Raw genomic sequence first — 47,796 nt, 5'->3', positions numbered from 1 at the left:
ATAATTTAAAAAAATATTTTGTAATTAAAAGCTGTCTGGTAGTTGTTATTAAGCTCCTAAGCACATATATGTAGTGTAATACTGAGTATAACTTTTTTCTCCTTCGTGCATTCCTATTCTATAGTTCCTTTGTTGTAGCCAAGTATAGATATTTCAACATAAATTTTATTCTATTTAGCAAAGGCTCTCTTTATTCAAAACAACTATGGTTGGCTGTAATTCCCAAAAGAATATGATTTATTATTTCCAAAAAAATATTTAATTACTAATTTTATGTTCATTATTAGCTATTCCAGATATTATTTATAATTTTGCATTTGCTGGCTAACTCTATGGTAAAATAAAAAGCCATTAAATATGTTTATAATAAATCAACATGAAACAAATGCGAATCAGATTATTTATTTCAAATCACAATCTGATTCACAAAGATATTGGGATTTTTTTATTGAAAATAAGAATGTTATACCGTTTCAGTATGTAAATCCTCTTCTCGTTGCAGGAAAAGGTTATACATATAATCAAATTTTAAAACTTGATTTTTTGAATTGTATTATACCTATACCCATTTTCTCTTGTAAGTTCGTTAAGAAATATAATGAATTATTAAAGGAGGAATTACAGTTCTTCCCATGTAAGATAAAAATAAAGGATAAAACTGTTGATTTTTTCTTAGGCCGCATTATTAAAAGTGATAATATTCTAGATTTACAACGTTCAGGAAGTCGTACATTGACTGATGGTTCTTCCTTGCCAGATACTCCATTTTTCTATCAAACAAGATGTGATAATTTCTATATTTTACGAGATTGTTCATTTAAATCACATTATATTGTTTCTAAGTATTTTGCCAATTTATGTAAGGAATTTAATATAGAAGTAAAGTCAGTGTAAAAGTATAGTTCTGCCTAAATGCACAGAATGGTGGACGCTACACTATCATTAACGACTATATGAGAGTGCCCTATGGAAATATATGAGAGTTATGGTACAGTTATATGGCAGACTGACAAGGATATATATGGTAACCTTCACAACTGTAAGGCTATACGTGTCTTTTTATCTCCCTTCCGCCAATTAGAACAGTGTGAAGACGATGAGATTAGATTCTACAATAACCGTTTCCGAAATTATAATCTGAGTTCAAGCAAATTATATTAACCAAGACCTGAATAAGGTTAGCAAGAAATAAGCTTACGTTGTATGGGAATCTATTTACCAAGACTGAAAATATTGCAGATGATTAAAATATACCCCATAAGACAACTGTTACTGATTTGAAGAGGAGAATCAACAATATCATAGCGTAATGAACATTTGATAGGCTGAAAACCTCAATAAACAAAAAAGGGGCAGTATCAGATAAATGATACACCCCCTGTCTAAAAAAAACAAATTAAATATCTAAATTAGAGCCCTAAAGCTTTCTTTGCATTTTCATTGTTTGGATTTACTGATAATACTTTGTTAAAGTACTGTTTAGCCATTTCTGCATTACCAAGCTTTGAATAATAATAGCCTAAACCATAATAAACTTGCTCTAAATATGCCTTTGAATCGGCATCAAGATTCGGCTTTGCTTCTTCAAAAGCAGCAATCTTTTTATAAATATCTGCCACTTTATCAGCATCGTTCTTCATTTGAGCAGCGTTAGCTTGGTTAGACCAAATCCAATCTGAGATAGAAGGAAACTTAACTGCCATCTGATCATAGATAGCTATTGCCTTATCCAGATAATCAGCCTTAAGAGTTTTATCTGTCTCTGTTGAAGCTTTATCTACCCATGTTGAAGCAAGCTTAGCCCAATCGTTAGAATTTGCATTCGGATTTTTAGCAAGATAATCCATTTGAACCTGTAAAGCCTTATCACCATTTCCTTGTGCAGCATAAATTTCTGCTATAGTCTTCATTGGCTCGAAATTATTTTTATCCATATCGAGTGCCTTGTTAAGGTTCTCCAATGCTTTATCATATTCTTTATTTCCTGCTAAGGCTTTTCCGTAAACAGCATAATCGTTTGCTACCTTCTTACCATTTCCAGCAAACATTTGGTTTGCAAAGTTTAAAGCTTTTGCATAGTCGCCTTTTTCAACTGCAGACATCATTCCTACACGTGCGATATATTCGCTATTTGGGAAGCGTTTTAAACCATCTTCAACCACCTCTAAAACTTTATCGTGTTTACGAAGAATAAAAGCTGTATAACCGTACTTATAGAAATTGTCTTCCGTCAGGTTTGCTCTATTAGCTTTATCGAACCAAGAGAGAGCTTCTGCATATTTACCATCACCAAGCATAATTTCTGCAGCCGTTGCTTCCACAGGATAATTGGGTTCAACTTGACGAAGCTCTTCAAGTTTTTGAACAGATACTTGTGGATTTACATGACGATATACTTTTGCATAACGCTCGTAAGCAGCAACATTATGTGGATCAAGACTAATTGCAGTTGCATAATTCTGAGCAGCAGCACCAGCATTACCAACACTATCTTGTAATGCTACAATATCTCCAAGAAGAAGATATCCTAAAGTACCATTCATTTTCTTATTAGAAACGATAGAATTAGCAATCTTCATTGCCTCTGCAAAGTTACGTTGAGCTAAATAAACATTTCCTAACGCGGTAAGCGCCTGTTCATCTTTCTTATAAGTTTTTAAGTAGTCCTTTATAAGATCTTTACCAGCATTTACATCGTTAGGAGCAGCTTCTATAGCACTTATAATAGGATTAAGCGCAGCTTTATAACTATCATTCTGAGCTATGGCAGGAGTCGATAAACTTAGTATCAAAGCTCCAACTAATAAATATTTCTTTGTCTTCATAATCTTCTTTCTATTATTAATCAACATCTATATAGATTTCACTATTAAGCTAAAAAATAATGTAACATTATTCTTTTACTTTAACCTCTCGAATTGTTATTTCGGCACGATAAGGAAGTAAACCAGTTCGTAGAATTATTTTTTGTCCGATTGGTCCTGCAATAAAATTAGCAAATGCCCAAGGTAAAGCCTGATGAGGATCGGCTACTATTGCATATATAGTTCTAACAAAAGGATATCGCCCATCTAGGAAATAAGCCTGATATGGTTGCCAACTATTATAATCTTCTGCTTTACTAGTTTTAGATATCGCCATTACACGAATATCATTTCTAAATGTGGTGTTTGTAGAATCGCTTCGATCGTTCAACCAATTAGAGCCTATTACACCTATAGCGTTTGGAGTCTTCTTTACGTAGTCAATAACAGCTTTACTGTTTTTAGCAGCTACAATATTTTGACTCTTTATGTTTTTTCCTCCCAAGATAGAATCAACAACAAAATGAAGAGTTGCTGATGCTTTATTATCGAATACAACTTCGATATTTCCTTTTTTTGAATGTGGATAAATCTGATTCCACTTTGTTACATCGCCTCTAAGAAGACGCTTAACATCGGTAACTGTAATACAAGAATCTAAGTTACTTTTGTTTATTATAAAGGCAATACCATCGTATCCTACAGGGAAAACTGAAGGTATTGGACCTTTTCCTCTCAAAATTGCATCTTCACCTTTTTGCAAACCATGAGAAGTAAAAAACAAATTAACTTTGAGATCTAATAACATCTTCATACCCGTATTATCATCTGTATAAATTGGTAAAAGATGCGTCTGAGGATAACGATATTGATATACTTGCAATTCCTCGTCAAGAAATTGGCTAAAACTTTCGTCAGAGGCGAATTTAATCGTCCCTGACGTCGGTGTATCTGTTCTACCATCTATAGCTTTCTTTCTTCCACAAGAAGAAAGAAAAGCTGTAGATAATATCAATCCTACGAAAACGTAGAATATGGTTCTTTTCATAAACTTAAATTAATATTAGTTCAGTTTGAAAGTAATTGGAAGTTGGAACCAAACGTTTGCTGGCTGTCCATTATTCATACCAGGATTCCATTTAGGCATACTGTTTACTACGCGAAGAGCTTCACGATCAAGTGCAGGATCTACACCGCGTACAACTTCTGCTCTACTAACAGAACCATCACGACCAACAACGAACTTCACAACAACTTTTCCCTGAATATTATTATCAGCAGCAGATGCAGGATAGTTCAAGTGAGAAGTAAGCCAAGCCTGGACATTACCTTTGAAAGTTGGTTGTTGTTCTGCAAAAGTAAAGATTTTCTTTTCGATATCTTCCTTTGGAGCTTCAACTTTTGGAGCTTCAGCTACAGGTTTTTCAATCTTAGGAATAATCTGTTCTGGCGTTGCCACTGTACTTCTGTCAGCTACAATATTACGATCTTCAACACCTTCTTTGGTTTCAGTACCAATAGCCTTGGTTTCTCTGTTCATTTTAACCATTGGAGGCATTTCTTCTTTTACTTCCTTATCATCTTTGATGACAGGTGCTGTAAACTTAACAGTAGCACGTGTTTCTGGAACAACTTTTTCAGGTTCAACCTTTTTAGGTTCTTCCTTCTTTTGCTGTTTCTTTCGTTCAGCTTGTTCTTTCTTTGCTTGCTCCAAAGCAGCTAATTCCATCTTTGCAGCGTATGCTTCTTGAGCGGCAAGTTCATCTTTGTGTTTCTTTATCTGGTAAGCCAGATATCCACCGCCAATGAATGCAGCAACAAGCAAAATAACCAATGCCTTGATGTTACGCTGTGAAACAGACTTACGAAGTTGATAAGCTCCATACGCCTTATTCTTATCAGCAAACACCATATCGACCCACTTAGGATCATATAGATCTATTTTTGACATGTTCTTTTCCTTTAATTGTTATATATCATTAAAATTTAAACCCCTTAGTTGAAAGCAAATCTTTTTCCTGTGGGGTGAGCTTATCAATGACATAAGTTGCAATATATGAAATCTGCATTTCATCGAGAATATCAACTAGATTCTTATAAGAAGCTTTATCAGTAGGTTTAATGATAACTGTTAAGGTTGGAACCTTCTTACCGTTTACATTACCTAACTTAATATTGGTAAGTTCAGCTTGATAAATACTATCAGGATAAGCCTTTTCGTTAGCAGCTTTCTTCTTCTGCAATTCCTGTACGGCAAGACGCATATCGTTATAAGGTATGCTTGCACCATTGTCTACTTCCTTGTGTTGAAGAACGTAACGAATGCTACTTTTACCAGTTCCCCAATCTGCTTTTTTCAGCCAATTGGGATTATCAAGTTGTGGTTTACCTTCGCCATAAAGAATCTTATCTCCATCTCCAATAAATATAGTTATAGAGTGTGATTCCTTTGCTTCATTCTTTTTCGCATCTGGCTGTTGCTTATCATTACTTGGCATAGTCAGCTCCATAGTTGAAGGCTTACTGAGTGAAGTACAAAGCATGAAGAATGTGATAAGCAACATTAACATATCGACCATAGGTGTAAAGTCTACACGAACAGTCATCTTTTTTTGCTTGCTTTCTTTTTTATTCGACATTATTAGTTCTCCTTAGAAGCTGCTTGTACAGCCTTTTTAGCGTCCAACTGTGTAATCATATAGTAATGACTTTCATCCATATCTTGGAGTTCACTCATTACTTTTTTAACTGTACCATAAGGGGTATTCGCATCAGACTTTAATGCAATTCGAACTTTAGGATTTACTTGGCGAGCCGCATTAATCCATTGTTGAAATTCAGTCATTTCATGCCCTTGAATACTATCGAGAGGGATTCCCATTTTAGGGAGTTCTTCGCTACGAGTTTTTGCAGACATACTTAAGTAAGATGAAAGTTTATCCATAGGTGCCCCAAATGTAGATTCTGCCAAGAATGTTTTTTTCTGTTCTGGCTTCAAATCTGGTGCTACCATTTCTAAGATTTGTCCTAATTCTTTAGTATTGTCGTAGCTCATAAATACTTGTCCTTCGCCTGTTGGTAGACCTGCAGCGTTCTTTTCAGGACTAATAAGTACTGTAAGAACACCGTTTTCTGGCACCTTCATCTCAGATACAGATCCTGGTGTATTTACTTTCACAGGCTCATTCTTTACGAATGTAGAGGTGAGCATAAAGAAAGTAAGCAACAAGGTCATAACATCTGACATTGGTGTCATGTCAATCCAGACGTCTTCTTTCTTAATTTTTACTTTACCCATAGTGATAATGTATTTAGAGGGTTAGCAAAAAATTAAGCTTCTTCTGTATGGTTTACTTCGTATGTCTGAGCAATTGAGTAACCAACCTCATCGAGTGCGTAAGTTAATTTATCTACCTTGTTTGAGAAGTAGTTATAAGAAACTACTGCACACCAAGAAGTAGCAATACCGAATGCAGTATTAATCAACGCCTCAGAAATACCAGCAGAAAGAGCAGCAGAGTCAGCACCACCACCTGCAGACAAAGCAGAGAACGACTTAATCATACCAGTTACAGTACCAAGAAGACCGGTAAGAGTACCAAGAGTTACAAGTGTAGCAATGATAGGAAGGTTCATTGTAAGAGTTGGCATCTCAAGTTGAGTTGCTTCCTCGTGAGCTTGTTGAATCTTTGCGACTTTTTGAGCTTTCTTCATATTTGCATTTGCGCCACTTTCCATTGCTTTATAAGCATTAATAGATGCCATAACAACGTTTGCAACAGAACCTCTTTGCTTATCACAAAGTTGAGTAGCTTTGTTCATATCGTTATCTTTCAAAGCTGCTTTGATACTTGCCACAAATTTAGGAAGAGCACCTTTGCCGAAAGCTGTTTTCAAAGCTAACCAACGCTCAATAGACATTGCAAGTACTGTAAGTAATAAAGTGTGGATAACAGGAACCACAACACCACCTTTATATATAGTACCCCATACATCAGATGGATGTTCTTTCGTAAGTGGATCTTGGAAGTGCATATCGTTAGCAAACCAAAGATAGAACAATGCGAATGCTACGAAACCGCAGAATGCGATAATCCAAAATGCGCCTCTAACTCCTGTGAAGCCCTCTGATTTCTTTTGTGGGGCTGCTTTTTGTTGTGTAGTTGCCATAAATGATAAAATTTTAATTTTTTAGTTATAAATGAATTGAATTATTAATATCTATTTGATTTTAAACCGTTTGTAAATTTAGCCGCCAAGTAAATGCCAGCTTTTCTCGCACAACTTTGGCAAAGATAGCAATTAATAGAGAACTATGCTCAAAATTGACATCTTTTAACTGTTATTTTTTGCTTGTTTTTATTCGTTTTTTACATCATTGTGATAGCTTATACAGCTGTTATACTTTGCTTCGTTCATCGCCGTTACAGGTAATGTATTAATTTAAGAAACAATATAAATCCTTCGCTGATATTATGAAATAGATTTTCAAAAATAATCTATCGTAAACAATATGATATAGCTTTATTGAAAAGGTGCGATAAGCAAGTTTTTATAAATGTAAGTCATGTCCCATTCGTTCTTTTTTCGTTTTCAAATAGCGATAATCATATTGTGTAGGACGTATTTCTATTGGAATATTTTCTTGAATCTCTAAACCAAAAGCTTCGAGTCCTACTCGTTTGGTTGGATTATTAGTCATCAATTTCATTTTGTGTACTCCAAGATGACGTAGCATTTGGGCACCGCACCCATAATCGCGTTCGTCAGGCTTAAAACCTAAATGCAAGTTTGCATCTACAGTATCAAGTCCCTGCTCTTGCAATTTATATGCTGCAATCTTATTCATTAGTCCTATGCCTCTTCCCTCTTGTTGCATATAAATAAGCACACCTTTTCCTTCTTTTTCTATCATTTCCATTGCTTTGTGCAACTGTTCACCACAATCGCAACGTTCACTTCCTAGAATATCACCAGTTGCACAAGATGAGTGAACTCGCACCAATACTGGTTCATCTTCGTTCCATTCGCCTTTTATTAATGCCATATTTTCTACACCGGTAGATGTTTGACGAAAAGGAATTAAGCGGAAATGTCCATATATGGTTGGCATATCAACCTCTTCTCCCACTTCTATACTTGTTTCGCGTTGTAAACGGTAGGCAATAATATCTTTGATACTTATTATCTTCAGATTCCATTCTTTTGCTTTTTCGATGAGTTGAGGCATACGTGCCATCGTGCCATCGTCGTTCATAATTTCCATTAATACACCTGCTGGGAAGCAACCTGCCATCTTACATAAATCAATAGCGGCTTCTGTATGACCAGAGCGACGTAGCACACCATTATCTTGTGCATACAATGGATTTATATGTCCGGGGCGTCCAAATGTTTGTGGTGTTGCTTTAGGGTCAGCCAATGCTTTTATAGTTTCAGCCCGATCGTGAGCAGACACTCCCGTAGTACACCCTTCTAATTTATCAACGGTTATTGTGAATGGCGTTCCTAATACCGATGTATTATCGGAAACCTGATGTGGTAAATCTAATTCTTTTGCTCGCGAGAGCGTTATTGGTACACAAAGAACGCCACGTGCATTTTTCAACATAAAGTTCACCTTTTCTGGTGTTATCATTTCAGCAGCCATAATAAGGTCGCCTTCGTTTTCTCGATCTTCATCATCGACTACTATAACGAATTTTCCTTCTTTAAAATCCTTTATAGCTTCTTCTATGCTACTGAGTTCGAAGTTCTCCATAATCGATTGTATTTTAAGTTTAAGGTCATATTATATATAATATAATGTGACCTCCGGTTTTATTTATATTTATTTATTGTTACTGTTTTGTTGCTATTTTCTCTGTTTCTGCAATAATGCTTTCGTTCGTTTGCTTTATTGTTTTTAAGTCGCGATATAAGCGTAATCGAAATCCCCACATTCTGCAATATAAGAATAATCCGACAGGGATTATTATAGCAGATGCTATATTTAAGTATTTGTATTCAAAAGGACGAGTATGCGCCTTTGTTATTAATATTGGATACTGATTAAGCTCTGAGAGTATTATTCTATTACGTGTATTGCTCAAATCTTCTATAACCGTTTCGAGCTTTTTACTTAGCTGTTCTATATCATGATCTGGCTGATACTTAAAGAATGTCTTAATAAAATTAGGTGGCGACTTTAAATTACTTCTTTCAACATACGCCTCTATTTCATTATTCATTTTCCTAAGCATGTCGGCGTCATCAATATATCTTGGTGCACTAATAATTACTTCTTTACTACTTATATTTCTTTTCATTCTTAATCCTAAGATTCGTATAAAGAAGTTACGATACAGATCGATATTAAAAACAGCTGAATCGTTATTTGCTTTATAAGTAATAAAAATAGCAGTTGGAATAAGTATTGCTGGTGAGAGACCTCGACCAAACCAAATAGCCCAATCTCCTTGTCGTGTCATTCTGTATCCTGTATTATTCAATATGTAATAAATAATAAAGACAAGTACACTTATTATTATTGGAACGCCCAAACCACCCTTTCGAATAATTGCGCCTAAAGGTGCTCCTATAAAAAAGAAGATAAGGCAGGTTAATGCCAATAAGTATTTATTTATTTCAGCAATATCATGCATTCGAATGAGTTTATCACCATCGCTCGTTATCATACTTTTAAAATCGAGATCAGAGATGGTTTGTTGTGTATTCATCAATGTACGTTCTATAATTTGGCTACGCTCTTCAGGACGCAATTTAGTGTATATTGAATCTAAATTATAGTTCTTAGTTGAAGCCAGCATTATAGCTTTGTTCATATCCTTCTTTTTCAACTTCAATATTGGATAAATTGATTGTTGCGCATCTCGATAATAGACATTACCGACACTATCGTATACATGGATAAGCGAATCTTTGTCGTGATGTATTTTGGCTATACTTTTAGTACGAGCATCGTCTGCAATACCAGCCATACTGGTCAGGTTAAAATCCTCGTTGAAGTCTATTATAAGTTTTTTATGAACGAAAGACTCACGGCGATATGGGACACTTGCACTACTACTCAATTCTTGCGAGCGCATATTTTCAAACCATTCTCCGTTCCACAAGTTCAATATAAGATGTTTTTTCTCTGCTGTTGATTGCAACATTCCTGAATCGGCAAGTATAATGGCTTGATCTTCGTACGAATCGGTCATACGATAAATCATTATATTATATAAATGTCCTGTTTTCAAATCGCGTTTTTCCACATAGAGATTGGTATCTGGAATACCATTATAAAAGATTCCTTCTGGTATTTCTAATTCTGGACTCTTCTGTTTCATCGAAATTAACAGCTGGTCGAAGTGTTTCTTAGCATCAGGTCCAATACTATTTTGGAAATAGAACGATATCAACGCTATGAACAATGTAAATGCTATGACTCCTCTGAAAGATTTTATTAGCGATATACCGGCAGCTTTTATTGCCGTCAATTCTGAACTTTCACCAAGATTTCCAAAAGTTATAAGCGATGATAATAGCACTGCAAGTGGTAAAGCTTCTGGTACCATCATTAAACTCATATACCAAAAGAACTCTCCAAGCACATCTAATGTGAGTCCTTTACCTATTAACTCATCAACATATTGCCACAAAAACTGCATCATCAGCACAAAAAGGCTGACGACAAACGTCCCTATGAAGAGCATTCCAAACTGCTTTATTATAAAGATGTCTAACTTTCTAATATGGAACATTCTATTTGTGTAATATCTTTAGCACACTATCTTCTTGCAAAAGTACATAAAATAATTAGAGTAATCGTTTATTTTTCGAATTTTTATATCAAAAGAGCTGTCTTAATACACTAAGAATTATATAATCAGATCATATTTTTTGAATAGTATCAATAATTTCTCAAATAAATTTTGTTGGTCCATTTTTTTTATATACCTTTGCAACCGCTTTCAAAAAGCAACCTATTTATTGATTAGTGATGGCGGGATAGCTCAGTTGGTTAGAGCGTCGGATTCATAATCCGGAGGTCCGGGGATCGTAGCCCCGTCCCGCTACAAAAGGAAGTATCGCTACTTCCTTTTTTTTATTTCTAAACCTCTCTATGCATCTGAAACAACGCTATATAGTAATAACAAAAAAGTGTTATTGCTTGTGTTTAAAAGAGTTTAGCTGAAAAAGGGCGTAGGAATTATAAGTAGAACTTATTTTTTATTCACAAGCTAAATAGAATATCTCAGATGTTTAGAGAGTGTTGTCATATATAGCTATTTTTGTTCCGAATATCTATCACGTTCGTCTTAGATATCTATCAGTTTCATTTCAGATATCTATCACGTTCGTCTTAGATATCTATCACGTTCGTCTTAGATATCTATCAGTTTCGAATTAGATATCATAAGAAACAACTGCCCCTATGCTTTATACTATAGTAGCTGAAAGATAACTATTTATCTGAATATTTATAAACGAATTTTAGTCCTACCAACTACAATTTTATAAACCCTCTGGCAATTCTTTCTTAGGTGTTATACCCAATGTTTTCATATTATCGAGCCGACGAAGAATATTTCCTTTTCCTTCACTCAGTTGAGAATGAGCCTTCTCGTAATCTATTTGAAGCCGCTGAATATTTGTTCCAAGCTTCACAAATGTTTCTCCAAATGATACAAATTTATCATAAAGGTCGTTTGATATACGCAATATTTCCTCCACATTTTTATTAACACGGTAGTTTTGCCACATAGTATGAGTGAGCTGTAAAGCCATTAAAAGGTTACTCGGACTCAGCAAAATTATATGTTTTCGATATGCATATTGCAAAATAGAAGTATCTGCTTTTATTGCCGCTGCGTACCCACTTTCGTATGGAACAAACATCAATACATAGCCAATGCAATTGGGCACTATCTTTTCGTAGTTCTTAGCCGATAGCTCATCAATATGTTTCTTTATTGACTTGATATGTTCCTTTAGGAATCTTTCTTGTTCTGCAGCATTTTTTGCATTTACAGCAGACTGGTATGCGGTCAGCGAGACCTTAGCATCTATAACAGCATGTTCGCCTCCAGGCAAATCAATAACAGCATCTGGGCGCAAGTTGTTTCCTTTAGAATCTTGATAGTTTCGTTGTAAAAAGAATTGTTCGCCTTTTGTTAATCCACAATTTTCTAAAGTTGTTTCCAATATCATTTCACCCCAATCGCCTTGTAATTTAGAGTCGCCTTTTAATGCTTGTGTGAGCAATGCTGCATCATTTCCTATACGTTCGGTCTGCTCCCGTAATTCTTTTATTGCACGCTCATTATTTTCACGAATATTATTCACCGTTGAGGTCTGCACCTCTTGTAGCAATTTTATTGTTGTTTCAAACGTTGTTTTAATTTCAGCTTTGTTTGTTGCATCTTCTTTTGTAGCCGTTATTACATTTTGGTTGAATATATCTATACGGTCGTGAAGCGGTTTTAGAAGTGCATCTAGTCGTTCTTTATCTATCGTGTTCAGATGTTCTCTACTTTCCGAAAGCATTTGCGCTGTCATTGTGCGTATTTCTTCTTGCATTAATTTCTTAGTAGTTTCTATCTGCTTCTGCATTTCATCGAGCAATTTCTTACTGTGTTCTCGCTCTGCATTCACGTTATCGATGGCATTTTTTTCTATTGTTTCTATTTTACTTTTTGCTACAGCAAGTTCAGCAGAGAGACTCTGGGCGGTAGTAGCCACCTGACTCCGCCCCCATAAGTAAGCGAGAACTACACCTATAAGCAAGCCTATAAAAAAATAAATAAATGCCATTCGTTCCTATCTAATCTTGAAAGTAAACTCGTTTAACTCTATTGCTCACCACAGTCAGCACCTCGTATGGAATAGTATCCAACACATTACTCAACACTGTAACTGGTAAATTATCGCCAAATATTTCAACATTGTCGCCTTCTTTACAATCTATTCCTGTTACATCAATCATAGCTACATCCATACAAATATTGCCTACATAGTAAGCACGTTTACCATTTACAAGACAATAACAGTTGCGATTGCCTAATTTACGGTTCAACCCATCGGCATATCCTATAGGAATAGCAGCTATTACACTATCTTTTTCTATCTTACCACGACGAGAATACCCCACAGTATCGCCTGCTGGAACTTTCCGAAGTTGCAATATAGTTGTTTTTAATGTAGACACATTATTTATAATAGCATTGGTTCGTGGATTAATACCATAAAGTCCTAATCCTAATCGACACATATCCATTTGGTGTTCTGGGAAGTGTTCTATACCAGCAGAGTTGTCCATGTGTCGTATAATATGATGGTTGAAAGCTGTTTGCAATTTCTTGCTTCCCTCTTCGAATAGTGCGAACTGTTTATCTGAGAAAGAGTCGAAGTCGTTACTGTCCGATCCCACGAAATGAGAAAATACCGAACGAGGTATTAAAGCATGTTGATGGTGCAGTCGGTTCACGAGTCTATCAATATCTGTACGAGGGTCGAAACCTAAACGATGCATACCCGTATCAAGTTTAATATGCACTGGATATCCTGTAATACCCTCTTTTTCGGCAGCTTTAATTAGTGCTTCCAACAAACGGAAGCTATAAACCTCTGGTTCAAGCTTATTATCGAAAAGAGTTTTAAACGAGCTCATCTCAGGGTTCATTATCATTATGTTACTTGTAATGCCGTTTCTGCGCAATGTAGCTCCTTCGTCAGCCACAGCCACAGCAAGATAATCTACACGATGTTCTTGTAAAGTCTTTGCTATCTCTACAGCTCCAGCTCCATAAGCATCGGCTTTTATCATACAAACAAGTTTTGTTTCGGGCTTTAAGAAGGAGCGATACCAGTTTAGATTACTTATTACAGCATTCAAATTCACCTCTAACACTGTCTCGTGTACTTTCTTTACTAACAGTTCGGTGAGTTTATCAAAGTCGAAAGCTCGTGCTCCTTTCAACAAAATAACTTCATTATGTAAAGTCTTAAACACATTGCTTTCTATGAAATCTGCTGTATTTTCAAAAAAGAACTTATCTTTTAAACTACCAAAAGCCTGTTTTTGTCTATTAAGTGCTTTGCCTACACCTATAAACTTCTTTATACCACGCTCTTTTACCATTGCTGCAACTTCTGCATAAAGCTGCTCTTCGGTTTCACCACTTTGGTAAATATCGCTCAATATAAGTGTTCGTTCACGATGTTTTTGGTCTGGACGACGATTCATAAAGTCGAGTGCGATATTGAGTGAGTTTATATCAGAGTTGTAAGAGTCGTTGATTAGCGTACAACCATGCTGTCCTTCCTTTACTTCAAGGCGCATTGCAACTGGTTCAAGCTTCGCCATACGTTGCGCCAACACCTCTGGCTGTATGCCAAAATATAACGCAACTACCGCACAAGTAATACAATTGCTTATACTAGCATCATCTATAAATGGCAAAATAAAGTTTCCGTGTATGCTATGCTTCCATATATAATGTATGGTAGATGTGGTATTGCTCTTTTCTATACGTTCTACATAAAAAGCTGCAGTAGTATCGTGTTCCGACCATGCTAGCAGTTCTCCATCGTAACAAGTTTCTGCAACACAGTTTGCTGCTATCTTATCATCGAGTCGATAAATTAAAGCTTGTGTACCTTTAAATAACAACAGCTTCTCGTTACACTTCTCTTTTAACGATGAAAAATTCTCCTGATGAGCTGTACCTATACTTGTAAGTACTCCCACAGTAGGCATAATTATATCGTGTAAAGCCTGCATTTCACCAACTTTGCTAATGCCTGCTTCTATTAAACCTATCTGCGAATTTTCGTTCAATAGCCAAAGCGATAACGGAACGCCTATCTGCGAATTATAACTCTTTGGCGAACGTGTTACATTCATATCGTAAGAGAACAGTTGCGACAACCACTCTTTTACCATTGTTTTACCATTCGACCCCGTAATACCTACAATAGGAATGTTAAAAGCCTTACGATGAAAAGTTGTTAGTTGCTGAAGTGCAGCAAGTGTATTGCCCACTTTCAGGAAGTTTGCATGCTTATAAAGGTCAGAAAAGTTATTGGGAACATTCTCAACTACAAAATTTCGCACGCCACGCCGATAGAGTTCGGGAATGTAATGATGACCATCGTTGCGGTCGGTGTGTAGTGCGAAGAACAATGTTTCTTCGGGAAAACATAGCGAACGGCTATCTGTTAACAAAAAACTTATGCTTGCAGCAGTATCTCCATACCGTTCTGCGCTTACTACTTGTGTTATTTTTTCTATTGAATAGCTCATTATCGAAATATTAACAGAAAGCTTCCTAACTGCCATAAAATATACAATGTCGGTTGCTTTCTATAAGTTACAGAGTGCAAAGATACAGCAAAAACAAAGTTGCTGTATAGCTTTTGCTTTCTTTTTTACCTTTTTTTCCTTATCGTTTCTGCTTTACTGCACATTCGGGGCATACTCCTTTCAGCATAAAGTTTACACTGGAAAGTCTGTAACCGGTGGGCAGACTGACTTTGGGAATATCTACTTCGTGCAGACAAGTGGTGCGTTGACACTGCTCGCAATAAAAGTGAGCGTGCATATCGCTGTCAGTTTCATCGTCGTTGCTCATACAAAGTTCGTAGCGAACAATATCGTTGCCATCTTCCATCTGGTGTACAACGTGCTGATTACTAAACAATGTAAGTGTGCGGAATATACTCGATTTATCTATTGTTTGTAGTTTTGTTTCTAATTCCTTCATCGAAACAGGTCCATTATGTTTCGAAATAGCCTCTGCTATCAATATTCTGTTGGCAGTAGACTTAACATTGTGTCTGGCAAGATGTGCTAAAATTTGTTCGGTGTTCATTGGTCTTCTATTATTAATCCATTGTATTTTTGCGCCAATAGCTTTGCACGTGCTCTCATTTTTACCATAAAATTCTTATATTCGCTACTCTCTGGATTGAAAGGACGATGCGCAAATGCCTCTTTTACAGGTTTCCATTCGTGCAGAAACTCTTTAGCTGAAGGCGAAAAATACATATCAACAAGACGTTCCCATATATATTCCACAGCCTGCTCGTTGGGGTGTAGCATATCGGCTTTATAGAAACGATAGTCGCGAAGTTCATCGTTCACTATCTCGTAGGCTGGAAAATAGGCTACATTTTCATCAATATGCTCGTCTATTACATCGTGTACCGATAGAAGCAATGCTGCTTTAGAGAGCTGACTCTCGTGGTAACCATACTTTGCATATCGTATTGGACTGACTGTGAATATTATTTTAACATCGTGGTTGCGTTCTTGTAGCAGTTCTATTGCACTGTTTAGATAGTCTTTACAGGCTGCTATGCTGAGTTCCTGCTCATTGAAAAGCCGTTGCGGACGTTTGTTACAGTTGTCTACAATCTCGCCCGTAGCTTTCTCAATATACACATGGTTTGTGCCTAAAGTGATAAAGACGGTATCAAAAGTCTCGGTTCTTCGTTCTATCGTATGCAGTATCGAAGCAGGGTTATACATTACACCAAACGGATTTACAATGGTACGAAATTTCCAATCTATAAATTTCGCACCAATATTGCTTGCAAAACATGAGCCAACAAATAGCACACGCTCACAAGGCAATAGCTCGAAGCGTGGTCTCGGTACATTTACTATCGTTCTGAACTCCATATTTACAAAGGTACTGCTTTTTGTTTAGAAGAGCAAAAGCTTCATAAATGTTTTTCGCAAACTGCTATAGAAAAAACAAGCCGGATTAAAAAAGATAAGACTTGCAATAACTCAGACATAGTCTATAAACTTCTATGGTTTTCTGTTTTTATGTGCCTTAAGATAAAGTAGTATAGCTTTCATTTTGTAAAGATAATTTAAACACAAAACAACAATCCCATTTTTAGGTTGCAAAAACCATTGTTTTGCGTTCCAAAAGGGTGGTTTTTATTGTGTAAAACAGCCTATTTTGAAAGACGAAACAATGGTTTTTGCAAAACATTGATTATAAAACGGTTAGACAATACACACCACTATAAAAAATATTTACACGCTTCATTATGTGCTTTATTAATAAGCTTACACGTTACAAACGCTGTACTACTATATGAAAACGTATTGATTGTACGTCGTAATAGCACTCAAAAGATTACCTTCTAAAATTAAGAAGAAGCTTATTTATTGTATTAAAAATATAAAAAAACAACATTTATATCTTGTATTATATAAGCAAGCTTTCTACAAATGAGAATAATCTTAGGGTAAAAGGAAAACAATAATAATATGTTATATCTTTTTACCCTATTACAGTTTAGGTATTCTATCTTCCTTGTAACACTAAACACTTTGATATATAAAGAATACCTAAAAAGCCTCGCGATACTTATTTTCGTCCTTATCCTCAAGCATAGAAAGGTAGCTGTTGTAGCGGCTTTCAGCAATATAATGTTCCTCTACAGCTTTACGAACAGCACAACCAGGTTCGTGTGTATGGGTACAATTATTGAATCGGCACGACTTAGAATACTTGAAAATTTCTCTGAAATAGCTTGTAAGTTCTTCCTTATCAATGTCAAAAGTACCAAAACCTTTAATGCCCGGTGTGTCTATAATATAGCCTCCGTAGGGAAGTTCCAACATTTCGCTAAAGGTTGTAGTGTGCATTCCCGTATTATGCGAGTCTGAAATCTCTGCGGTACGCAAATGAATTTCAGGCAACAATGCATTGATAATGGTAGATTTGCCCACCCCACTATTGCCACTTAGCAGCGTAACCTTATCTTTTAGTAATGGGTGGAGCTGTTCTATACTCCTTTCTATGGGTGCATCGGCGATAGCTTGCAGCGTTACACACTTGTAATCAAGACCTTCATATAAATGAATAGCAGCCTTTTGGTATCGTCGTTCATCTTCATCGAGCAAGTCGTATTTATTAAAAACCAAAACAACAGGAATGCGATAGGCTTCGGCACAAGCAAGAAAACGGTCGATAAACGTTGTTGAAGTTTCAGGATAGTTTACCGTAACCACGAGAAAAGCCTGGTCGAGGTTGGCTGCAATAATATGACTTTGCTTGGAAAGGTTAGGCGACTTACGTATAATATAGTTTTTCCTATCTTCAATCTCGGATATAAAGGCTGTTCCTTCCTGGTTGATAATAAGGTTTACATAGTCGCCCACCGCTACAGGATTGGTAGAACGAATGCCCTTTAGACGAAAATTACCTTTTATCTTACTCTCTATTACACGACCATCATCGGTTTTTACAGTGTACCAACTGCCTGTATTCTTTATTACTAAACCACGCATTACTATACAAAAAGCCCTTTACTCACCCAACAAAGGGTAAATAAAGGGAGATTTTTTATACGGTCATTATTTCTTTTTCTTTCTCAACAAGAAGCGTATCTATACGTTTTATGAACTTATCGTGTATCTTTTGCAAGTCGGCTTCTGCATCTTTCTCAAGGTCTTCAGATAGTCCATCTTTTATAGCCTTCTTCAATTTGTCTTTAATATCAGAACGAGCATTACGCACTTCTACCTTTGTGCGTTCTCCAATCTTGTTGCTTTGCTTTACAAGGTCGCGGCGACGCTCTTCTGTTGGTTGAGGAAGATTAAGGCGAATAACCTCTCCATTATTCTCGGGAGTAATGCCAACATCCGAGTCCATAATAGCTTTTTCTATTTCGCGGATAGCTTTTTTATCCCAAGGTTTAATAGCAATTGTACGTGGGTCTGGCACTGTTACACTGGCAACTTGATTGAGTGGTACCATTGAACCGTATGAACTTACTCTTATTCCATCGAGAATTGCCACGTTAGCACGTCCTGCACGAATACGTTGCAACTGTTCGTCGAGATACATAGCAGCCATCTCCATACGTTCTTCAGCCTCGTTTAATGTTTCTTTAACGTCTATCATAAGTATGCGTATTAATTGTTTCTAAATACAAATTTAGGAATTTATTCGTAATTGCGCAAAGTTTATAGTTTTTTTTCTATTGGTTTGTATAGATTTCTGCAGATAGAATACACATAGCCTGCTCCAAATATTGAGCATCAATCGTATCAAAAGCATTCAGGTTTGTACTATCAATATCGAGTACTCCTACGATTTCTCCCTCCTTATTATATATAGGAACAACAATTTCCGAACGAGAAAACGAACTACAAGCAATATGTCCAGGAAAATCTTCTACATTTGAAACTATAAGCGTTCGACGTTCTGCAAATGCAGTTCCACAGACACCTTTTCCCACTGGTATATTAAAACAAGCTGTGGTTCCTTGAAATGGTCCTAACTGTAACATATTCCCTTCATTTAAAAGGTAGAAACCCGTCCAGAAGAAAGTATCAAAAGTATGGTGAATAGCTGCTGCAACATTTGCTAAGACACCAACCTTATTGCTCGACTCTCCCTCTATGAGGGCTGCAATTTGCTTCAGCAATAGTTCGTATGTTTCTTTTTTACTCATTATTTTTTTACCTGTTTATACGTTTATAACTGCCATTTCAGCTTCTACCATATTGGTAAGTTCTACAAATTGTGCAATAGTCAGCTGCTCGGGACGTTTTGTCATTACATCTTGTTCATAGAAGTTTTTATGTGCCTTGTTGGGAATCATCTGGCGTAAGCTGACACGTAACATCTTGCGACGCTGATTAAATACCGTTTTTACTAGACGCTTAAAGAGAATTTCGTCGCAATTGAGCTTGCTAACATTGTTGCGTGTCATTCTAATAACGGCACTCTTTACTTTTGGAGGAGGGTTGAATACATCTTCATCTACGGTGAACAAATATTCAACATCGTACCACGCTTGGATTAATACAGATAGAATCCCGTACGTTTTATTACCAGGTTGTGCTGCAATACGCAAAGCTACCTCGCGTTGTATCATACCTGTACAGCACGGAATTAGGTCCCTATTATCTAGCATCTTAAAGAAAATTTGTGATGATATATCGTAAGGGTAATTGCCTGTAAGAACAAATTGTTTACCACTAAATATATCTTCCAAATTCATTTGTAAGAAATCTGCACCTACGATGTTATCGTGCAGTATTGGAAAAGCCTCGTTTAGGTATGCAACGCTCTCTTTATCTATTTCTACTGCCTTTACATCTCGATGCTTTTCTACGAGATATTGAGTAAGCACTCCCATACCTGGACCAATCTCTAAAATAGGTATATTGGGGCAAGTATCTACTGTATCCGCAATACGTTTCGCTACATTCAAGTCGGTTAAGAAATGTTGCCCGAGATTCTTTTTAGGCTTTACTGATTTCATAAATTATCTTTATTTGGCGACAAAGATAGAAAAAATATTCTATATTTAAAAGCATTTATGTATCTTTGCTTTCAGAATGGAAACGAAGAAATTGCTATATAATGCTATAAAGATAGTGCTACCCCTTATTTTGGGCGGTGGGATTCTTTATTGGATGTATAGAGACTTCGACTTTGCACAAATGCGCCAAGTAGTTCTAAACGAGATGAATTGGATGTGGATGTTGCTATCTATGCCTTTCGGAATATTAGCACAAACCTTTCGAGGTTGGCGTTGGAAACAGGTTTTGGAACCGTTAGGCGAACAAACACGCAACTCTGTTTGTGTCAATTCCATTTTTCTCTCGTATGCAGTTAGCCTCGTGATACCTCGAGTAGGCGAATTTGCACGCTGTGGGGTATTGAGTCGCTACGATAATGTAGCCTTTCCAAAAGCTTTAGGTACTGTTGTTACAGAACGGGCTGTAGATATCGTTATCGTTATATTAATGGCATTGTTTGCAATTCTGACACAAATAAAAGTATTCACTAACTTTTTCTTCAAAACAGGCACGAATATTGACAATATCGTCCATAAGTTTTCAATGACGGGCTGGTTTGTTACAGGGATCTGCGCCATAGCTGTTATTATTCTCTTGTATATCATTCGGCGACATTTACCTTTATATAAAAAAGTGAAAGGAGCATTAACTGGGATTTGGCAAGGCATTACTTCTGTTCGAAACGTAAAGAATATGCCTTTGTTTGTGTTCTACAGCCTAGCTATATGGGGTTGCTACTTTCTACATTTTTACTTAACATTCTTTTGTTTTCGTCAAACTGCATTGTTAGGAGCTACTTGTGCACTGGTATGTTTCGTTGTTGGTTCAATAGCAGTGATAGTTCCGACACCAAATGGGGCTGGTCCATGGCACTTTGCTGTGAAGACAATGCTCATTATCTATGGCGTGGCCGATGTAAGTGCACTCTATTTCGTACTAATAGTGCACACGTTACAAACCCTATTAGTAATTTTACTTGGTGTTTATGCCTGGATTGCTTTGGCATTCACACATAAAAAGAATATAAAGATAGACATTATTCGTAAATAAATAAACAAGTATAAAATAAATAAATACTAACCCTTTAAAACAAACAAAACTATGAGTGAAATTAGAAATCTCAGTCCAGAACTTCTTTGGCGCAACTTTGATGATTTGACACAGATTCCACGTCCAACAGGACACATGGAAAAGGTGCAAGCCTTCTTGCTCGATTTCGCAAAGAAAGTGGGAGTGGAAGCCTTTGTAGATCCTGCTGGCAATGTCTTGATGCGTAAACCTGCTACACCTGGATACGAGAATCGTAAAGGTGTTATCTTACAGGCGCACATGGATATGGTACCACAGAAGAGTCCAGAGAGTAACCATAACTTTGAAACAGACCCTATCGAAACTCACATTACAGATGGTTGGGTTTATGCTAATAATACAACACTTGGTGCTGACAATGGTGCCGGTGTTGCTGCAATTATGGGTATTATGGAAGATAAGACCTTGAAACACGGACCTATTGAAGGACTCATTACAAGGGACGAAGAAACTGGAATGTTTGGAGCGAATGATCTTCCAGAAGACGAATTGCAAGGCGATATATTAATGAACTTAGACTCTGAGACATGGGGTAAGTTTGTTATCGGTTCAGCCGGCGGTATCGATATTACATCAACATTAGCGTATAAAGAAGTTGAGAACGATCAGGAAACTGCCGTTAAGGTTACTCTAAAAGGCTTCCGTGGCGGACACTCTGGTCTCGAAATTCACGAAGGACGTGCTAATGCAAACAAAGAAATGGTACGCCTTGTTCGCAAAGCAATGGTTGAATTAGGTGCTCGCTTGGCAACATGGCAGGGTGGCAATATGCGTAATGCTATTCCTTTCAAGGCAGAAGTTGTACTTGCACTTGCTAAAGATAAAGTTGCAGCACTCAAAGAAATGGTGGAAGCACAGCGTCAATTGATTGAAAGCGAGTTTAAAACGATTGAAAGCAATATAGAATTCTTTGTTGAAGATGTTGAAAAACCTGCTGCTCTCGTTCCAGAAGAAATTCAAGACAACATTATTAACGCCATCTATGCTGTACACAATGGTGTCTTGCGCATGATTCCGGTTTATCCTAACGTTGTTGAAACATCTTCAAATCTTGCCATTATTAATATTGATGCCAATAACACCAATATTAAAATACTTGCTCGTTCGGCTCGCGAGGATATGAAAGCATATCTTGCCACACAAATAGAAAGTTGCTTCGACTTGGCAGGTATGAAGACAGAGTTCAGTGCAAGTTATGGCGGTTGGGACCCAAATCCTGACAGTGAAATCCTTAACTTGTTAGAAAAGGTCTATAAAGAACAGACGGGTGAAGACGTTATAGTACAAGTAGACCACGCAGGACTTGAATGTTCTATTATTCTCGGCAAGTATCCACACCTTGACGTTGTGAGTCTTGGCCCGACTATTCGTAGCCCCCACACAGCAACAGAACGATTTAAGATTGACACTGCACAGCCTTTCTGGGACTTATTAGTGAAAACTTTGGAAGAAATTCCAACCAAATAAACTATTCTCTTTAGCTTATAAAAGACTTTTTCTTTGGTAGACTAATAGGGATATGTTATTTTTTATAGTCAAATAAAACCGTTAATACAAAATAAAAACTTTATGTTTTGTTTGTATTAACGGATTTTTCTTGTTACTTTTGCAAACATAGAATCAATATTAATTTATAAATGGACGATTATCTTTCGAATGTTTTAAACAAATAGAGCGAGGATAGCATATTGTATCTGCTAATCCGCGCCTGAATTTAACTAATTGGAGATTAGCAGAATGAAGACATATTGGAACATTAATGGGAAACTAAACACAATTAAAGAATGGCAACCTAACTGTTGGATACAAGTTACTTGCCCCACAGAACAAGAACAACAAGAATTAGAAGAAACTTATAATATTCCAGATTATTTTATTTCAGACATTAGCGATACCGATGAACGTGCACGTTATGAATACGACGATGGTTGGATGTTGATTATTTTACGTATCCCATACGTAAAAGAAATTCGTTCGCGTACACCTTATACTACCGTCCCTTTAGGTATCATTCATAAACGCGATGTAACAATCACTGTCTGTAACTTCGAAACAAATATGATGCTCGACTTTGTTTCGTTCCAACAGAAACGTGGAGTAGGATTTACAGATTATGTAGATATGATTTTCCGATTGTTCCTTTGTTCTGCTGTTTGGTATCTGAAACGATTAAAACAAATTAGTAATTTAATTGATAAAGCAAAACACAATCTCGACCAAGAAGTGAACAACGAAAGTCTTATTGGTCTTAGTCGTCTTCAAGATTCGCTTACTTATTTTGTTACTTCTATTCGTGGTAATGAGAATTTATTGGCTAAACTAAAATTCAAATTACAAGTTGATGAATTGGATGCAGACTTAATTGAAGACGTAAACATCGAAATGAGTCAGGCACGAGAGATAACAAGTATATATACAGATATTCTCGAATCGACTATGGACACTTATTCAAGTATCATTAATAATAATATGAATACGGTAATGCGTACTCTTACATCGGTTTCTATTATAATGATGTTCCCTACACTCATATCGTCTCTTTTTGGAATGAATCTTGTTAATGGTATGGAAACATCAGAGTGGGGATTTGTTATAGCACTTATACTGTCTGTTATCGTCTCAGGAGTTACGTGGTGGATTTTACGACACAAACGATTGATATAATCAAAAATAGCAGACATTTTCTTATCTAAAGAAAGAGAATTCCTGAATTAAATAAAAAAACAAGTATAAATTTAGGTGGTTTAAAACTTTTTATCTAAGTTTGCACCTTATTAAATAGTACGGTGTCTGTAGCCATTATAAAAGGTTGTTACACTGTATATATAATGAAAAAACTCGAATCATAAACTAATAGTGAAATGATGGACTCTCAAGAGAATACCCTTAATCAGGGATTAGAAGAAGTAAAACAGCCTGAAACGACTGTAGAACAAACCGTACAAAATGCCGAAGTAACATCAGACGATGCTACAAAAACGGTAACAACGGAAGACAATAACCAACAATTAAGGGACGAGAATACCCTCGCTAAGAAGGTTTATTACTCTAAACAAGAAATTGTAAAACGAGCAAAGGAGATTGCTAATAGCGAAGATATTCCAGAGAAAGCAGAAGTAGATCATCTAAAAACATCGTTTTATAGGATACACACAGCTGAACGCGATGCACAACAAAAAGCTTATCTCGAAGCAGGAGGTGACCCAGAGAAATACCAAGTACTACCGGACGACGATGAAGAGGCATTCAGAGCTGAGATGACTATTATAAAAGAAAAACGTCAAAAAGCATTTTTGGAACAAGAAGAGCTTAAACAAGAAAATTTGAAAAAGAAAGAAGCCATTATTGAAAGAATAAAAACAATGGCTACTACTCCAGAAGAAGCAAATAAAGATTTTCAGGAGTTTAAAACGCTACAACAAGAATGGAAAAACATAAAACCTGTACCATCAGAAAAGGTTAATGAATTGTGGCGTAACTATCAGCTCTACGTTGAACAGTATTATGATTTATTAAATCTTAATCGTGAGGCACGTGAATACGATTTTAAAAAGAATCTTGAAAAGAAAACAAAACTTTGTGAAGCTGCTGAAAAATTAGCAGACGAAAGCGATGTTATTAGTGCTTTCCATCAACTTCAAGATTTACACCAAGAATACAGAGAAACAGGACCAGTAGAAAAAGAGCTTCGCGAACAAATATGGCAGCGCTTTAAAGCAGCTAGTACCGTAATAAATAAGCGACACCAACAACATTTTGAACAAATTCGTGCTGCAGAAGAAGAAAATTTAAGTAAGAAAACTGCTCTCTGCGAAAAAATAGAATCTATCGTTAAACAAGAACGAAAGAACATTAGCGATTGGGATAATCACTCAAAAGCTATTATTAGCTTACAGCAAGAATGGAGAAGTATAGGTTTTACACCTCAAAAAATGAATGCTAAAATCTTCGAACGCTTCCGTGCTGCATGCGATGACTTCTTCAAGAAAAAAGGAGATTTCTTCAAAGAACTAAAAGAAAAGTACGCTGATAATGCAAGACGTAAACAAGAGCTTGTAGAAAAAGCAGAGGCGTTGAAAGACTCTACTGATTGGAAAAAAACATCGGATAAACTCATTGCATTACAGAAGGAATGGAAAACAATAGGAATGGTACCCAAACGATTAGGCGATCAGCTTTGGGAAAACTTTCTTGCTGCTTGCAATCATTTCTTTGAAGCTCGTAACGCAAGTCATGCTGGTGAACGAAACGAAGAACGTGAGAACCTAACAAAGAAAAATGAGATTATCAATAAACTAAAACAGCTTACAGAAAGCACTGTCGATAATTTGCAAGAAGAAATGCGTAAACTCATAGATGAATTTAACGCAATAGGACACGTACCTTTTAAAGAAAAAGATAAAATGTTTAAAGAGTATCATGACACTCTCGATAAGCTCTATAAAACATTAAACATAAAGGCATCTAACCGACGTATGGACAACTTCCGTAATAATCTTAAAAAAGTTGCCCAACGCGGCGAGAATGCTATTGACAATGAACGAGGACGCCTTGTTCGTCGTTTCGAACAGTTAAAACAAGATATTAATACTTACGAAAACAATATTGGTTTCCTTAGTATTAGTAGTAAGAAAGGTAATAGTCTTATTGATGATATGAATCGTCGCGTACAAAAACTAAAAGATGAATTAGAAGAAACAAAACAAAAGATAAAGACTATTGATACTGAAAGGAAAGATTAAATCTTATTCGTTCTGAGATAATAAAAGAGGGTGTGTCAAAATAGGCACACCTTTTTTATTAATATATCATTTATAACTCAATAGAAAATAAATGATATAATTATAAGTAGTAACAACTGCTTATACAGTAACCAAATAGATACCTTAAATGCTTAGCAAAGTCTGTTTTATATTACTTACTCTTGTTTCAGATATCTGTTACATTCATCTCAAATATCTACCGCATTCATTTTAGATATCTATCAATTACGTCTTAGATATCATAACAAGTCTGAACATTTATGACTCAATATTATAGTGCCTAAAAGATATTTATTCAGATGAAGATTATAGAGTCCCTTATTTTGCAATCTCCCAATCTAAGCATTAGCATAAGTTGCTGAACAACAACATAGTGTTCTATTTTTTTACTACATTTGTGCGGAGATTCATTACATTCATAGATAGATACACAAAAGTAAATGTGCATATTGCGATATAAGTCATACCAGGATTTTTGCCTAAAAATAAAAAAACTAATACATTGAGGAACAATATATTAGTTAAATAATAATCTAAACTATTGTTGGGATACTCGGACTCGAACCAAGAATGACAGGACCAGAATCTGTTGTGTTACCATTACACCATATCCCACTATATTTGCGTTTCCTTTTAGAATTGCGTGTGCAAAGTTACTACTTTTTTAATGAAATGCAAAATTATAAGAACTTTTTTTCGAAATCTTATTTTGAGAACAATAATATATGGACCTACTCAATGCAACAAAGTGTCCACTACTAATAGTCCATCTAATTGTTTATCTATCATTTTAAAACATAAAATAAAATAGAATTATTTTGTTCTTCAATGCATTTACAGTATCTTTGCACCTTAATATAATAAAGAGTTTTAATGAATACAGAAAAAAAGTTAGTAGACACAATAATTGAAGGAATACAAGAAAAGAAAGGATATGGCATAGTTATTGCAGATTTATCGAAAATTGATGGTTCGATTTGTAAATACTTCGTGATATGCCAGGGTAATTCTCCACAACAAGTGGAAGCTATTGCAGGCTCAGTAAGCGATTACGTTCGAGAATATTACGGAGAGAAACCTATCAATTGTACTGGACTCGGTACAAATCAATGGGTGGCAATAGACTACGCTGATGTGCTTGTTCATATCTTTATTCCTCAAACAAGAGCGTATTACGACCTTGAACATTTGTGGGAAGATGCAACATTAACACAAATAGCAGACTTGGACTAAGACTGTTGCCATAAGAAAATTAATTTTACATCTTTATTAAATGAATTAAATGGACAATCAGAATCCAAACAACAATCCGAAAATGCCTAAGTTCAATATGAACTGGCTTTATGTAATGGCACTTGTTTTTATTGTGCTATTCTTTTCGTCAAAAAGTTTAGATAGTATATTCTCTACAAGTGAAAGTGCAACAAGAGACTATACCACTTTTGTGAACTATATTAATAAGGGTTATGCCACACGTGTTGTCATAAACAAAAAGGAGAGCACACTACAAATGTATGTCCGTCCAAACCATATACGAGACATATTTAAGAGAGGTGTAGATCAAGTTGGAGAATCGCCATACATCACAGTGGAGATAGGTTCTATTGATAATCTTGAAGTCTTTTTAAATACAGCACTTAAACAAAAAAAGATTTCTGGATATAGCTATGAGAATAAAGACGAACACGGTTTCACAGATATTCTTATAGGTTTATTTCCTTGGATTTGCATCATAGGTTTCTGGCTCTTCATAATGCGCAGAATGAATGGTGGCGCCGGTGGTGGTAATGGCGTATTTAGTGTTGGGAAATCAAAGGCTAAAATATACGAGAAAGGTGGCGAAATAGGTGTTACCTTTAAAGATGTTGCAGGACAAGAAGGTGCAAAACAAGAAGTACAAGAGATTGTAGACTTTTTAAAGAATCCACAAAAATATACAGAGTTAGGTGGTAAGATACCTAAAGGAGCATTGCTTGTTGGTCCCCCGGGAACAGGAAAAACATTGTTGGCGAAAGCTGTTGCTGGCGAAGCTGGAGCACCATTCTTCTCTATGAGTGGTTCCGACTTTGTTGAAATGTTCGTTGGTGTTGGTGCAAGTCGTGTTCGCGATGCATTCAGACAAGCTAAAGAGAAAGCACCATCTATTATATTTATTGACGAAATTGATGCTGTTGGGCGTGCTCGTTCTAAGAATCCATCTATGGGTGGCAACGACGAACGTGAGAATACATTGAACGCATTGCTTACAGAAATGGACGGATTTGGAACCAACAGCGGAGTTATTGTATTAGCAGCTACAAACCGTGTAGATATGCTCGACAAAGCTTTACTTCGTGCAGGACGTTTCGACCGACAGATTCATGTAGATTTACCTGATTTACCAGAGCGCAAGGCTATTTTCCAAGTGCATTTACGCCCATTGAAATTGGAGAAGAATCTTGATATAGACCTTCTCGCACGACAGACTCCAGGTTTCTCTGGTGCTGATATAGCAAATGTTTGTAACGAAGCTGCACTTATTGCGGCTCGACACAACAAGATTGCTGTTGGGCGACAGGATTTCTTAGATGCTGTAGATCGTATCATTGGGGGATTAGAGAAGAAAACAAAGATACTTACAGTTGCCGAAAAGCGTTCTATAGCACTTCACGAGGCTGGACATGCTACCATAAGCTGGTTCTGCGAATTTGCCAATCCTCTTGTTAAAGTAAGCATAGTTCCACGTGGACAGGCGCTTGGTGCTGCATGGTATTTGCCAGAAGAACGCCCTATTACAACTAAAGAACAGATGCTCGACGAAATGTGTGCATTGCTTGGTGGACGTGCTGCGGAAGAACTCTTCACAGGACATATTTCTACTGGAGCTATAAACGATTTGGAACGAGCAACGAAAAGCGCATTCGGAATGATTGCCTATGCTGGTATGGGCGACAAGCTACCTAATATTTGCTATTATAACAACGATGCAAGTTTCCAAAAGCCTTATTCTGAAACAACAGGTAAAATTATTGATGAAGAGGTTCTAAAAACTGTAAACGAACAATATGAGCGCGCAAAGGCTATATTAGAGGAACATAGTGAGGGACATGCTAAATTGGCACAACTCCTTATAGAGCGTGAAGTTATTATGGCAGAAGATGTAGAAGAAATATTTGGTAAACGCCCCTGGATTAGTCGTACGGTAGAATTGATGGATGCAGAAGAGAATGCAAAACTATCGCTCGATTCTATGCCTGAATGTGTTAAGCAAGCACAAGCAGAACACGAAGCTTCTATGAAACAAGCTGATACTGACGATACGGCAGATACTACAACTACAGATACTGACGATAAGACAAATAACAAGTCAGACAATAAGACGAAAGAATAAAGAGGAGAGGTTATGACTGATAAACAGAAAAATCTTATTACACGTGCCATTACAGGAGTACTTTTCGTGTGTGTTATGGTTGCAGGGTTTATGGCACCGCACTATATGATTGTGCTCTTTGCCGTAATTACTGGAATGACTTTGTGGGAATATACTGGACTTGTATCGCAGATAGAAGGTGTAAACGTTAATCGTTTCATTTCTGTTGTGGCTGGTGTCTATTTCTTCATTGCAATGGCTGGACTAAGACTAGGATACGTTAAAGACTTTAGTGTGTTTGTGCCTTACATTCTTACCATAATTTATCTCATCATAGCCGAACTTTATTTAAAGAACGAGAACCCTATTAACAACTGGGCATATACTATGTTAGGGCAGATGTACATAGCATTGCCTTTCTCGCTAATAAATGTATTAGCGTTTCAGCACGATGCGAATGGCAACATAATGGCAGATATGCTTTTACCATTAAGTATATTTGTATTCTTATGGACAAACGACACTGGTGCCTATTGCACAGGCTCTCTCTTTGGAAAGCATAAGCTCTTTCCGCGCATAAGTCCTGCAAAGAGCTGGGAAGGTAGCATTGGTGGTGGCATTTTTGTTATTGCTATTGCTATATTAATAGGTTATCTTACCGAAAATCCTACGGCACCTAATATGCTAACCATTCCACAGTGGATTGGGCTCGGCATTGTGGTGGCTATCTTTGGTACGTGGGGCGACCTCGTAGAAAGTTTGTTTAAACGCACGCTTGGCATAAAAGACAGTGGCAATATTCTTCCAGGCCATGGAGGAATGCTCGACCGTTTCGACTCGTCGCTCATTGCCATTCCTGCAGCCGTTATTTATCTTTACGTGCTCACACTAATATAAAATATATTTACAGACACACGTATTTAAAAAGGAGCAAAGTAGCCCATAAAGAGTTACTTTGCTCCTTTTCTCATTTCTACTATATAAAGGTTATACTGGCTCAACAGTATATAGGCAAGAACAGTATAAGCAACACCTACTAGTTACAACAAACTAAATGGAACTTTACTGATGTTTATGTTGCTTTCGTTTCAGATATCTGTAACAATCGGCTTAGATATCTGTAACGTTCGTCGCAGATATCTATCAATTGCGTTTTAGATATCTGTTATTCACAAATAAGATTTTATAACTATAATCGGCTCTAGTATTCAAAAAGTTTAAATAAAATAATACTAATTCGAAATAAATCTATACTTTTGCAATACATTAAATGAAAACATATACTAAAAGCATATATTTAAGAATAAATCGTTATTATAATTTTGACAAACATTAAACTTATGAGAAAACTCATTGCAATGTCGTTTATGACACTAATTTGCCATTGCATAATGGCACAAACACCATCTTATGTCCAATTAAACAATAGTTCGTTGAACAAAGCTAAAATTGTTCGTAACAATAAAGCAGTGGTAAAGAAAACTTTGCCCATTAAAAGCGAAGATATTATAAAGGATAAACCTGATGGAGAAGATATAGACAAGCTGCAACGTGCATCTATTTGTGCAGTTCCAGAAAATGGCGGAGCTAATTTCTCCCAACAAAGTTGCGGTTTAGCCAACTATGTTATGGGCAGCGATAAAAACATTTACATATTCAACGCACTTGGAAAATGCTACACTTTCTCGTACACAAAGTTGGAGCCAAACGGCGAAAACAAATATGTGTTACATACTCCACAAGCCATTGACACTGGATACGACGACAACAGCGAGAAGATTAAGCTTTATGCTACTCGACTGGTGCTCGCAAAAGATGGTGAAGACTGGGTGTATGTGCCTGAATACGACAACAACAAGAACTTTAAAGGAGATGTAAACTTTACGTTCAACAACGGAGTACTGACGCAAGAAAACGAAGGAACAAACATTGAAACAGAATTGCCAAATGTTATCATCGGACTTACCGATAACGATGGAAAGTGGTATGGATTTGCATCTTCGAACATTGTTATAAAACCATTCGAAGAGGAGCAAACTGAACTTCCAGAAGATGCAGAACCACAAAACTTCACTATGACTTACACTGATGTGCAAGGCAACACTAAAGAAGAAAACATAAAAATGGCAATAACAGAGAACGAAGCTTACATTCAATGCCCATACACATTCGGCAAAGACGAAGAAGATGCACTATGGATTAAAGGCGATATTAAAGGAAACACTGCAGTGTTTAAAACACAATACATAGGAATTGCCGAAGACGAACACGCCTACGCTTTTCTGCTTCCAGCAAAATGCTCGTTCAGAACCGACGACGAAGGTAAAAAACACATGCAAGCTACAAAAGCCGATGAAATTGTATTCAACTATGACAAAAACACCAAACAACTAACAAGCAAACCTAACAGCCTAATGCTAATAAACGAAGGGGGAGAAGACATTGTTGCATGGGCTGCATACGGAGAACCTACCATAAAAGCATACGACATGACTTTGCGTAAGCCTGCAGCACCTACCATACAAGAGGTTTCGCCCTACGATGAGTCTGACGGAATGAGTGTGAAGTTCACCATAGAAACCAAAGACGTTAATGGAAAATACATTATGCCCGACTATCTATATTATAATGTATACTTCGATACCGACACTAAACCTATGACTTTTACCGAAGATATCTATTCGGGCTTAGACGAAGATATGACAGACATTCCATACCTATTCGAAGACAAAGAGTTCTTCTACGTTCAAGGCAACACACACCTATTCTACGCAAAGGTTGAAAACTATGACAGAGTGGGCGTTCAAGTGCTACACAAGATTGACAACAACGTTAGTCGCTCCGAAATAGTATGGGCAAAAAATCCAACAACAAAGATATTCGGCGTAGAAAATAACCCACAAATAGAAAACATTACCTATACCGACCTATTGGGACGCAAAATAAATAAAAGCACAAAAGGCGTCAGCCTGAAAATAATAACTTACAGCAATGGAAAGAAAGAAACTAAGAAAGTAGTAAAATAATAGAACTACATAATAAGAATAACAAAACAAAAGGCAGCTAAACAAGCCAATATACACAACAATTCATATAAGCAGATGCTCGAAAAACCGAGTGTCTGCTTATCTTTTTATACCACCACCCATTCCACACATCCATTGATTTCCAGAAAAATACGTCTACACAAAACCAAATATATACACTAACAAAGCAAGAAAACATACCAAAGAAAGCGCAAAAAGCTTATAAGCTATTAACAAAAAGCTTATAAGTTATTCGCAAAAAGCTTATAAGCTATCTACATAAAGCTTATAAGCTATTAAAAAAAGCTTATAAGCTTTTTATAGAAAACTTATAAACAATTTACTAAAAGCTAATAAGCTTTCAGCCTCATCACACGCATCTTTTCGTAGAAACACAATACATACAAAATCCTAAATATTAGGTATTGCACAAACAAACCAATGATACTACCTTTGCAGCGTAAAGCTTACATCAATGAAAAGCTATACGAAAAACAAAGGTTCTCAATACTTTAGAACAAACAAAACAACAATTAAGAAAACAAAAAATGAAACAATTGCACCAGAAAACCAAGCATATACTAAAAACAATTATGCTTGTAACACTCACACTGCTACCAATAACAGCAAACGCAAACGGAGAGCTAAAAACAAATGCAAACATAGCAGGACACATAACCAGTAAAGCCACAGGCGAGCCAATACCACACGTAGCAGTACAAGTGGAAGGAACTATGATTGTAAGTGTTACCAATGCAGAAGGCTACTACCACTTAGAAGACCTTCCGCTGGGCAAACAAACAATAGAAGCCCGAGCCACCGGATACCACGCCGAAAAGCAAACCATAGAAGTGGAAAAGAACACAAAGCAAACCATAAACTTTGTGCTAACAACCGACGAAATAGCTTTAGACGAAGTAGTAGTGTCGTCAAACCGAAGCATATCGCTAAGGCGCAACGCACCAACATTGGTAAACGTAATAGACACACGAACATTCAACATTACCAATTCAACATGTCTGGCACAAGGACTAAACTTTCAACCAGGCGTTCGCACAGAAGACAATTGCGCCAACTGTGGCTTCTCGCAAGTACGCATTAACGGGTTAGACGGACACTATTCACAAATACTCATCGATTCACGCCCCGTATTCTCAGCCCTGCAAGGAGTATACGGATTAGAACAAATACCAGCCAACATGATAGAACGAGTAGAAGTGGTACGAGGAGGAGGCTCAGCACTATACGGCTCATCGGCAATAGGCGGAACCATCAACATCATTACAAAAGAACCATTAAGCAATTACGCCGAATTAACACATACCTTTACAGCCTACGAAGGAGGAAAAACATTCGAAAACAACACCACAGTGAACACGTCCATAGTGTCAAACAACAACAAAGCAGGATTCTCTGTATACGGACAAAGTCGCAACCGTGGAGGTTACGACAGAGACCAAGACGGCTACACCGACCTTCCAAAACTAATAAACAAAACCATTGGAATGGGCGCCTTCCTACGCCTGAACAACTATTCTAAACTGAAACTGCAATACCACGCACTAAACGAATATCGCCGTGGCGGTAACAACTTAGACCTACCTGTACACGAATCCAACATAGCCGAAAAGCTCGACCACGATATAAACGGAGGCTCACTCAGCTACGACCTCTTTACACCCAACGGACTAAATCACCTCACAGCATACACCTCTTTCCAACTCGTATCGCGCAACAGCTACTATGGAGGCACAGGCGATGGCTCAGACGAAAGCAAAGCAGAAGCCTTAAAAGCATACAGCAAAACACACGATACAAACTTAATGGGAGGAATACAATTTGTGCACAACTTCGGGCAACTCTTCTTTATGCCAGCACAACTCACCCTTGGCACCGAATACACTTACGACGCACTAAACGACCACTCACTCGGCTACAACACCATAACCAAACAAACCGTACGAACCAGCAGCATGCTATTTCAAAACGAATGGAAAAACGAACATTGGGGCATACTCTTAGGCGGTCGTTTCGACAAACACAATCTCATAAACCACCTCATCTTCAGTCCACGAGCAAACCTACGCTTCAATGCAACACAAAACATTCATTTACGCTTAACCTATGCAGGCGGATTTCGTGCACCACAAACATTCGACGAAGATTTGCACACAAGTATGGCAGGCGGAGAACGCATAAAAACCTATTTAGCAAAGAATCTTAAAGAAGAACGCTCTAACAGCTTAAGCCTCTCAGCCGATATGTACTATAACTTTGGCAATGTGCAAACCAACATCTTAATAGAAACCTTCTATACACACCTAAACAACGTATTTGCTCAACGAGTTTTAAACGAACACGACGAAAACGGCATTCGCATTCTCGAACGCTTCAATGCCAATCAAGCCACCGTCTGGGGTATGAATATAGAAGGAAAAGCCGTATACTCAAAATGGATATCTATGCAAAGCGGACTCACCGTACAACGTAGCCAATACAAAGAAGCCGTAGAATGGGACGAAGACGCACCAGCCGAAAAGAAATTCTTGCGTACACCAAACATATATGGTTACTTCACGGTGCAGTCGTCGCCCACTAAGCATCTGTCCATAGCACTCTCTGGCAACTACAATGGAAGTATGCTCGTAGGGCACGCAGCAGGCTCAGGAGTAGAAAAGCCAATAGCAGTGCAAACACCATCATTCTTCACACTAAGTTTGAAAGCAAGCTACAATCTCGATATTTACAAACAAGTAAAAGCACAACTCAATGCAGGCATTCAGAATATAGGCAACACTTACCAACGCGATTTAGACAAAGGGTGGAACCGCGATGCCTCCTATATCTATGGACCATCGCTCCCACGTTGCTTCTACATCGGAATAAAACTAATGTATTAAGCACACAGCTCTATCAACACATTTTCACTTTTATTGGCTATCGCTTGCTGTTTTCAAAAAAAAGATTTACATTTGCAAGCGATAGTCTAGCTATTAACAACCTTCTAACCAACGATACAATAAAACTATCAGCGGTATAATACCTAAAGACTCTCAAACTGTCTGCCCTACTCTATTAGAGCAGTTTAAACCCAGACAATACAGTTCATCTAATTATAAAACATTAAAACAAAAGATTATGAAAAAAAGAACATTACTTTCTTTTATGCTCGTCATTATGGCGACAATGTGGACAACAGCAATGCAGGCTCAAGAGTATTACGACCTTACAATTGCACTTGTACAAGTAACATCACGCAATTGCAACGACCTGTCGTTTATTACAGGTGTGAGCGGAACTGTAAAGTACGACAATGCTACGAAGACGCTCACGCTGAAGAATGCATCTATCAAGGTAGATAAATACAAGAATGCCATCTCGTCTAAAATAGATGGTCTGACAATAAAGGTTATAGGCGACAACTATCTATGTTCAGAGAACAACTCGACTATTCTGTACGAGGGTGCTGTTACCATCACAGGCGGCGGTTCTTTGGAAGCTGAAAGCCAAAAAAACTGTGCTATTTACGCCAACAAAAGTAATTTAACCATAGACGATTGCAATGTAAAGGTAAAAAGCTCAGAATATGGTATTGCTGGATATAACGGAACAACCGAAAAACTTGTTATTAAGAATGCTAATGTAACTGCAGAAGGAACAGATAAAGGTTCTATCTGCGACTTTGCTTCTCTCTCGCTAATTGGTTGTAAAATTTCAGAACCTTCAGGAGCAGCGTTCGATGAAGATATGCACTGCATCGCATTAGACGGAGAAAAAGTTACCGACAAAGTTGTTATTGTTAAAGATGCAACAGCCATTGAAACTCCTGTTGCTCACACCAACAATACACAGCAAAGTATCTACACACTTAGCGGTGTGCGCCTTTCTAACAACCTAAACAAATTGCCAAAAGGCATATACATTGTAAACGGTAAGAAAGTGGTTAAACAGTAAAAGCAACTTAACTCCGCATCTTTCTACGGTGCGGAGTAATACTCTTTCTATTATCCTATACTTACCTAACAATACACTTCGCTCATATAAGGGTTAAAGCCAACAGAATAATTCATTTTATTATTCACAATTAAAACAAAAGAATTATGAAGAAAAAAGCATTACTCACATTCGTTTTCGCTATAGTAGCGACAATGTGGACAGGTATGGCACAGGCGCAGACAGAAGATTATGAATTAATAATTGCCGGTGCACAAGTTACCTCTGACAACTGCAACGATCTTTCTGTTATTGATGGTGTGAAAGGAAATGCTAAGTATGACCCTGCTACCAAAACTCTTACACTTGACAATGTAACTATCCATAATACGGCAGAGACTATTTATGGAGTAGGCATCTATAATCTCGGTGAGAAATTGACAATTCATCTCATTGGTAACAACTCCGTTACTGCAGAGAAGAGTGTAGGATTATGGAATGGTAAGGACAATAGTATTATTTTTACGGGTAACGGTAGCCTTATAATAAATGCGTCAACTACAGCAAGTAATAAAGACTATCAGAAAGGCATCTTTAATCGAGGTTCTATCACCGTGAATGATTGTACTTTGGAAGTTTGTGCAGGAGAATACGGACTGTGTGACGGCTATTGGATATTTAACCATTGCAATGTACGCGTCAAAGGCGAAGGTATGAGCGACGATCAATATGCTGGTAGTATCAGTTGGGTATGGGATAATAAGCCTGAGTTCAGAGATTGTGATGTTACTGGACCTGCAGGTGCATATTGGAAAGAGTTTCAAGATGGTGAATATACTTACTACACATTATTTGGAAAAGACAATAAGGTCGTAACAGATTGGGTAACTATCGCGCCAGATCCAGCTTCCATCAATACGCCAATTGTGAATACGACCAATCAAAATCCCTATACACTTAGTGGAGTTCGTGTATCTGACAACTTAAATAAATTGCCAAAAGGCATATACATTATTAACAATAAGAAGGTAGTAAAACAATAAAAGCAATATTTTTTTGCATGGATACACGCTGCGGTGGTCTTTGCTTTCCTATATCTTTCTTGCTATTTGCACATAATTTACGTATATTTGCACGCAAAATAAAACAAAATAAACAAAGCAGAACTTTATGGCAATAAGTATCAGACTACAACAAAGCAAGTTTAAAGAGGCAAATCGAGGTGGTAAACGGCATGCACGAGTAGTAAGCAACGGAGAAACATCAACAGCCGATCTTGCTGCTGCTATCCAGTCAAACACATCGTTTACACGTGGCGAAGTTACAGGTATTATTATGGCTTTAGTAGACGAAATTAGCTACAATCTAAGTCTTGGTAACACTGTTGTACTCGATGGATTAGGTCGATTTCATCTAACTGTAGAAAGCGACCCAGTAGAAAACAAAGAAGACTTCGACATTAAAAAGAATGTAAAAGGAGTGAAGTGTAAATTTTTACCAGCAAGCCGTCGCGACCCTAAAACTCGCAAAAGCACACAAGACTTTGCGTCGGGCGTACAAGTTGTGTGGGCTGACCCTGAAGACGAAGAAGAATAATAATCCTCTTCCGTAAAGAAAAAGTTGCAAGAATAAACTTAAAAGAAACTATCGCCACACAAGTGGCAAAAAACAAAAAAACAACTATGAGGAAAACCTTACCCATTATAGCATTCCTGCTATCAGTAGCCTTGCAGGTATGCGCACAACAAAAGAATTATGACTTTCAAGAAGGCAAACTCTTTTATAAAATAACAGATGCAACAAAGCAATATGTACAAGTTACTACAGAACTCGATGAGCTTTTAGAGGCAACAGGAACATTGTATAATAGTCCTATAAAAGGCGATGTCGCAATTCCAGCCAACGTAAACTATCAAGGTAAACAATATACTGTAACTGGTATCGGCGACAATGCTTTTGGAGGTTGCACACAGGTTACATCGGTATCTATGCCTGCCAGCATAACCAGTTTAGGCGAACAAGTTTTCTTATCGTGCACAGGACTGAAACGCATCACAGTAGATGCAAATAACACCGTATTGAAAGATGTAGACGGAGTTCTCTTCGATAAAAGTGGAAATAAACTAATTGCGTATCCAAATATGAGGGCTACCAACTACGATATTCCAGAAGGAACAGTAGAACTCGGTGCTGCATCGTTCTTTATGTGCAACGAAATTAAAAACATCAACTTCCCTCCTACACTGAAGAAAATTGGTATGCTTGCCTTTGGTATTTGCTCAAAAATGAACGAAGTAACCATACCAGAAACTGTTACCGACCTTGGCGACTTCGCTTTTTATAATTGTACGGGATTAGAGAAAGCCATCATTAAAGCCAATATCTCCGAACTTAAACGCTATATGTTCAGCAGATGCACTGCCCTAAAAGAGGTTTCGCTACCTTCAACCATAGAGTTTATTCGCACTTGGGCATTCGGTAGTTGCGCAGCAATGAAAAACATAAAACTACCTGATAACTTAAAAGGTATAGAAGCCGAAGCTTTTAATGGTTGCGAAACATTAAGCGAAATCACTCTTCCAGCCAGTCTGGAACAGATAGGAATGTACACTTTCGATGGCTGTAAACAACTAAAATGTATTACTTGTCTTCGCGACACTCCATTAAAGGGAGCTGCTATGGGCGCTGGAGTATTTGAGAATGTAGACAAAATTGCATGCGAACTAAAAGTGCCTAAAGGTCATAGAAATGAATATGCTGAGGCAGAACAATGGGGAGATTTCACCAGAATATCAGAGCACGACCTTTCTGGTATCAGCACAATAATTAGTCAAGACAGCAACACACAGACAACTATCTTTACCATTAACGGACAACGCTTGCCAAACAATACACAACCTTCACACGGAATCTATATTATAAACGGCAAGAAAGTATGTGTTAAGTAAGTTATTTCATACACATAACACACACTGGTGTTTTGTTTAGTTCAACTATAGTGGTTGTTTTGAAGTTCAGAACAACCACTATTTGCTTATACAAACACCATAATCTTATCACCTTATGTAAAACATTCGTTTGGCAAATAGCCTGAAAATAAGTACTTTTGTACAATAAAAGCAACTGTAGCAATATGAATATACCATCTAATCAAAGCGAAGAAGGAAAGAAAAGAATTGAGGAATTAGATTTTCTCAAGGCTCTGTTCATTCTCCTAATGATAACTTTTCATCTTGCCTATATCGGCGATGGCTATCCTTATCTGAAGAGTTTCGTCTACACATTCCACATGCCTGGTTTTCTTATTATATCGGGCTATCTGTCGAAAGTAGGCAAGCCTATAAAAAGTTATTGCCAAACAGTATTGTGGCTTGCCGTGCCCTACATTATTATGGAGATGGGATATGTAGCTATGGCATCGCTGCTGCCAATAAAAGACCATATACCAACGCTATCAATAGAGGTAATGCTCAACAAGCTATGCCTTCGTCCGTTAGGCCCGTATTGGTATCTGCACACCCTGATAATCTGTGGAACGCTTTACTTTTCTGTATTCCGATGGGCAAAAGCCTCAGCTTTTTCACGCCTTATAATCTTAGGAATAGCTTATTATGTCCTTTCTCTATCAGGAATTATCTCGTTTACATGTGCAATGTATTTCCTTGTTGGTGTTCTTGTTCGTCAAAGTTCACTTTCCTTTCTTACCATATTCCGCAGGTCGTGGTGGTCGCTTGTAGTCTTGGCAATTCTTTATTTCTATCCTTCGGCATTCAATAGAGCAACGATAGGAGGTGTTATGATAGTCTATTTCGTGTTTTCTTTCTTGCTAACTGTGTTTCCATACGTCCCAATTAAATCGAAAGAAATACTGTTGTTTTTAGGGCGCAACTCTTTGATTCTATACATCTTCTCGCCCATATTCACATTATGCTGCAAAGTGTTTATACCTTATTTATCTTTCGATTCAACACGCTTGTTGTTTCTTTGCATCTCGTTACCCATCTGTGTAATCGGTAGTCTTGGCATCTGCAAAGTCTTAGACCTGCTGCATCTTTCACCATTCCTATTCGGACGAAAACATGCCCTAACCAGTTTCAACAGTAGCAAAGAACAAGTATATAGTAAGTAACAAGAACAAAATACAGCATGATACTTATGCGCTTTAATTCAAGAGAACATAATTTGGAATTTAGCAAAAGAAATGGAAACAAAAGATAAGATATACGGTACTATTTTCGGACAAGCCATTGGCGATGCACTCGGTCTGGGCACTGAATTCCTGTCGAAGACAGAAGTAAGGGAGAAGTATCCTGATGGACTGAAAGAATACAGCCAAATCATCAGAGACTACCATAGAGCAAAGTTCCAGCCAGGCAGTTGGAGTGACGATACGGATATGATGCTGTGCATTGCCAATGCTATTATCGAGGATAAGGGCATAAATCTGCACACCATTGCAAGGAATTTCAAGCAGTGGGTCTATGCTCCCGAAACACGTGGTGTAGGACAAACCACCCTTAAAGTGCTGTCGATAGCCGAATATGTGGAGAAACCACACCAAGTGGCAGAACTGATTTGGCGAATGACACGAACAAAAAATGCAGCCAACGGTTCTGTAATGCGCACTGCAATAATAGGATTAAAGAAGGAGAATGTGGCACAAACAGCAGAAGATGTCTGTAAACTTACCCATTTCGACCCGCGCTGTGTGGGTTCTTGCGTTATTGTTTCTGAAATTATAAACCACTTAATATGGCACGACGAACAGCTTTCCTACTCACAGATAATGACAATCGGCAACAAATACGATAAAAGCATCGCAGAATATATCGACAAGGCATACTATAACGGCATTGAGAGTCTGGAACTTGACGAGCCTTCGAGCATAGGATACACGCTAAAGGCTCTGGGTTCAGCATTATGGTGCCTGTTTCATGCAAACGACTTTGAAGAGGGCTTGCTCAGAGTAGTTAATGAGGGTGGCGATGCCGACACCAACGCTGCTGTGGCCTGTGCTATGCTCGGAGCAAAGTTTGGCTATACTTCCATTCCACAGAAATATACTGATGGATTGACAAGAAAAAGTGATTTGATGCGCATTACCAACTATTTAATGCAAATTGATATCTAAGGAACAACACCATCATTTCTGCATCGTATTAACATACGATAATTTCAGTGTATATTTCCGTTTGTGAGAAATAATAATTATATTTGCAATACTATTACATCAGTGTTGATTACACTTAAGAACCTATACAGAGGGCAGTGAAAGGGAGTCGGCTGCCTTACCTTAACAAAATAGTTACTCCCCTATTTAATAACTATAATCTATTGGAAATATGGGAAAAAAGCATTTACATGTAATCGGTTTCTTGCTTGCGGCATTATTCCTGTCTATGCCTACCAAGGCTCAAACACTGGAAAATACGTACAAGAGGCTACGATTGAACCAACAAAAAGCACCTGCCGGAAATTTACCTCCGGAACTGAAAGGGTTGGAGTTTGACGATTTCTATGGAGCAAACTATTTCCCACAGAAGGTGGAAGAACCCTACGCACCTATCTTTTATGTGTTCTATATGGACAATCAGTCGAACACTACCATCAATACGGTGGAATTTGAATATTGGTTCGACAACGACCGAACAAATGTCAAGTACAAGACACGCAACGATATTCAGCTCGCTCCGGGACAGTCGATGGAAGACGGTGTGGGCTTTATCTCGTTCGAAGCTCCGAACGACACACGCCCACACATCATTACCATAAAGCCTTACAAGGTAAATGGTATGGAAGTAGACATGGGTGTGCGCGTAAAGCCTTTCCGTCAATACTTTGTTGAAGGAACCTACCGCATGCCGACACACTATGTAGAGGTTTTTGCAGACCCTACCGACAAAAAGGCATACGACCTTTATCGTGGACTTGCAACAAGCATCGTAACCCTGCAACACAAAACAAAGAAGAAGAACTGCTACGAGCTGGTAACGTTCGTGAGCCAAGCTGGCGAAGCAACATTCAAGGCAAGCCAACAGGAAAACAAATTGGCAAAGATGTATAAGATTGGAGAAATGCCAAGAATGATGGTGAACAGAAACTTGATGACACCATACGGAACACTGAACAACCACACACAGCTGGAAGACCTCAGCACCTATTCGCCCGCAATGAAGATTAGTTCAAAGGTTACTGACGTTTACGAATACTTGCTACAACGTGGTTTCTACGGTCCTGCCTTTGCGCAAATGACTCCTTCTGTAACAAAGAACAGCGATGGAAAGTTTGTTTGTAGCATCACCGGTCAGGTATCCGAGCAACAGGAAACAAAGGGGTTGCGTATGAATGTATATCTCGTAGAGAACAACTTTATTCCTGAAACCGATGAAGACGGCTACGTGGAAATCCCCGACGGCACCGTGTATAATAAGTTTGTAAAGATGATTAGCCCAGTGGAAGGCTACGAACTCAAGGTAAACAACGACCGAACATACACCTTTGCTACCGAACCATTTGCCATCGAAGACTTCGAAGCTGACAAGTATCGCCTCGTTGCTTCCATCATAGACCCTTGTACCGAGCAGCCTTACTTGGCTTCTGTACTTCAGTCTTGCGGCATAAACGTTACCAACGAGCAACCTGCCGAGGTTACTATGACTACCGCACAAGCATCTGGCGAAATCAGTTTTACCCTCGCTGCGAAAGAGGCTAACACGCCTATTACCATCGACTGGGGCGACGGCATAGAAGTGAACTACACACTTGGCACTGATTTCAGTGAGATAAAGTCGGACGTAAAGGGTACAAACCTAAAGATAAAGGGTAACATTACGAAGTTGAATTGTATGGCAAACAAGCTGAAGGTGTTAGATGTATCGAACTGTCCAAAGCTGGAAGTGCTGCAAGCTGCTTACAATTACTTGTCGGAACTCGATTTAACCCACAGCACCGAACTGCAAAATCTTGAGATATTCGGCAGCAACAGTATTTCGGAGCTCGACCTTTCGCACTGCAAGAACCTCATCAGATTGGTGGCTTCGCAAAACTTCCTGTCTGATTTAGATGTCAGCAAGTGCCCTAACCTTACATACGTGGACTGCTCTCGTATGAAGCGCATCACAGAATTAGACTTAAGCAGCTGCCATAAAATAAAGCATATCATAGCCAACGAATGTGCTATCGACAAGCTCACCATTCCGCAAGATGCACCATTGGAAGAGCTTTCTTGCACAAACAACAAACTCACGAGCCTCGACCTGACAGCATTCACCCAACTCAAGGATGTTAATTGTTCAGGTAATCCCATTACATCGCTCAAGGTAAGCTCTCCCGAATTGCTGTCTTTATACTCTATGGAAACCAAACTTACAAGCATCGACCTATCGAAACTTGCCAAGCTAAAGTTTCTTATGCTCAAAGGAAACACAGGTATTACATCGCTCAATTTGGAGAACAACAAAGAATTGGAAGAACTTGGATTCAGTTCTTGCAAAGTAAATCAAATCGACTTGAAGCCTTTGAAGGGATTGAAGAAACTGTGGTGTAGTAAAAACCTATTCACAACGCTCGACCTTTCGCAGAATAAGGAAATAGCACTATTAGATGCAACCGAGTGTAAACTCACCACAATTGCATTCCCCGAAAATAATTCGACCTTAGAAAAAGCATTGCTCTCTAAAAATGCTTTTGAAGCCATCGCATTCGAAAATCTTTCTGCGCTGAAAGTCATCAACCTACGAACGAACAAGCTAACAAAGGTTGAACTGAAGGGCTTGAGCAGTTTGGAAGAATTAGAACTTTCTTACAACCAACTCCACAGCGTGAACCTGAAAGAATGTCCCAGCCTTAAACAGCTCGGCGTTACTGCCAACGGTATGAGTGCCTGCGAGCTCAACACCCTCTACAACCAGCTGCCAACATTGCCAACAATGCCTAAAAAGTATAATCTATACAACGGTACAAAGAAGGACGAAGCCGCATTGACAAGCAAAACCTCTATCGCAACGGAGAAGAACTGGAAGGTTTATGTGGAAGGAGATGGCAGTGGCTGCGCCGACGGAATAGACAATGCCAATGCCGACAACACACTCTCCATTGTCGCAAGCGAAGGTTTGTTGCGCATACACAGCCCATTTGCCCAATCCACCATACGTGTTTACACACTCGATGGAAAGCTTTTGGTACAACAGCATCTTAACCATCAAGACACTACCATAAGTGTTCCGTTTGACGGAGCTTGCATTGTTCGATGCACCGACGATATTAGCCAAAATATAACAACAACGAAAGTTGTGCTTTAATAGGAAAAACTTCAAGAGGGTGTGCCCAAATAGGCACACCCTCCATAATCTTTACATAACGCTACGCTTGTGCTACCTTACGGGTGTGGTTGTCCGCCACCGCCTTCGGGTTTCTTTGGGTCGGCTTCTTTTTCTTTGCCTTTCCATTCGTTCCACTCAATGTCTACGTCCGATAAACCTCGGGTAGACACCCTGCCCTTGCCTGCTCCACGATATCGGGTTTCGGGAATAAAGCGCACACGAACGCCACTAATTTGGTTCGCCGATACTTCTTTCTCCGTTGCCACACCGTTCTTGTTTGTAACAGCCGTAAAGTAGAACGAACCTACACCGTCCAGCTTCACCGAACGACCTTGCGCCATAAAGTCGCCCATCACACCGCCCAATGCCGTAAGCACTGCACGCACATCGGCAGGACTTACTGTCGATTCTGCTGCCAGACGTTTTGCCACTTGGTCTGTTGTTGCCGGACTCGATACTAAAACGGCTTTAGGATACCATTTGCCGTTCACTTTCATTTTGGTTTTCTTATAAAAAGCCATAATAAAAATTTGTTAAGCCGAAAGCCCCAATTGTTAATATCAACGAAATGTACTGCCGTGCCCCACGGGTCCTACTGCCGTGCCCCACGAGTCCTACACCCGTGCCTTACGGGTCCTACACCTGTCAGAATATAAAATTGTAGCCCTTCGGCTGAGTTATATAAATTGTTTGTTTATACTCGCATTTGAGATTTTCTTCAACACGAGTTTTTATTTGGTTTTATCCAGTGTATGTTTGCGGACGGGCGCGATAAATCGGCGCCCCTACGCCTACGGAATGTATGCTGCGATTGTTTATGCACAATCAATATTTATTCCACGAACACGTAATATTTACCCACGCACACCAACGTTTACACCACGTGCACCAACTGTGATGCGTGATTGCATTTATATAATTCGTGGGGACGGGCGCGATGAATCGGTCCCCTACGCCTACGGAATGTACGCTGATATTGTTTATGTGCAATCAATGTTTATTCCACGTGTACACAATATTTTTCCCAATATCATACCGCGGATTGTCCACGCACACCAATGTTTTATCCTCGTACACCCATTATGATATGTGGTTGCATTTATACAATTCGGTGTGGGTATTTATTTGTTTCATTAATTTTGTTTTTCATTTGTGCCATAGTATCTGTGCACTCATGATATTCTTATTTTAGAAGTGTGGCACCGACTCACGTCGCCACCACACTGAATTAAAATAGATTAACTGAAACTAATTGTATTCTATCAGGTGGATATTCCACCCTACAAATACTCTGTTTATTTGTTCACCACGTACACCTCTTTATCGTACGCCGAAAACACTTTATTCCTATATGTTTATTTATCTTGCGATGCTTCGCTATCGTCGTCATCGTCTAAAGAGAATGGGTTCTCTTTTGCCTGACCGCCACCGCCGGGACCTGCTCCCTGTCCAATAGGAATTGACAGACAAAACATTTTCTCTGTTTCTACACGATGATTCTTACACGTGGGTTTATTATATAATTTCTTTTCCATTTTCTTTCTCAAATTTAAATTTTATAGAACTTTTTGCCATTCACAATATACATTTGTCCGCTCTCAAGCTTATTGTAGTCGTTGCCCATTTGTTTACCATCTACAGAGTAGAATGGATATTTGCCACTCTTAATATCAGTATTCGTTTCTGTTTCAAGCGCTTTAATATCATCTGCAGTGTTATCGTCTTCTAATACCATAAAGAAACTTGGGGCAGCTACTGCACCCGTAGGACTGCTTATGAAGCAACGAAAAGGAGCAATAAAGTCGTTTGCAACACCACTTTGCACTTGCCACCACTTGTTACCATTTAGATAATAAGCCTTTTTGGCAAAAGCTTTATCGTTGCGTATCTTTAATGTAGTACCATAAAACTTCCAATTGCCATCGTTACTTGCAACAACAGCACTGTTCTCTACGTTTGGCGTTGCAGGTACAGTTACGTTGTGCATCTCTGGTAATGTATGACTTTGTCCATCTGTAATCTGAACCAGATAAGGGGTATTTGCTTGCAAACGAGTTCCATCGGGTAATGGTGAGAACATAAATGCCTTGTCGCCATTAATATCAGTGCCCTTGCTTGTTAGTGTGTAAGCACGCATACCAGTAGGCAGGTCGGTTGGGTAAGGCAGGTAGAGGGTGCTGACGGCCTTGCCTGCTGTGTTAGAGAATACACGGTCGTAGTTGGCTTTCTCGGCTGTGAAGCTGCGCGGGCTCTCGAAGCATTCCTCGTCGGTAACAAACAAATCACCGCAGACACCGCCACGGACAGTGTTTCTATATTTTTCGTCCTGCCAATTGTAAGGTCTACGGCTGTTTCCTATTGGTGTCATCTGCTCACGATATGGGCAAACTGCCTCTGATGCAGCATTGAGGAATATCAGCGTGTTGTCGGGTAAGTCATAAAAGGGACCGTCATAGCCAGCGGTCAGTGGGACGTTTGAGAAGTCGTAGTAGAGGGCTGTCTCCCATTGATTAGGGAATTCATAGGAATAGCCTGCAAAATAAAGATGTCCGAGTTTCGTTACTTGACAACCAGGTTCAACTTCAATTCGTTTGACAGAAGAATGTCCGAAACGAGTAAGTTCCTTTAATGTATTTGGAAAGATAACCTTATCATAGATATTTAGATACCATGTATCGAAATCTGCATAATATACAGGATATGTATTCGTACCATCACTGACTGATGATGGTACTCTAAGTACATCACCGGTATATCGTATCCATGTAACATTATCACCTCTAAGATTTGTCCCTGGCTCGGTAACGAATGATGGACCTGTTTGGTACAGTTTAGTAATCTTAGCTCCACCTGTACCATCAAGCTGAAAATCCCACTTAAGTCCTGCAGCGTCCGTATACTGATAAGTAGTCTGCGCAGATGTTTCTCCTGACAACAATCCTAAGAACAGGAGAATTAGAGTCGTAATCTTTGTTTTCATTTGTCTTTGTTATTGTTTGTTATCTTGTTTGTAAATAAAAAGCTGTCTTATATTCGTTTAGCGTAAGCACAAAAAAAGAGCAAAGGAAACTTACGGAAGTCCTTTGTTTACGATAGTTGCGCACGGTCCTTCGCGCGCGCGTACGAAAAAGTGTAAGGTTTTGTTTACGCCTGCATTACTAGAGAGAGAGAGAGAGAGAGAGAGA

The 47,796-nt window shown here is 38.1% G+C and carries 37 protein-coding genes and 2 tRNA genes; 19 read left to right on the top strand and 20 right to left on the bottom strand.

Features of this window, described 5'->3' with window-relative positions:
- The first annotated feature begins 357 nt into the window (after positions 1-357).
- Positions 358-894: a hypothetical protein gene (locus HMPREF9144_RS12645; RefSeq protein WP_006044459.1), complete on the top strand. Its 537-nt coding sequence runs from the start codon at positions 358-360 to the stop codon at positions 892-894.
- Positions 895-1,409: 515 nt separating this feature from the next.
- Here HMPREF9144_RS12645 and HMPREF9144_RS03365 read toward each other — a convergent pair.
- From HMPREF9144_RS03365 to HMPREF9144_RS03330, 8 genes are all read right to left on the bottom strand, one after another.
- Positions 1,410-2,825, bottom strand: coding sequence for a tetratricopeptide repeat protein (locus HMPREF9144_RS03365; protein ID WP_040595548.1), 1,416 nt, complete (start codon positions 2,823-2,825; stop codon positions 1,410-1,412).
- Positions 2,826-2,892: 67 nt separating this feature from the next.
- Positions 2,893-3,852 (bottom strand): PstS family phosphate ABC transporter substrate-binding protein, encoded by a 960-nt coding sequence (locus tag HMPREF9144_RS03360; protein ID WP_006044456.1) that lies wholly within the window; start codon positions 3,850-3,852, stop codon positions 2,893-2,895.
- A gap of 15 nt (positions 3,853-3,867) precedes the next feature.
- Positions 3,868-4,755: an energy transducer TonB gene (locus HMPREF9144_RS03355; protein WP_006044455.1), complete on the bottom strand. Its 888-nt coding sequence runs from the start codon at positions 4,753-4,755 to the stop codon at positions 3,868-3,870.
- A gap of 28 nt (positions 4,756-4,783) precedes the next feature.
- On the bottom strand, positions 4,784-5,443 hold the full coding sequence (locus tag HMPREF9144_RS03350) for an ExbD/TolR family protein (protein WP_006044454.1): 660 nt from the start codon (positions 5,441-5,443) through the stop codon (positions 4,784-4,786).
- Between the two features lie 2 nt (positions 5,444-5,445).
- The gene (locus HMPREF9144_RS03345; RefSeq protein ID WP_006044453.1) at positions 5,446-6,102 is read right to left on the bottom strand and encodes an ExbD/TolR family protein; all 657 of its coding nucleotides are present in this window, start codon (positions 6,100-6,102) and stop codon (positions 5,446-5,448) included.
- A 32-nt stretch (positions 6,103-6,134) separates the two neighbouring features.
- Positions 6,135-6,974, bottom strand: coding sequence for a MotA/TolQ/ExbB proton channel family protein (locus HMPREF9144_RS03340; protein WP_006044452.1), 840 nt, complete (start codon positions 6,972-6,974; stop codon positions 6,135-6,137).
- A gap of 382 nt (positions 6,975-7,356) precedes the next feature.
- Complete coding sequence (locus HMPREF9144_RS03335; RefSeq protein ID WP_006044451.1) at positions 7,357-8,565, bottom strand: bifunctional 3,4-dihydroxy-2-butanone-4-phosphate synthase/GTP cyclohydrolase II; 1,209 nt, start codon at positions 8,563-8,565, stop codon at positions 7,357-7,359.
- Positions 8,566-8,644: 79 nt separating this feature from the next.
- The gene (locus HMPREF9144_RS03330) at positions 8,645-10,552 is read right to left on the bottom strand and encodes an LptF/LptG family permease (RefSeq protein WP_006044450.1); all 1,908 of its coding nucleotides are present in this window, start codon (positions 10,550-10,552) and stop codon (positions 8,645-8,647) included.
- A 241-nt stretch (positions 10,553-10,793) separates the two neighbouring features.
- Between HMPREF9144_RS03330 and HMPREF9144_RS03325 the strand changes: the two genes are divergently transcribed.
- Positions 10,794-10,867 (top strand) — tRNA-Met (locus HMPREF9144_RS03325).
- A 439-nt stretch (positions 10,868-11,306) separates the two neighbouring features.
- Here the strand turns inward: HMPREF9144_RS03325 and HMPREF9144_RS03320 are convergent.
- From HMPREF9144_RS03320 to rsmA, 8 genes are all read right to left on the bottom strand, one after another.
- A complete protein-coding gene (locus HMPREF9144_RS03320; protein WP_006044449.1) occupies positions 11,307-12,605 on the bottom strand; it encodes a DNA recombination protein RmuC in 1,299 nt (432 codons plus the stop codon).
- A 10-nt stretch (positions 12,606-12,615) separates the two neighbouring features.
- Entirely contained in the window at positions 12,616-15,096 is a 2,481-nt protein-coding gene (locus HMPREF9144_RS03315; RefSeq protein WP_040595546.1) for a bifunctional UDP-N-acetylmuramoyl-tripeptide:D-alanyl-D-alanine ligase/alanine racemase, read from the bottom strand.
- Positions 15,097-15,235: 139 nt separating this feature from the next.
- Positions 15,236-15,664, bottom strand: a complete 429-nt coding sequence (locus tag HMPREF9144_RS03310; protein ID WP_006044447.1) for a Fur family transcriptional regulator — start codon at positions 15,662-15,664, stop codon at positions 15,236-15,238.
- Positions 15,661-16,476, bottom strand: coding sequence for a GSCFA domain-containing protein (locus HMPREF9144_RS03305; RefSeq protein ID WP_006044446.1), 816 nt, complete (start codon positions 16,474-16,476; stop codon positions 15,661-15,663). The genes HMPREF9144_RS03310 and HMPREF9144_RS03305 overlap by 4 nt, the downstream gene beginning before the upstream one ends.
- Before the next feature lie 684 nt (positions 16,477-17,160).
- The gene (rsgA, locus tag HMPREF9144_RS03300; RefSeq protein WP_006044444.1) at positions 17,161-18,105 is read right to left on the bottom strand and encodes a ribosome small subunit-dependent GTPase A; all 945 of its coding nucleotides are present in this window, start codon (positions 18,103-18,105) and stop codon (positions 17,161-17,163) included.
- Between the two features lie 55 nt (positions 18,106-18,160).
- Entirely contained in the window at positions 18,161-18,721 is a 561-nt protein-coding gene (gene frr, locus HMPREF9144_RS03295) for a ribosome recycling factor (RefSeq protein WP_006044443.1), read from the bottom strand.
- 76 nt (positions 18,722-18,797) lie between these two features.
- Positions 18,798-19,274, bottom strand: coding sequence for a free L-methionine (R)-S-oxide reductase MsrC (msrC, locus tag HMPREF9144_RS03290; protein WP_006044442.1), 477 nt, complete (start codon positions 19,272-19,274; stop codon positions 18,798-18,800).
- Between the two features lie 15 nt (positions 19,275-19,289).
- A complete protein-coding gene (gene rsmA / locus HMPREF9144_RS03285) occupies positions 19,290-20,090 on the bottom strand; it encodes a 16S rRNA (adenine(1518)-N(6)/adenine(1519)-N(6))-dimethyltransferase RsmA (RefSeq protein WP_006044441.1) in 801 nt (266 codons plus the stop codon).
- Positions 20,091-20,166: 76 nt separating this feature from the next.
- On the opposite strand from rsmA, the gene HMPREF9144_RS03280 reads away from it, so the two are divergent.
- The 4 genes from HMPREF9144_RS03280 to HMPREF9144_RS03265 all read left to right on the top strand — a co-directional run bounded on the left by HMPREF9144_RS03280 (position 20,167) and on the right by HMPREF9144_RS03265 (position 25,961).
- Positions 20,167-21,180, top strand: coding sequence for a lysylphosphatidylglycerol synthase transmembrane domain-containing protein (locus HMPREF9144_RS03280; RefSeq protein ID WP_006044440.1), 1,014 nt, complete (start codon positions 20,167-20,169; stop codon positions 21,178-21,180).
- Between the two features lie 51 nt (positions 21,181-21,231).
- Positions 21,232-22,686 carry an aminoacyl-histidine dipeptidase gene (locus tag HMPREF9144_RS03275; protein ID WP_006044439.1) on the top strand — a complete coding sequence of 485 codons (1,455 nt, stop codon included), beginning with the start codon at positions 21,232-21,234 and terminating at the stop codon, positions 22,684-22,686.
- Positions 22,687-22,956: 270 nt separating this feature from the next.
- Complete coding sequence (locus HMPREF9144_RS03270; RefSeq protein ID WP_006044438.1) at positions 22,957-23,883, top strand: magnesium transporter CorA family protein; 927 nt, start codon at positions 22,957-22,959, stop codon at positions 23,881-23,883.
- A 197-nt stretch (positions 23,884-24,080) separates the two neighbouring features.
- Positions 24,081-25,961, top strand: coding sequence for a DUF349 domain-containing protein (locus HMPREF9144_RS03265; RefSeq protein WP_006044437.1), 1,881 nt, complete (start codon positions 24,081-24,083; stop codon positions 25,959-25,961).
- 565 nt (positions 25,962-26,526) lie between these two features.
- On the opposite strand, the gene HMPREF9144_RS03260 is transcribed toward HMPREF9144_RS03265, so the two are convergent.
- A tRNA-Gln gene (locus tag HMPREF9144_RS03260) sits at positions 26,527-26,597 on the bottom strand.
- A gap of 258 nt (positions 26,598-26,855) precedes the next feature.
- Here HMPREF9144_RS03260 and rsfS point away from each other — a divergent pair.
- From rsfS to HMPREF9144_RS03200, 12 genes are all read left to right on the top strand, one after another.
- Entirely contained in the window at positions 26,856-27,215 is a 360-nt protein-coding gene (gene rsfS, locus HMPREF9144_RS03255) for a ribosome silencing factor (protein ID WP_006044435.1), read from the top strand.
- A 49-nt stretch (positions 27,216-27,264) separates the two neighbouring features.
- Positions 27,265-29,352: an ATP-dependent zinc metalloprotease FtsH gene (ftsH, locus tag HMPREF9144_RS03250; RefSeq protein ID WP_006044434.1), complete on the top strand. Its 2,088-nt coding sequence runs from the start codon at positions 27,265-27,267 to the stop codon at positions 29,350-29,352.
- 12 nt (positions 29,353-29,364) lie between these two features.
- A complete protein-coding gene (locus HMPREF9144_RS03245) occupies positions 29,365-30,228 on the top strand; it encodes a phosphatidate cytidylyltransferase (protein WP_006044433.1) in 864 nt (287 codons plus the stop codon).
- A gap of 443 nt (positions 30,229-30,671) precedes the next feature.
- On the top strand, positions 30,672-32,357 hold the full coding sequence (locus HMPREF9144_RS03240) for a hypothetical protein (protein WP_146739271.1): 1,686 nt from the start codon (positions 30,672-30,674) through the stop codon (positions 32,355-32,357).
- A gap of 548 nt (positions 32,358-32,905) precedes the next feature.
- On the top strand, positions 32,906-35,257 hold the full coding sequence (locus tag HMPREF9144_RS03235) for a TonB-dependent receptor (RefSeq protein WP_006044431.1): 2,352 nt from the start codon (positions 32,906-32,908) through the stop codon (positions 35,255-35,257).
- 238 nt (positions 35,258-35,495) lie between these two features.
- Positions 35,496-36,311 carry a hypothetical protein gene (locus HMPREF9144_RS03230; protein ID WP_006044430.1) on the top strand — a complete coding sequence of 272 codons (816 nt, stop codon included), beginning with the start codon at positions 35,496-35,498 and terminating at the stop codon, positions 36,309-36,311.
- A gap of 146 nt (positions 36,312-36,457) precedes the next feature.
- On the top strand, positions 36,458-37,333 hold the full coding sequence (locus HMPREF9144_RS03225) for a hypothetical protein (RefSeq protein ID WP_006044429.1): 876 nt from the start codon (positions 36,458-36,460) through the stop codon (positions 37,331-37,333).
- Positions 37,334-37,460: 127 nt separating this feature from the next.
- On the top strand, positions 37,461-37,886 hold the full coding sequence (locus HMPREF9144_RS03220; RefSeq protein ID WP_006044427.1) for an HU family DNA-binding protein: 426 nt from the start codon (positions 37,461-37,463) through the stop codon (positions 37,884-37,886).
- Between the two features lie 86 nt (positions 37,887-37,972).
- Complete coding sequence (locus HMPREF9144_RS03215; RefSeq protein WP_040595544.1) at positions 37,973-39,238, top strand: leucine-rich repeat domain-containing protein; 1,266 nt, start codon at positions 37,973-37,975, stop codon at positions 39,236-39,238.
- 185 nt (positions 39,239-39,423) lie between these two features.
- On the top strand, positions 39,424-40,419 hold the full coding sequence (locus HMPREF9144_RS03210) for an acyltransferase family protein (RefSeq protein WP_006044425.1): 996 nt from the start codon (positions 39,424-39,426) through the stop codon (positions 40,417-40,419).
- A gap of 72 nt (positions 40,420-40,491) precedes the next feature.
- Entirely contained in the window at positions 40,492-41,421 is a 930-nt protein-coding gene (locus tag HMPREF9144_RS03205; RefSeq protein ID WP_006044424.1) for an ADP-ribosylglycohydrolase family protein, read from the top strand.
- Positions 41,422-41,632: 211 nt separating this feature from the next.
- A complete protein-coding gene (locus HMPREF9144_RS03200) occupies positions 41,633-44,590 on the top strand; it encodes a leucine-rich repeat domain-containing protein (protein WP_006044423.1) in 2,958 nt (985 codons plus the stop codon).
- A 77-nt stretch (positions 44,591-44,667) separates the two neighbouring features.
- Here HMPREF9144_RS03200 and HMPREF9144_RS03195 read toward each other — a convergent pair whose 3' ends face one another.
- Entirely contained in the window at positions 44,668-45,132 is a 465-nt protein-coding gene (locus tag HMPREF9144_RS03195) for an HU family DNA-binding protein (RefSeq protein ID WP_006044422.1), read from the bottom strand.
- 277 nt (positions 45,133-45,409) lie between these two features.
- Between HMPREF9144_RS03195 and HMPREF9144_RS13240 the strand changes: the two genes are divergently transcribed.
- On the top strand, positions 45,410-45,697 hold the full coding sequence (locus HMPREF9144_RS13240; protein ID WP_006044421.1) for a hypothetical protein: 288 nt from the start codon (positions 45,410-45,412) through the stop codon (positions 45,695-45,697).
- A 269-nt stretch (positions 45,698-45,966) separates the two neighbouring features.
- Here HMPREF9144_RS13240 and HMPREF9144_RS03190 read toward each other — a convergent pair whose 3' ends face one another.
- Complete coding sequence (locus HMPREF9144_RS03190; RefSeq protein WP_006044420.1) at positions 45,967-46,146, bottom strand: hypothetical protein; 180 nt, start codon at positions 46,144-46,146, stop codon at positions 45,967-45,969.
- 14 nt (positions 46,147-46,160) lie between these two features.
- Positions 46,161-47,591, bottom strand: coding sequence for a hypothetical protein (locus HMPREF9144_RS03185; protein ID WP_006044419.1), 1,431 nt, complete (start codon positions 47,589-47,591; stop codon positions 46,161-46,163).
- Positions 47,592-47,796 lie beyond the last annotated feature (205 nt).

The sequence above is a fragment of the Prevotella pallens ATCC 700821 genome (assembly GCF_000220255.1).
GTDB lineage: Bacteria > Bacteroidota > Bacteroidia > Bacteroidales > Bacteroidaceae > Prevotella > Prevotella pallens.
The sequence above is the reverse complement of the archived record's forward strand: the minus strand, read 5'-3'. Positions and strand labels throughout refer to the sequence as shown.

Excerpts from the sequence above, each read along its gene's own strand:
- HMPREF9144_RS03280 (WP_006044440.1), top strand. The coding sequence starts at position 20,167 with ATGGAAACGAAGAAATTGCTATATAATGCTATAAAGATAGTGCTACCC.
- HMPREF9144_RS03230 (WP_006044430.1), top strand. The coding sequence starts at position 35,496 with ATGAAAAAAAGAACATTACTTTCTTTTATGCTCGTCATTATGGCGACA.
- HMPREF9144_RS03275 (WP_006044439.1), top strand. The coding sequence starts at position 21,232 with ATGAGTGAAATTAGAAATCTCAGTCCAGAACTTCTTTGGCGCAACTTT.
- HMPREF9144_RS03355 (WP_006044455.1), bottom strand. The coding sequence starts at position 4,755 with ATGTCAAAAATAGATCTATATGATCCTAAGTGGGTCGATATGGTGTTT.
- HMPREF9144_RS03315 (WP_040595546.1), bottom strand. The coding sequence starts at position 15,096 with ATGAGCTATTCAATAGAAAAAATAACACAAGTAGTAAGCGCAGAACGG.
- HMPREF9144_RS03345 (WP_006044453.1), bottom strand. The coding sequence starts at position 6,102 with ATGGGTAAAGTAAAAATTAAGAAAGAAGACGTCTGGATTGACATGACA.
- HMPREF9144_RS03270 (WP_006044438.1), top strand. The coding sequence starts at position 22,957 with ATGAAGACATATTGGAACATTAATGGGAAACTAAACACAATTAAAGAA.
- rsgA (WP_006044444.1), bottom strand. The coding sequence starts at position 18,105 with ATGCGTGGTTTAGTAATAAAGAATACAGGCAGTTGGTACACTGTAAAA.
- HMPREF9144_RS03330 (WP_006044450.1), bottom strand. The coding sequence starts at position 10,552 with ATGTTCCATATTAGAAAGTTAGACATCTTTATAATAAAGCAGTTTGGA.
- HMPREF9144_RS03245 (WP_006044433.1), top strand. The coding sequence starts at position 29,365 with ATGACTGATAAACAGAAAAATCTTATTACACGTGCCATTACAGGAGTA.
- HMPREF9144_RS03305 (WP_006044446.1), bottom strand. The coding sequence starts at position 16,476 with ATGGAGTTCAGAACGATAGTAAATGTACCGAGACCACGCTTCGAGCTA.
- HMPREF9144_RS13240 (WP_006044421.1), top strand. The coding sequence starts at position 45,410 with ATGTATGCTGCGATTGTTTATGCACAATCAATATTTATTCCACGAACA.
- HMPREF9144_RS03335 (WP_006044451.1), bottom strand. The coding sequence starts at position 8,565 with ATGGAGAACTTCGAACTCAGTAGCATAGAAGAAGCTATAAAGGATTTT.
- HMPREF9144_RS03350 (WP_006044454.1), bottom strand. The coding sequence starts at position 5,443 with ATGTCGAATAAAAAAGAAAGCAAGCAAAAAAAGATGACTGTTCGTGTA.
- HMPREF9144_RS03320 (WP_006044449.1), bottom strand. The coding sequence starts at position 12,605 with ATGGCATTTATTTATTTTTTTATAGGCTTGCTTATAGGTGTAGTTCTC.
- HMPREF9144_RS03220 (WP_006044427.1), top strand. The coding sequence starts at position 37,461 with ATGGCAATAAGTATCAGACTACAACAAAGCAAGTTTAAAGAGGCAAAT.
- HMPREF9144_RS03200 (WP_006044423.1), top strand. The coding sequence starts at position 41,633 with ATGGGAAAAAAGCATTTACATGTAATCGGTTTCTTGCTTGCGGCATTA.
- HMPREF9144_RS03265 (WP_006044437.1), top strand. The coding sequence starts at position 24,081 with ATGATGGACTCTCAAGAGAATACCCTTAATCAGGGATTAGAAGAAGTA.
- HMPREF9144_RS03225 (WP_006044429.1), top strand. The coding sequence starts at position 36,458 with ATGAAGAAAAAAGCATTACTCACATTCGTTTTCGCTATAGTAGCGACA.
- HMPREF9144_RS03365 (WP_040595548.1), bottom strand. The coding sequence starts at position 2,825 with ATGAAGACAAAGAAATATTTATTAGTTGGAGCTTTGATACTAAGTTTA.
- HMPREF9144_RS03360 (WP_006044456.1), bottom strand. The coding sequence starts at position 3,852 with ATGAAAAGAACCATATTCTACGTTTTCGTAGGATTGATATTATCTACA.
- HMPREF9144_RS03205 (WP_006044424.1), top strand. The coding sequence starts at position 40,492 with ATGGAAACAAAAGATAAGATATACGGTACTATTTTCGGACAAGCCATT.
- HMPREF9144_RS03190 (WP_006044420.1), bottom strand. The coding sequence starts at position 46,146 with ATGGAAAAGAAATTATATAATAAACCCACGTGTAAGAATCATCGTGTA.
- HMPREF9144_RS03215 (WP_040595544.1), top strand. The coding sequence starts at position 37,973 with ATGAGGAAAACCTTACCCATTATAGCATTCCTGCTATCAGTAGCCTTG.
- HMPREF9144_RS03210 (WP_006044425.1), top strand. The coding sequence starts at position 39,424 with ATGAATATACCATCTAATCAAAGCGAAGAAGGAAAGAAAAGAATTGAG.
- HMPREF9144_RS03235 (WP_006044431.1), top strand. The coding sequence starts at position 32,906 with ATGAAACAATTGCACCAGAAAACCAAGCATATACTAAAAACAATTATG.
- HMPREF9144_RS03340 (WP_006044452.1), bottom strand. The coding sequence starts at position 6,974 with ATGGCAACTACACAACAAAAAGCAGCCCCACAAAAGAAATCAGAGGGC.
- rsfS (WP_006044435.1), top strand. The coding sequence starts at position 26,856 with ATGAATACAGAAAAAAAGTTAGTAGACACAATAATTGAAGGAATACAA.
- ftsH (WP_006044434.1), top strand. The coding sequence starts at position 27,265 with ATGGACAATCAGAATCCAAACAACAATCCGAAAATGCCTAAGTTCAAT.
- HMPREF9144_RS03240 (WP_146739271.1), top strand. The coding sequence starts at position 30,672 with ATGAGAAAACTCATTGCAATGTCGTTTATGACACTAATTTGCCATTGC.
- HMPREF9144_RS03195 (WP_006044422.1), bottom strand. The coding sequence starts at position 45,132 with ATGGCTTTTTATAAGAAAACCAAAATGAAAGTGAACGGCAAATGGTAT.
- HMPREF9144_RS03185 (WP_006044419.1), bottom strand. The coding sequence starts at position 47,591 with ATGAAAACAAAGATTACGACTCTAATTCTCCTGTTCTTAGGATTGTTG.
- HMPREF9144_RS12645 (WP_006044459.1), top strand. The coding sequence starts at position 358 with ATGTTTATAATAAATCAACATGAAACAAATGCGAATCAGATTATTTAT.
- rsmA (WP_006044441.1), bottom strand. The coding sequence starts at position 20,090 with ATGAAATCAGTAAAGCCTAAAAAGAATCTCGGGCAACATTTCTTAACC.
- frr (WP_006044443.1), bottom strand. The coding sequence starts at position 18,721 with ATGATAGACGTTAAAGAAACATTAAACGAGGCTGAAGAACGTATGGAG.
- HMPREF9144_RS03310 (WP_006044447.1), bottom strand. The coding sequence starts at position 15,664 with ATGAACACCGAACAAATTTTAGCACATCTTGCCAGACACAATGTTAAG.
- msrC (WP_006044442.1), bottom strand. The coding sequence starts at position 19,274 with ATGAGTAAAAAAGAAACATACGAACTATTGCTGAAGCAAATTGCAGCC.